Source organism: Aquirufa ecclesiirivi, from assembly GCF_011250515.1.
In the GTDB taxonomy this organism is placed as follows: Bacteria; Bacteroidota; Bacteroidia; order Cytophagales; family Spirosomataceae; genus Aquirufa; species Aquirufa ecclesiirivi.
In genome coordinates this window covers 173,015-230,685 of the sequence record NZ_JAANOP010000001.1, presented here as the reverse complement: position 1 = coordinate 230,685, position 57,671 = coordinate 173,015, and the positions used below count along the sequence as shown (strand labels likewise).

General features: G+C 40.2%; 42 protein-coding genes (2 of these 42 running past the window's edge). 31 read left to right on the top strand and 11 right to left on the bottom strand.

The window, feature by feature from the left end:
• The 4 genes in view from G9H65_RS00845 to G9H65_RS00830 are tightly spaced (at most 25 nt apart) and all read left to right on the top strand, a layout consistent with a single transcriptional unit that may run on beyond the window.
• Positions 1-469, top strand: the 3' portion of a protein-coding gene (locus tag G9H65_RS00845) for a c-type cytochrome domain-containing protein (protein WP_166373474.1). 938 nt of this gene lie to the left of the window's left edge; 469 of the gene's 1,407 nt are visible here — the last part of the coding sequence; the start codon falls outside the window, past its left edge; the stop codon is at positions 467-469.
• 3 nt (positions 470-472) lie between these two features.
• The gene (locus G9H65_RS00840) at positions 473-3,685 is read left to right on the top strand and encodes a DUF1553 domain-containing protein (protein WP_166373473.1); all 3,213 of its coding nucleotides are present in this window, start codon (positions 473-475) and stop codon (positions 3,683-3,685) included.
• Positions 3,686-3,689: 4 nt separating this feature from the next.
• Positions 3,690-5,174, top strand: a complete 1,485-nt coding sequence (locus G9H65_RS00835; protein ID WP_166373472.1) for a DUF1501 domain-containing protein — start codon at positions 3,690-3,692, stop codon at positions 5,172-5,174.
• A gap of 25 nt (positions 5,175-5,199) precedes the next feature.
• Complete coding sequence (locus tag G9H65_RS00830; RefSeq protein WP_166373471.1) at positions 5,200-6,846, top strand: FAD-dependent oxidoreductase; 1,647 nt, start codon at positions 5,200-5,202, stop codon at positions 6,844-6,846.
• Between the two features lie 616 nt (positions 6,847-7,462).
• Here the strand turns inward: G9H65_RS00830 and G9H65_RS00825 are convergent.
• Both G9H65_RS00825 and G9H65_RS00820 read right to left on the bottom strand, forming a co-directional pair.
• Entirely contained in the window at positions 7,463-8,905 is a 1,443-nt protein-coding gene (locus G9H65_RS00825; protein ID WP_166373470.1) for an AAA family ATPase, read from the bottom strand.
• Positions 8,906-8,911: 6 nt separating this feature from the next.
• Positions 8,912-10,030 (bottom strand): vWA domain-containing protein, encoded by a 1,119-nt coding sequence (locus G9H65_RS00820; protein ID WP_109321812.1) that lies wholly within the window; start codon positions 10,028-10,030, stop codon positions 8,912-8,914.
• A gap of 148 nt (positions 10,031-10,178) precedes the next feature.
• On the opposite strand from G9H65_RS00820, the gene G9H65_RS00815 reads away from it, so the two are divergent.
• Complete coding sequence (locus G9H65_RS00815) at positions 10,179-10,934, top strand: sterol desaturase family protein (RefSeq protein ID WP_166373469.1); 756 nt, start codon at positions 10,179-10,181, stop codon at positions 10,932-10,934.
• A 9-nt stretch (positions 10,935-10,943) separates the two neighbouring features.
• Positions 10,944-11,864 carry a metallophosphoesterase gene (locus tag G9H65_RS00810; RefSeq protein ID WP_205753210.1) on the top strand — a complete coding sequence of 307 codons (921 nt, stop codon included), beginning with the start codon at positions 10,944-10,946 and terminating at the stop codon, positions 11,862-11,864.
• On the opposite strand, the gene G9H65_RS00805 is transcribed toward G9H65_RS00810, so the two are convergent.
• From G9H65_RS00805 to G9H65_RS00795, 3 genes are all read right to left on the bottom strand, one after another.
• Positions 11,861-12,790, bottom strand: coding sequence for an SGNH/GDSL hydrolase family protein (locus tag G9H65_RS00805; protein WP_166373468.1), 930 nt, complete (start codon positions 12,788-12,790; stop codon positions 11,861-11,863). The genes G9H65_RS00810 and G9H65_RS00805 overlap by 4 nt on opposite strands.
• Positions 12,787-13,587, bottom strand: a complete 801-nt coding sequence (locus tag G9H65_RS00800; RefSeq protein ID WP_166373906.1) for a 3-keto-disaccharide hydrolase — start codon at positions 13,585-13,587, stop codon at positions 12,787-12,789. Before G9H65_RS00800 ends, G9H65_RS00805 begins: the two co-directional genes overlap by 4 nt.
• A 132-nt stretch (positions 13,588-13,719) precedes the next feature.
• On the bottom strand, positions 13,720-16,716 hold the full coding sequence (locus G9H65_RS00795) for a PVC-type heme-binding CxxCH protein (protein ID WP_166373467.1): 2,997 nt from the start codon (positions 16,714-16,716) through the stop codon (positions 13,720-13,722).
• A 260-nt stretch (positions 16,717-16,976) separates the two neighbouring features.
• On the opposite strand from G9H65_RS00795, the gene G9H65_RS00790 reads away from it, so the two are divergent.
• The 4 genes from G9H65_RS00790 to G9H65_RS00775 all read left to right on the top strand — a co-directional run bounded on the left by G9H65_RS00790 (position 16,977) and on the right by G9H65_RS00775 (position 21,345).
• A complete protein-coding gene (locus G9H65_RS00790; RefSeq protein WP_166373466.1) occupies positions 16,977-17,729 on the top strand; it encodes a LiaF transmembrane domain-containing protein in 753 nt (250 codons plus the stop codon).
• A gap of 142 nt (positions 17,730-17,871) precedes the next feature.
• Positions 17,872-18,891, top strand: coding sequence for a sialidase family protein (locus tag G9H65_RS00785; RefSeq protein WP_166373465.1), 1,020 nt, complete (start codon positions 17,872-17,874; stop codon positions 18,889-18,891).
• A gap of 1 nt (position 18,892) precedes the next feature.
• The gene (locus G9H65_RS00780) at positions 18,893-20,398 is read left to right on the top strand and encodes a sodium:solute symporter (RefSeq protein WP_166373464.1); all 1,506 of its coding nucleotides are present in this window, start codon (positions 18,893-18,895) and stop codon (positions 20,396-20,398) included.
• 2 nt (positions 20,399-20,400) lie between these two features.
• Complete coding sequence (locus tag G9H65_RS00775; RefSeq protein WP_235927427.1) at positions 20,401-21,345, top strand: dihydrodipicolinate synthase family protein; 945 nt, start codon at positions 20,401-20,403, stop codon at positions 21,343-21,345.
• Here the strand turns inward: G9H65_RS00775 and G9H65_RS00770 are convergent.
• Genes G9H65_RS00770 through G9H65_RS00760 form a run of 3 tightly spaced genes read right to left on the bottom strand, consistent with a single transcriptional unit; the run spans position 21,342 to position 24,331 of the window.
• Complete coding sequence (locus G9H65_RS00770; RefSeq protein WP_235927426.1) at positions 21,342-22,118, bottom strand: polysaccharide deacetylase family protein; 777 nt, start codon at positions 22,116-22,118, stop codon at positions 21,342-21,344. The genes G9H65_RS00775 and G9H65_RS00770 overlap by 4 nt on opposite strands.
• A 10-nt stretch (positions 22,119-22,128) precedes the next feature.
• Positions 22,129-23,424: a hypothetical protein gene (locus G9H65_RS00765; protein ID WP_166373462.1), complete on the bottom strand. Its 1,296-nt coding sequence runs from the start codon at positions 23,422-23,424 to the stop codon at positions 22,129-22,131.
• A gap of 43 nt (positions 23,425-23,467) precedes the next feature.
• Positions 23,468-24,331 carry an AraC family transcriptional regulator gene (locus G9H65_RS00760; protein ID WP_166373461.1) on the bottom strand — a complete coding sequence of 288 codons (864 nt, stop codon included), beginning with the start codon at positions 24,329-24,331 and terminating at the stop codon, positions 23,468-23,470.
• A gap of 165 nt (positions 24,332-24,496) precedes the next feature.
• Between G9H65_RS00760 and G9H65_RS00755 the strand changes: the two genes are divergently transcribed.
• The 6 genes from G9H65_RS00755 (at position 24,497) to G9H65_RS00730 (ending at position 35,535) form a co-directional block, all read left to right on the top strand.
• Positions 24,497-27,892: a SusC/RagA family TonB-linked outer membrane protein gene (locus tag G9H65_RS00755; protein WP_235927425.1), complete on the top strand. Its 3,396-nt coding sequence runs from the start codon at positions 24,497-24,499 to the stop codon at positions 27,890-27,892.
• 26 nt (positions 27,893-27,918) lie between these two features.
• Positions 27,919-29,559: a SusD/RagB family nutrient-binding outer membrane lipoprotein gene (locus G9H65_RS00750; RefSeq protein ID WP_166373460.1), complete on the top strand. Its 1,641-nt coding sequence runs from the start codon at positions 27,919-27,921 to the stop codon at positions 29,557-29,559.
• Positions 29,560-29,624: 65 nt separating this feature from the next.
• Positions 29,625-30,923, top strand: coding sequence for a hypothetical protein (locus G9H65_RS00745; protein WP_166373459.1), 1,299 nt, complete (start codon positions 29,625-29,627; stop codon positions 30,921-30,923).
• Between the two features lie 81 nt (positions 30,924-31,004).
• Positions 31,005-32,087, top strand: a complete 1,083-nt coding sequence (locus tag G9H65_RS00740) for a polysaccharide deacetylase family protein (protein WP_166373458.1) — start codon at positions 31,005-31,007, stop codon at positions 32,085-32,087.
• A 4-nt stretch (positions 32,088-32,091) separates the two neighbouring features.
• Positions 32,092-33,273: a sialidase family protein gene (locus G9H65_RS00735; RefSeq protein ID WP_166373457.1), complete on the top strand. Its 1,182-nt coding sequence runs from the start codon at positions 32,092-32,094 to the stop codon at positions 33,271-33,273.
• A 24-nt stretch (positions 33,274-33,297) separates the two neighbouring features.
• Positions 33,298-35,535: a ligand-binding sensor domain-containing protein gene (locus G9H65_RS00730; RefSeq protein WP_166373456.1), complete on the top strand. Its 2,238-nt coding sequence runs from the start codon at positions 33,298-33,300 to the stop codon at positions 35,533-35,535.
• 54 nt (positions 35,536-35,589) lie between these two features.
• Here the strand turns inward: G9H65_RS00730 and G9H65_RS00725 are convergent, their stop codons facing one another.
• Positions 35,590-36,426 carry a glycerophosphodiester phosphodiesterase gene (locus G9H65_RS00725; RefSeq protein ID WP_166373455.1) on the bottom strand — a complete coding sequence of 279 codons (837 nt, stop codon included), beginning with the start codon at positions 36,424-36,426 and terminating at the stop codon, positions 35,590-35,592.
• A gap of 302 nt (positions 36,427-36,728) precedes the next feature.
• On the opposite strand from G9H65_RS00725, the gene G9H65_RS00720 reads away from it, so the two are divergent.
• Entirely contained in the window at positions 36,729-37,919 is a 1,191-nt protein-coding gene (locus tag G9H65_RS00720) for a DUF6786 family protein (protein ID WP_166373454.1), read from the top strand.
• Positions 37,920-38,497: 578 nt separating this feature from the next.
• Here the strand turns inward: G9H65_RS00720 and G9H65_RS00715 are convergent.
• On the bottom strand, positions 38,498-40,927 hold the full coding sequence (locus G9H65_RS00715; protein ID WP_166373453.1) for an outer membrane beta-barrel family protein: 2,430 nt from the start codon (positions 40,925-40,927) through the stop codon (positions 38,498-38,500).
• Positions 40,928-41,171: 244 nt separating this feature from the next.
• Here G9H65_RS00715 and G9H65_RS00710 point away from each other — a divergent pair, with 244 nt between their 5' ends.
• The 3 genes from G9H65_RS00710 (at position 41,172) to G9H65_RS00700 (ending at position 44,267) form a co-directional block, all read left to right on the top strand.
• Positions 41,172-42,671 carry a DUF2271 domain-containing protein gene (locus G9H65_RS00710; protein WP_166373452.1) on the top strand — a complete coding sequence of 500 codons (1,500 nt, stop codon included), beginning with the start codon at positions 41,172-41,174 and terminating at the stop codon, positions 42,669-42,671.
• A gap of 59 nt (positions 42,672-42,730) precedes the next feature.
• On the top strand, positions 42,731-43,357 hold the full coding sequence (locus G9H65_RS00705; protein ID WP_166373451.1) for a PepSY-associated TM helix domain-containing protein: 627 nt from the start codon (positions 42,731-42,733) through the stop codon (positions 43,355-43,357).
• 88 nt (positions 43,358-43,445) lie between these two features.
• Positions 43,446-44,267 carry a sterol desaturase family protein gene (locus tag G9H65_RS00700; protein WP_166373450.1) on the top strand — a complete coding sequence of 274 codons (822 nt, stop codon included), beginning with the start codon at positions 43,446-43,448 and terminating at the stop codon, positions 44,265-44,267.
• Here the strand turns inward: G9H65_RS00700 and G9H65_RS00695 are convergent.
• The gene (locus tag G9H65_RS00695) at positions 44,264-45,823 is read right to left on the bottom strand and encodes an Atu1372/SO_1960 family protein (protein ID WP_166373449.1); all 1,560 of its coding nucleotides are present in this window, start codon (positions 45,821-45,823) and stop codon (positions 44,264-44,266) included. The genes G9H65_RS00700 and G9H65_RS00695 overlap by 4 nt on opposite strands.
• Before the next feature lie 92 nt (positions 45,824-45,915).
• Here G9H65_RS00695 and G9H65_RS00690 point away from each other — a divergent pair, with 92 nt between their 5' ends.
• From G9H65_RS00690 to G9H65_RS00640, 11 genes are all read left to right on the top strand, one after another.
• On the top strand, positions 45,916-46,764 hold the full coding sequence (locus G9H65_RS00690; protein ID WP_166373448.1) for a polysaccharide deacetylase family protein: 849 nt from the start codon (positions 45,916-45,918) through the stop codon (positions 46,762-46,764).
• A gap of 127 nt (positions 46,765-46,891) precedes the next feature.
• The gene (locus G9H65_RS00685; RefSeq protein ID WP_166373447.1) at positions 46,892-47,674 is read left to right on the top strand and encodes a TauD/TfdA family dioxygenase; all 783 of its coding nucleotides are present in this window, start codon (positions 46,892-46,894) and stop codon (positions 47,672-47,674) included.
• A 3-nt stretch (positions 47,675-47,677) separates the two neighbouring features.
• Entirely contained in the window at positions 47,678-48,667 is a 990-nt protein-coding gene (locus G9H65_RS00680; RefSeq protein WP_166373446.1) for an aldo/keto reductase, read from the top strand.
• 314 nt (positions 48,668-48,981) lie between these two features.
• On the top strand, positions 48,982-50,640 hold the full coding sequence (locus G9H65_RS00675) for an amidase (RefSeq protein WP_166373445.1): 1,659 nt from the start codon (positions 48,982-48,984) through the stop codon (positions 50,638-50,640).
• Positions 50,641-50,761: 121 nt separating this feature from the next.
• Positions 50,762-51,577 (top strand): phytanoyl-CoA dioxygenase family protein, encoded by an 816-nt coding sequence (locus G9H65_RS00670; protein ID WP_166373444.1) that lies wholly within the window; start codon positions 50,762-50,764, stop codon positions 51,575-51,577.
• Between the two features lies 1 nt (position 51,578).
• Entirely contained in the window at positions 51,579-52,775 is a 1,197-nt protein-coding gene (locus G9H65_RS00665; protein ID WP_166373443.1) for a Gfo/Idh/MocA family protein, read from the top strand.
• A 2-nt stretch (positions 52,776-52,777) separates the two neighbouring features.
• On the top strand, positions 52,778-53,674 hold the full coding sequence (gene rbsK / locus G9H65_RS00660; RefSeq protein ID WP_166373442.1) for a ribokinase: 897 nt from the start codon (positions 52,778-52,780) through the stop codon (positions 53,672-53,674).
• On the top strand, positions 53,671-54,618 hold the full coding sequence (locus G9H65_RS00655; protein ID WP_166373441.1) for a nucleoside hydrolase: 948 nt from the start codon (positions 53,671-53,673) through the stop codon (positions 54,616-54,618). The genes rbsK and G9H65_RS00655 overlap by 4 nt, the downstream gene beginning before the upstream one ends.
• 4 nt (positions 54,619-54,622) lie before the next feature.
• Positions 54,623-56,167 (top strand): ADP-ribosylglycohydrolase family protein, encoded by a 1,545-nt coding sequence (locus G9H65_RS00650; protein ID WP_166373440.1) that lies wholly within the window; start codon positions 54,623-54,625, stop codon positions 56,165-56,167.
• Positions 56,168-56,185: 18 nt separating this feature from the next.
• A complete protein-coding gene (locus G9H65_RS00645; protein WP_166373439.1) occupies positions 56,186-57,184 on the top strand; it encodes a GRP family sugar transporter in 999 nt (332 codons plus the stop codon).
• Between the two features lie 88 nt (positions 57,185-57,272).
• Positions 57,273-57,671: the 5' portion of a hypothetical protein gene (locus G9H65_RS00640; protein WP_166373438.1), read on the top strand. It continues 51 nt past the right edge of the window; only the first 399 of its 450 coding nucleotides appear in the window; the start codon lies at positions 57,273-57,275; the stop codon falls past the right edge of the window.

Sequence of the window (57,671 nt, the reverse complement as noted above, 5' to 3'; positions counted from 1 at the left end):
AGGTCTTAGTATTAGTCCATTTGCCAATCATCCTGCAGGTTTGAGTTTGAATTTTGTTAATGTAAAGCATCTTGATTCAAAGGCTTGGCAAGCGACTAAAAAGATCCAAAACAATGTTTTACAAATCAAATTAACCAAACGACAAGATATCCAAGTGGAGGAACTCCTGAATTTTAAGAACCTTCAGCAAATAAATCTTGAACAAAGTAATATTCAAGATGGTGATTTAGAGCGCTTAGGGCAATTGCCCCACCTAGCGCAGTTAAATCTATATGGGACACGGATTTCTGACCAAGGGATAAAAGCCATTGTTGCCATGAAGGCATTAAAAGTTCTTTATATTTGGCAAAGTAGGCTCAGTCAGGAAGGCTTGCAAGCTTTGAAGAAAGCTCGACCTGATTTAAGCATCGTGGAAGGAAAATTCCAATTTAGTCCGCCAGATACAAATCGTTTGAAAGCAATAAAATAGCGTATGAAAAGGTATGGGTTTTTGATATTTCCGCTTTGTTTTTTGATGGCCGCCAAGCCACCTAAAAGCTTGCCTTTACCCGCAGATGTGACATTGGAATATCGTCAATTACCGGCAGCACTGGACTTTAATATTCATATAAAACCGATATTGTCCGACAAATGCTTTGCCTGTCACGGACCAGATAAAGCCAAACAGAAGGCTGGCTTGCGACTAGATTTGCCTGAGAATGCCTATGCCAAATTGCCAGAAAGCCCAGGTAAAGTGGCGATCACACCGGGTAATCTACAAAAGAGCGAGTTGGCCCATCGCATTCTTTCCAAAGACCCTAGCTATGTCATGCCTGAGCCGAAATCTCACTTAAGTTTATCTGCCAAAGAAAAAGCCATACTCCTTAAATGGATACAGGACGGAGCTGTATATAAACCGCATTGGGCTTTTGTTAAACCCGTAAAGCAGGCCATCCCTGAATCTCAAAAGGGGATGAATGTGATCGATTATTGGGTGCAAACAAAATTGGAAAAGGAGTCCTTAAAAATGAGTGCCAAAGCTTCCAAGGCCTTACTGCTTCGTCGGCTCTCTTTTGATTTAACAGGACTGGCGCCTAGCATTCCTGAATTAGAAAATTATCTTGCTGACAATACCCCGAATGCTTATGAAAAGCAGGTAGACCGACTGCTCGCTTCGCCTCATTTTGGCGAAAAAATGGCCGTAGATTGGTTGGATTTAGCTCGTTATGCGGATTCACATGGCTATACCGTTGACCGTATCCGGGATATGTCGCCCTACCGCGATTGGGTTATTAAGGCTTTCAATAACAACATGCCTTATGATACATTCATTCATCAGCAATTGGCCGGTGATTTAATGCCCAAACCAAGTAAAGAGATGTTGATTGCCACGGGATTTAACCGAAATCACCCCCAAAATACGGAAGGGGGAATTGTGGAAGAGGAGTTTCAAGCAGAATATGTGATTGACCGAACCAATACTTTCGGGGAAGCATTTATGGCGATATCCACAGGTTGTGCCCGTTGCCATGATCATAAATACGACCCTATTTCTCAAAAAAATTATTACGAACTTTTCAGCTTTTTCAATAATGTCCGAGAAGCAGGTCAAATCTCCTATTCGGATGATTTGCCTACTCCTACTTTGATGCTTCCAACCAAAGAAAAAGAAGAAGTTTTGAAATTCATTCAAACTAAGATTCGGACGGTAGAAGAAAAAATGAATCAAAGCCCGACATCCAATGCTCCTTTTCAAAACTGGATAAAGAGCAAGGGTCATGAAAAATTGGCGGATGAAATGATTCCTCAACAGGGCTTAGTGGCTTATTTTGATTTGGATGCGACATTGAAAAATAAGTTGAATGATAAGCAGGTCGCCGTGATCAAGAGAGAATCAGGAAAGACAGGAGATCAGCCCGTTTTTGTGAAAGGAAAGCAAGGTCAAGGATTAGCTTTTGATGGAGATGTTTATGCGGATTTAAGTCCTGCCGGAGTGTTTAGAAAGTCGGAACCATTCACTATTGGCATGTGGGTGAATATTCCCAAAGACATGAAAGAAGGGGTTATTTTTCATAAGAGTAATGCGGAGCGACTGTATAATTTTAAGGGATTTCATGTCTATTTGAAAAACAATCGACTGGAAATAAACATGGCGCATACGGCTCCATCCAATGCCATCAATAAGGTGATGAAAACAGATGTTCCGCGAGATCAATGGATACATCTAGCTTTGACTTATGACGGATCTTCCCAGGCCGCAGGATTTAATTTGTTCGTAGATGGTCAAAAGTCGGATATGGAAACAGTCATTGACCAACTGTATAAAGACATCATTTATTTCTCCAAAAATGAATTAGGCTTACAAATTGGTGGATGGTGGCGTGGCCTTGGTTTTAAAGGAGGGAAAGCCGATGAAGTGGCGGTTTACAATCGGGAACTTATTCCTTATGAAATTCAAGTTTTGGCTCAAAGGGCCTCCTGGAAAGATGTGGTATACAAGTCGCAAGACCAATGGACTAACCATCAAGGAGAAGCTTTTCGGGCCTATTTCAAACAAAATTTGGATAGCACCCAATTGGCCTTTGCCAAAGAAATCAAACATTGGCGAACAGCTTTGGCGGATTCATCGGAGAAAATAGAGGAGGTGATGATCATGCAAGAAATGCCCCAGCCTAAAAAGGCATTTTTGCTGCAACGTGGTCAATACGACGCCAAAGGACAAGAAGTTTTTCCGAATACTCCCCAAAAGATTTTGCCATTTCCAACCAACTTACCCAAGAATAGACTCGGCTTGGCACAATGGTTAACCCAAGAAAATAATCCTTTAACTGCTCGAGTGGCCGTGAATCGCTTTTGGCAAAACTTTTTTGGGACTGGTATCGTCAAAACGTCCGAAGACTTTGGAAACCAAGGTGAAATGCCTTCCCACCCCGAATTATTAGATGCTCTGGCTATCCAATTTCGAGAGTCTGGTTGGAATATCAAGCAAATGATGAAGCAAATGGTGATGTCGGAAACCTACCAACAAGATTCAAAGGCCACGGTGGAACAAAGGGAAAATGACCCAGAAAACCGATTATTAGCTCGGGGGCCTTCTGTTCGTTTAAGTGCGGAAATGATTCGAGACAATGCTCTACAAGCTAGTGGTTTATTAGTGCAAAAGGTTGGCGGAAAAAGTGTCTATCCTTATCAACCTGATGGTTTATGGGAAATCAATAGCTCACATTACAAACAAGATACCACTTCAGCAGTATATCGCCGAAGCTTGTATGTGGTCGTGAAGCGTTCGGTACCCAATCCCACGCTAGCCACATTTGATGCTCCTTCCAGAAGTTCTTGTTTGGTACGTCGACAAAAAACCAATACACCTTTACAGGCGCTTGTGGGCCTGAATGACCCCACCTTTTTGGAAGCAGCTAAGATGTTGGGAGAACAAATGGCCGTAGAAATAGATGTTAACAAAGCCATACAAATGACCTTTAAAAAACTGACAAGTCGGGAAGCCTCGGATAAAGAATTGGCTTTGTTGGTCGATCTACAAAGAAAAAGTTTAGCTCGTTTTCAGCAAGATGCAAGCAAAGCAAAAGGCTGGCTACAAGCTGGAATGAAGCGATTGCAAGGAAATATGGATGGAAATCTGGTGGCAGCCAATGCTGTGGTAGCCAGTGCCATCATGAATTCAGACGCTAGTATTACCAAACGATAAAATTATGGGACATAGACACAGCGATCCATTTCGTTTATCGCATCCAGATTTAGAAAAGCTTAATCGGGGACTAGACCGAAGAGATTTTTTGAAGAAGACAGCCATGGGTTTTGGGGCGATAGCCTTGAACGGATTGCTGGCTTCTCATCAAGCGCAAGGCCAATCTTTGGAACAACAAATATTGGATGCCTTACCTAGAATAGCGCCCAAGGCGAAACGAGTGGTGTATTTATTCATGAGCGGAGGCCCGTCCCAGTTTGAAACCTGGGATTATAAACCTGAATTGACTAAACGGATGGGTCAGGATTTGCCCGATTCTATTCGGAAAGGTCAGCGCTTAACGGGTATGAGTGCTAATCAGGCTATTTTGCCTGTGGCAGCTTCTGCCTATGGGTTCAGACAATATGGGCAAAGTCAAACTTGGGTAAGTGACTTATTGCCTTATACGGCGCAAGTAGTGGATGAATTGTGCGTAATCAAATCCATGTTTACCGAGCAAATCAACCATGATCCAGCGATTACTTTTTTTCAGACAGGACATCAATTACCCGGTCGACCGTCCATTGGTTCTTGGTTAAGCTATGGTTTGGGTTCAGAGAATCAAAACTTGCCCGCTTTCATTGTCATGGTGTCTAAGGATGCTTCCAAAGATCAGCCGCTGTATGCCCGACTTTGGGGAAATGGCTTTTTGCCCTCAGAACATCAAGGAGTTCAATTTAGGTCCAGTAAAGACCCTGTTTTGTTTTTGTCAAATCCCGAAGGATACGATGGCAAGGACCGCCAAGAAATGCTGGATTATTTGAAGCAGTTGAACCAATTGCAAAATGAATCTTGGGGCGATCCCGAAGTAGATGCCCGAATAGCCCAGTATGAAATGGCTTTCAAGATGCAAACCTCTGTGCCCGAAGTGATGGATGTCTCAGATGAACCACAGGAAGTATTTGATTTGTATGGACCCAATAGTCGAGATAAAGGAAGTTTTGCCGCCAATTGCTTATTAGCTAGAAAGTTATTGGAAAAAGATGTGCGCTTTGTTCAGCTGTACCATCAAGGCTGGGACCATCACGATAGTTTACCCAAAAACATCGTTAATCAGTGTAAACAAACCGATCAGGCAACGGCCGCTTTGATCATGGATTTAAAGCGGAGAGGTATGCTAGAAGATACCTTGGTGATTTGGGGAGGGGAGTTTGGTAGGACGGTTTATTCGCAAGGTAAATTATCACCAACAGGTTATGGACGAGATCACCATCCCAAATGCTTTAGCATGTGGATGGCAGGAGCTGGTGTGAAGGCGGGGACGACTTTTGGTCAGACGGATGATTTCAGTTATAATATTATCAAAGATCCCGTGCATGTGCATGATTTTCAGGCTACTATGTTGCACCTGATGGGCATTGACCATGAGCAATTAGTGTATAAATACCAGGGTCGTAGGTTCCGATTAACCGATGTACATGGTAAATTGGTCAAAGGTATTTTGGCCTAGTTTTTTCATCTTATGTTGATAAATTATGAAAGTTTGTAAGGTTCTGATTGTCGTATTTCTTTGCAGTATTTTTCTGCCTACTTGGGCACAAAAAAATACCTATTCTGCTGATGTGATTGTGTATGGGGGAAATGCTTCGGCCATCATAGCGGCCGTGCAAGTGAAAAAAATGGGCCATAGTGTCATCGTCGTTTCTCCCGACAAACATTTGGGTGGGCTAACTTCGGGCGGTTTGGGATTTTCAGATACGGGAAACAAAGAGGTGATTGGAGGTTTATCCAGAGAGTTTTATCAACGCATATATCAGCATTATCAAAAGGAAGAAAGTTGGCTTTGGGAAAAGAAATCACAGTTTGGCAATAAGGGTCAAGGAACCGTGGCCATGGATGGGGCCAATAAAACCATGTGGATTTTTGAGCCACATGCCGCGGAGCAGGTGATGGAAGATTTGGTTATAGAATACCAAATTCAAGTTTGGCGTGAGGAATATTTGGATCGCAGTCGACAAGGCATCCGATTAAAAGATGCCAAAATTCAGGAGATTAGTACCTTGTCCAAAAAGCATTTTGTCGGTAAAATGTTCATTGATGCAACCTATGAAGGGGATTTGATGGCCTTAGCTGGGGTTAAGTACCACGTAGGTAGAGAAGCGAATTCGGTATATGGAGAAAAGTGGAATGGGGTGCAGGTGGGAGTATTTCAGCATGGACATTATTTTAAATCGAAGATTAGTCCATTTAAGGTAGCGAATGATCCTAGCAGTGGTTTATTGCCTGAAGTTTCAACAGAAAAACTGGGACCCAATGGTTCGGGAGACCATAAAATTCAGGCTTATTGTTTTCGGATGTGTTTGAGTAATCATCCAGATAATCGGATGGCTTTTCCTAAACCTGAGGGCTATAATCCAGATCGATACACCTTGTATGCTCGGGTTTTTGAAAGCGGTTGGCGAGAGACCTTTGATAAGTTTGATGCCATACCTAACCGAAAGACAGACACCAATAATCATGGACCGTTTAGTACCGATTTTATAGGTAAAAACTACGATTATCCTGAGGCTACTTATGCACGCAGAAAAACCATCATCAAGGAGCATGAATTATACCAAAAGGGATTGATGTATTTCTTACAAAACGACCCAAGAGTGCCTTCGGAAGTTCAGGACCGCATGAAGACCTGGGGTTTAGCCAAAGATGAATTTAAAGATAATGGAGGCTGGCCGCATCAATTGTATGTGAGAGAGGCGAGAAGAATGCAGGGCAAATACGTCATGAAAGAGGCGGATGCATTGGGAAAAACGAAGATCGAAGAACCGATAGGGATGGGATCCTATTCCTTGGACTCGCATAATGCTCAGCGATTTGTCACGGCAGAAGGCTACGTTCAAAATGAAGGAGATATCGGGGTACATCCAGATAAACCATATTCCATCAGTTATGGCTCCATAATTCCCAAAGAGCAGGAATGTCAGAATTTATTGGTGCCCGTTTGTCTTTCCAGTTCGCACATCGCCTATGGATCGATCCGCATGGAGCCAGTCTTCATGATTTTAGGTCAATCCGCTGCCACTGCCGCGGTATTAGCGATCCAACAAAAAACCAGTACCCAGCAAGTGCCTTATTCGCTGTTGAAAGAACGTCTGGTGAAAGATGGGCAGGTGGTTTCTTATTAGGAAATGTAGAATGTAGAATTAGGAATGTAGAATGGGTAGTGTCTTGTTATGAAATAGTTAGACAATATTCTGATAATTAAGTCCAATTCAAATTCAGGTATTTCTTTAAAAATTACCTAAGTAAATTACTCTCGTTTTTTATACGAGGGTAAAAAAATCAAAAATTTACCCTCGTTCGCCAGATAAGAGTAAAATTTACCCTCGTTCGTTCCCACAGATTTTAGGGGATCTATTTGATTCGGTATTATTATGTAAACAGAATAATTTACCAGTTAGCAAAATGATTATTTGTATTTTTACCCGCCAATTAAGAGCTAGAAACCAATAATTCTACATTCTACATTTTTCATTCCAACACTAATCCCTATTGCCAAATCACTAATATTGCAGCTGCGTTCATCATCTTTCGCTCGTGCTGACCGACGGTATTTTCAATCAAAAAATCTCAAAATTCATTCTAAAAACTAAAATCTAATAAAGACAACTGATGAGGTTAATCCCAACGAAAGATGGGAACGTAGCATGAGCGAAGCAAAAGCAAATGGTAAATGATGAATTATAAAGTATAAATGGTAGTGGCTCATTCTACATTCTACATTCTACATTTTCCATTCAATTAAAGCAGATCCTTAAACTGATACCCTTCCGTGATTCTTTCTTTGCTTAATTTACGGTATTCAGCTAAGCCCCATAGGACTAATTCTTTCATGAAATAACGGTCTTCTTTCTTGATTTTTGGAATGTATTTCTTTAGTAAATCATCCAAAGGTTTAATGGAGTCTAAGCTGCTTTGGTATTCTGCATCCGAGCAATCATCCGTAATCACCACGCCGCCTTCGGTAAAGATGTATTCCAAAAGCGGGTCGTAAGGACTGACCAAATCTTTCTTGTGAAGCTTCTCTATCTTAGGGAAATAGTTCGGGAAAAAATGGTGTACCGCCTGACTAATCAATTGTTGAGCTACTTCTGCCGCTCCCTCTTGTTCGCCTTCATAAACCAACTCCACTTTTCCTGTGATGGAAGGAACGATTCCCATAAAATCCGATAAGCGCAAGGAGGTATGGTCATCCCCAGCGCGCAATGAACGTCTTTCAGCAGCACTCATGAGGTTTTCTAAGGCCGTAATGCTCATACGCGCACTAACGCCACTTTTGGCATCTACAAACTCACTATCTCTAGCCACAAAACTGATTTGCTCCAAAATATCCATGGCCAATTCAGGAACATAGACGCGGTCTTTTTGCTCTTTTTCTAACTTAGCTTCCTGGGCCGTAATCGTTTTGGCGATTTCAATACTTTCTGGATAATGCGTTAAGATTTGAGATCCAATACGGTCTTTTAATGGGGTCACGATACTTCCCCGATTGGTATAATCTTCTGGATTAGCCGTGAAAATGAATTGCAAATCCAAAGGCATGCGCAATTTGAAGCCTCGGATTTGAATATCCCCTTCTTGTAAAATATTGAACAAGGCCACTTGAATACGAGCCTGTAAATCGGGCAATTCATTGATGACGAAAATACAGCGATTGGCACGAGGAATCATTCCAAAATGTATCACTCGGTCATCGGCATAAGACAACTTCAAATTAGCTGCTTTGATGGGGTCCACATCCCCGATCAAGTCGGCCACGGTCACATCAGGCGTAGCTAGTTTTTCGAAGAAACGTTCATCGCGGTGCAACCAAGAAATAGGCGTAGCATCGCCATTTTCGGCGATCAAATCTTTGGCAAAGCGTGAGATGGGCTGAAAAGGGTCATCATTGATTTCTGAACCACTGACAAAGGGAATATACTCATCCAAAAGACTGACCATCAAACGGGCTAAGCGTGTTTTTGCCTGTCCGCGTAGTCCTAGCAGGTTGATGTTGTGTCGCGATAAAATAGCTCTTTCTAGTTCAGGAATAACGGTATGTTCAAAACCATGCACCCCTTCAAATGGCGTTTGTCCCGCTTTGATTTTAGCGATCAAATTTTGTCTTAATTCGTCCTTGATGCCTCTGCTGGTATATCCTGATTTTTTTAGTTCTCCTAAAGTGGCAATTGTGTTCATTGACATGTGGCTTTATTTAATGCGTTTTTTTCGATTCGTTTCGTAGTCTTCAAAGATCATTTCTCCCAAACCTTTCAATCCGGTATAAAATGCTTTTCCTTGATTGGCTTGAGTAAATTCATTCACAAAGCGTTGCAGGTATTGATCTCGCGCAATCATGAAGGTGGTGATGGGAATATGTAATTTTCGGGCTTGTTGAGCCTGGGTATAGCATTTATCCACAATGTATTCATCGAGGCCATTGCTATTCATGTAATATTCACCGTTGGGCAATTTGACACAGCTAGGCTTACCGTCCGTAATCATAAAGATCTGTTTGTTGGTATTTCTTTTTCTTCTCAAAATATCCATGGCCAACTGTAGACCCGCCACCGTATTGGTATGGTAAGGCCCCACTTTGAGATAAGGTAAATCTTTGATGGAAATACTCCAGGCATCATTGCCAAAAACCAAAATATCCAAGGTGTCTTTGGGATAGCGTGTGGTGATAAGCTCGGCCAACGCCATGGCTACTTTTTTGGCAGGGGTAATGCGGTCTTCTCCATACAAAATCATGCTATGGCTAATGTCGATCATGAGTACCGTACTCATTTGAGATTTATGCAGCGATTCCTCGACCACTAAGTCCTCTTCACTTAGTTGGAATTGGTCCATGCCGTGGTTGATTTGGGCATTTCTCAAACTTTCTGTCAACGATATTTTTTCTAAACTATCCCCAAATCGATACTCCCGAAACTCGCCCGTATGTTCGTCGCCACTTCCCGGATGTTTGCTTTTATGATTCCCAGAACCACTGCGTTTCAGGTCGCCAAAAATGGTATCCAAGGCTTGTTGGCGGATGGCTCTTTCTGTTTTTGCCGTAATGCCTAAACCCGGACTTCCGTCTTCTTTGGTTTCATCGCGGATATAACCTCTTTTTTTCAGGTCTTCAATAAAATCGTCGATGGTATAAGCCTCATCCGTCAGTTGATATTCCTTGTCTAATTCCCGTAGCCAGTCGAGAGCCTCATCCAAATCCCCAGAAGTATGAACAATCAATTCTTTAAAAATGGCAAAAAGCTTATCGAAAGGGCTCTGATTTTCAGGCTCATAGAGTTTAAAATAGAAGGCTCTTTTATTTTCTTGACTCATGTGATGGGGTAAGGAAGCTCAATAGTAACGCTAATCTAGGCTTTTCTGTTTCATAAATTTTAAAATTAGATGAATGAGTTTGAATTCACTCCATCAAAGTTTTTAAAGCCACATGAATTCTATATTTTTACCCGTCAAATTTTAACAGATGACCATAGAAAAATTCCTTCAAATAGCTTTTAGTATTGGTAGTCGATATTATTTAGTAGCAGGAGCATATTTCTTGATTTTCTATGTCCTTTTCAAAAAGGGATTTGCCAGTAAAAAAATACAAACAGCTTATCCCAAATTGAATGATTACCTCCGTGAAATTGGTTATTCTTTAGGGACTATCATCCTTTTTGCTGCAGTACCTATTTTCATTGTACAAAACCCCGCTGTTCGGCCATATACTACCTTATATGACCAGATGGATGGTATGGGCTGGGCTTATTATTGGTTTGCTTATTTACTGATGTTTTTGATGCACGATACCTATTTCTATTGGGCTCATCGAATCATGCATCACCCTAGTATTTTTAAATGGGTGCATAAAGTTCATCATTTGTCGACCAATCCCTCTCCATGGGCCGCCTATGCTTTTCATCCCTTGGAGTCCATCGTAGAAACGGGCGTTTTTGTTCTATTTGTCTTTACGATTCCCGTGCACCAAAGCCATATTTATTTGTTTTTCTTTTTTTCCATCATTTACAATGCCTACGGACATTTGGGTTGGGAATTGTATCCATCCGGATTTTCGAAATCTTGGATTGGTAAATGGATTAATACTTCAGTAAGTCATAATCAGCACCATAAATATTTCAAAGGAAATTATGGCTTGTATCTTCTATTTTGGGACCGTGTGATGGGAACATTGAGGGAAGATTATGATACGGCTTTTGAAAAAGTAAAACAGAAACAATAAACCTTTCTTATGAAATATGTATTAACCTTGCTTTTTAGCCTTTTACTGGGTTTCAGCAGTATTGCTCAAAACAAAAAATTTGATTTTATCGCCTTTGGGGATATGCCTTATAAATTGCCAGAAGATTATGGTCGATTTGAAGGTGTGATTAAAAAAATTAATCAAGAAAAGCCGGTTTTTAGTGTCCATGTTGGGGATATAAAGTCAGGTTCGACCCCTTGTTCGACCGAGTACTTTTATAAAATCCATCAATATTTTGAGACATTTGATCAGCCTTTGGTTTATACGCCGGGTGATAATGAATGGACGGATTGTAACCGTAAGGCAGCAGGGGAATATGATCCAAATGAGCGTTTGAAGGAGCTGAGAAAAGTATTTTTTGCTAAGAAAGAGAGCTTTGGGAAGAAGAAAATAAAATTAGTTTCTCAATCGGAAAATCCAGCATTTACTAATTATGTGGAAAACAATACTTGGGAATACGGAGGGATACAGTTTGCTACGATACATTTAGTAGGGTCCAACAATAATTTGAAAGGAGCCAATGCCGATAACACGGAATTTAATGAGCGTGAAAAAGCCAATGAAGCGTGGTTGGAAGAGGTTTTTGCGAAGGCGAATTCAAAAATGGGCTTGGTTTTTTTCACTCAAGCAGATATGTTTTACCACGGTATGGTTCCCTCAGGTTTTACCCAAATCGTGGAAAAGTTGACGACTTTAACCAGGGCTTATGGAAAACCTGTTTTATGGATTAATGGAGATTCCCATCGTTTGCTGATTGAAAAGCCATTATTGATGCCCGATAAGAAATCAACAATTTTGAATTTTACGCGTTTGCAGGTTTTTGGTGAGGCAGATATGGAAGCTGTAAGAGTAAAAGTGGACCCTAAATCCTCCCAATTGTTTTTGTTTGAGCAATTGATGGTCGACTAAGGAGCAAGCAAAGTTTCTATTTGTTTGTCTATTTCTAAAGATAAAGCTAGGGCTTCCATCAAAGGAAGTCCTTTTTTCATTTCTGGACGAAGATGTCCTGTGGAGCTGAGCCATGCATCTTTCATCAGATTATGCCGTTTGACGACCAATTGATAAAAGGCATTGGGGTCTTTGATGGGTGATAAAGCATCCGTAATGGATGAAAACTGGAGTATGTTTTTTTGACCTAAATAGCGTAAAATTTGTTGAGCCATAATCCAATGCCCCCAATCCCCAGGATGTACCCCATCTTTGGCTAAGGCAAAATTAGTATCTGTTTTTTGCTGAGTAGTTTGAAAATCCTGCATAGGGAAATGCACATCAATCACCTCCCAAGATTTTTGTTGGAGTATCCATTCCGAATAGCGATCCAAGACTTGGGCGTAGCCTGGCTTTTTACCTTTAATCTCATCAAAAGGGGCAGGTGTTAGGTGAATGATTTTGGAACCTCGAGCCTCAATTTGTTCGTGCAACCAAAGGATGCCATCTTTGAATTTTTGAAATCTAAGCGAGTCAAGAGGAAGGTAAATGCCATCATTCATACCATAGGAAGCAAACACAATATCGGGTTGGGTTTGAAGAAGCACACGGTCTAGTCGTTCATGGAGGTCGGGTCTTGGAAAACGTCCATCGGCATGGCCTTCTTCCGATAAACCTGAGACCGTTTCACTGGGTAAACCCGCATTGATGAATTCAATTTTTTGTTGAGGAAAATGGGCTTTATGGTAAGCTTCAATAGCTTGTACGTATCCAGCAGCATAGGTAATGCTGTTTCCTAGAAAAAGAACTCGTTTGACGGAGGTATCAAATAAAGGTGTTTGAGCCTGTGTTAGGCAACAGATGAAAATGAAACAAACGAGTAGCCCATGCGTCTTTTTCAGCTTCATTTTTTCCTAGATTTTGGAACGGGTAAAACCTGAATTTCGATATTTCTAAAATCGATTTCTTGACCTTCACTTTGAAGCGCGATAAATCCTTCTTTTAATAATTTTCCATCAATTTTTATGGCAGGATTATAGCCATTGGCCACGCCTCCGCCAATCTGCGGTTGAGCATATTCCAATACCTTTTCGCCATTGATGTAGTGACTAACTAAAGAATCCCCTAAAACAACTAATTCCGCTTTTACCCATTGATCTCCTTCGTAGGTTTTGGAGCTAGAGTTGATGCAATGCCGTGGGTCAATTCGTCCGTTATAGAACACATCGGTTCCAGGTGAGCACATATTTCCAGTTGGTCGGGGTTTACCATCACCTAGCCCTGCCAGAAACTGCATTTCTACGGAAATAGGCCAGTCCTGTTCTTTAGGCATGGTTTTGGGATCTTGGGAATGGAACATGACACCTGAGTTTTTCAAGGTATAATCTGGGGCATCTTTTCTCCAAATACCCGTGAATCGATATTCTAGTCGGAGTTTATAATAAGAAAATGGTTTTTTATAATACAAGTGTCCATAGCGATTATTGAAATGGTCGTATTGGTCATACCTAACTTTAATTATCCCATCTTCTACCCGAAAGGTTTGGCCATAATTATCTCCCACTTCATGATGGAAAATTTTCACAGTCCAATCTTTGATGTCCTTACCATTGAAAAGAGAGACCCATTTTTCTTTTTTGGGCTTAAAAGAAAAGGCCGAGAAAGCCAGTATTATGGCAAAGAAAGCAAGGGTTATTTTGGACATCATTATCAGTAAATAGGTAATTTGAGAGAATGTCCAAATATATCAGATTCTTGAATAAAAAATTCGATTATTTTGTTTTTGTAACAGGGTTGACAGCGTTTCAAACGCTGGCAACCCTAGCCAATTTAAGCATTAAATCCCTTTGATAAATGCCACCAAATCCGCCATATCTTGCAATTTAATATTGGCATCTAAGCCATTTGGCATGGCAGAAACTTTGGATGAAACTCTCGATTTAATTTGGTATTTCTCAATGACCTGAACCGCACCGCCCATTTGTTTTAGGCTAAGCGAATTGTCGTTTTCCGAAGTAATAATTCCTGATATTCTAGAACCATCCGACATTTGTAAATCCCAATTGCCATATTTGTCTGCAATGGAATTATTTGGATTGATAATTTCCGTAATGATAGAAAGGGCATTTCTACTTTTTAAGGTAGATAAATCAGGCCCAAATGAAACACCTGCTACGCCTTTGATTTGATGACATACGCTACAGTTTGCCTTGAAAACTTCTTTACCTTTCGCGGCATTTCCCGCCATGTCAGCGGCAGGCAAATAATTCTGTAATACCGCTTTTCTATCCTCACTGATGGCCAGAACTTCACGAGCTAATTTCCGGATATTGGCATCATAGGAATTCATTAATTCCACAAACTGCGGCCATTCTAAATCGGATTTTGGGATATTTTTATTGGCAATTTCCTTCAACAAAGGAATCATGTTTTTCTCATTCACAATTTGATAGCGAATCCACGCCTTTCGAGAAGGCATTTTCATTTGTTGGTATACCTGATTAATCTGAGCCATTTCCTGCGCTGAAATCTGATTCGGTAAAGCTTTGAGACTGGCCAATCGAATGGATTCACTGCTAGAAGTACGAATGAACGAAATTAATTTGCTAGTGAATGCTGGATCCTTTTGTAAGGTTAACAAGGCCAAGGCATCCTCTTGAAATTGGGCATCTTGACTTGCCGAAAATTTGGCAAAGACTTCTTTGGCAAAAGTTTTATCTGCTGGTAAACCCACCGCCTTGAATACTCCAATGATGGCATGACGCATGTTTTTGTTTGGAGAAATTAAAAATGAGTTGGCCAAGGCATTTTTTTGACTTTCATTCAAGCTAATTTTCTTTTCCGCATATTCGGCATAATTGGCCAAACCTTTTAATAGCGCCGCTTGCCACCAATCATTGCTCACTTGCGCATCACTTGTCAATGCCAAGAAACTGATGTCCTGCTTTTTCATTAAGGCTGCCGCAACATAGGCGAAGAAATTTTCCTTTCCTTCAGAGGGCTTATTTCCAAAATTTGCAATGGCCCCTTTTAATAAATTTAACTCAGAATTTTTTGAGGCAGCAATAGCAGCTACACCCACCCAATGATCATCAATATCTTGATTCAAAATACTACTTCGCAAGGCTACTGCTTCAGGAAATGTGAAAAAAGCCGAAGAGCATAGCCATTGAAAACGTACTCGGGCATCCTCATCTTTAGCTACCTGAATAAGTGCTTGTTTTAATTCATTATTTGATGCAAAAGAGGGCGATGTCACCTGGTGATCCGCAATTTTCAGGGCATTTTCACGCACTCCTGCTGTTTTATTTTCTAAAGCTGAGACTAAGTCTTCTGGGGTCAATTTGCCCCAATCCGACAATAACCATAAGGCTGGAATACTGGCTTCTGCCTCTTTCTTAGCAATCGTTTCTTGCAAAGCTGGTACGACTGACACATCTTTGCGATGGAACAATAAACGTTGGGCGGTTTTTCTGAACCAGCCATTGTCTGATTGTAATAGCTCAACGAGCTTTTCTGAAGACTCTTTCGACAAATGAGTGTTATTCATCCAATTCATTCCTGCACTTCCCTTTTTTGTGATACGATAGATTCGACCTTTGGTCTTACCATTGTATAATGCCCCGCTTTTATTAACCTCCTCCGACATCCATTCAGGATGTTCAATCAATTGTCGGTAATAGTCAATCACATATAAAGCCCCGTCTGGACCAACGTAAAAATTGACTGGTCTAAACCAGGGGTCTTTGGAGGCTAAAAATTCTTTTTTCTCGAGTAATCTTTTACCAGAAAAGGTAGATCCTTTGGATTCAATGATATCGGCATGAACCAAATTATGTACAGGTTCTCCCACAAAAGTCACTTGACTAAAATCTTTGCCAAAAGCCCCTCCATCATACCAAGTGATCCCACAGCTGGATGTTACCACGCCCACGTCTGTTAACAATTGATGGTTTGGGTTTTCTGAAATAGGATAGACTTCACAAGCATCTCCATGATCTGGAATTTTTTCCATGGCCTCAGGAATGACCAGGTTAGGGTTGGTACTAGTATAGCGGGCATCCAATACCTCGTGGTAAAGGTGATCTGCGTTATCGGTGTAAAATCGGTGACCCCAAGGGTCAAAAGTGTGCCCGTACTGGGTTTCACCAGACATGGATTCTAGACCAAAAATATCGGGTTTAAATCGAATATTACGACCATTTCCGTTTTTGGGTAGGATGTTTGCTTTTGAGTTAGCAGGGTAGCGAATATCACTTCCTTTATCTCCAAAAAGGTATTCATAAGCAAAGGAATTGATGGATCCAGAATGGCCTAAATAAATCCAGTTATCCAAACCGAATTTTGGGGAATTCATATTATGTTGCGGATTCGACAATGAAAATCCTGTTAATATTACCTCCCGCTTATCCGCTTTATTATCGCCATTGGTATCTTCAAAATAAAGGATGTTGGGAGCATCGGCTACAATGATTCCTTTTTTCCATTTCATGATTCCCATAGGTAGGGTTAAACTATCCACAAAAATTTCGGATTTATCAGGATATCCGTCACCATTGGTATCCATCAGTTTACGGACTTGTCCCGTTTTGCTTAAATCCAATGGATAGCCAGGCATTTCTAAGACAAACCAGTTGCCATCTTCATCGATTTCCATGGCCACGGGATCGGCGACCAGGGGCTCGGCAGCTACCAATTCTATGTCAAAGCCGTCCATGAGTTGAAAATCATCGAGGGCCTTTTGATGCTCCTTGGAAAGTTTAGGATGATTCTTTTTCTCGGTGGAGCAAGCGAAAATACTGAGGCAAAGGAAAATAAATATAAAATTACGCATGTTGTTTGATAGGTTTAGTTCACGCAAGTTAACGCATTTATTAAGTTTTGATGAATCTGCAATTCCCTCATAAATGAGATTTTAATCAATATGCTAGATTTTATTATTAACATGTATAAATAGTTGTCTTTTAGTAGACTTTGAAATTATCTTGGACAGGGTTTTCGGCAATTCACCTCGTTGATTCCCCGTTTATCCCAAAGTTGATATAGTCGTTTGAGCTTTTGCTTTACTTGGAGAACAATTTATACCCTAAACTCATGAGCAAAAAATCTACTTCAAAATCTGGTGGTACCGTTGGAATCGTTTTCCTATTGGTTGGTATCGTATTCTTAATCCGTCAAACCGATTGGTTTCTATTACCTGATTGGCTATTTACATGGCCTGTTTTATTGATTGTGGTAGGATTGGTTTCCGGTGTTAGTAGTTCATTTCAGCGAACAGGTTGGATTTGGCCCGTGTTAATAGGTGGGGCGTTTTTGATTGACCGCGAATTTATGGATATTGATATTTTCGAATATACCTTACCTGTGGTATTTATTATCGTCGGTATTTCTATGATTCAGAAGTCAAACCGAAAAAGGGGCCAAGCTTCTTGGGGGCCACCCATGGGAAATTGGGGAGGATCATCAAAAGAGGATAATCCAACTTTTTCTGACAATTCAGAACCTTTTATTGCCATATCCAATGTACTCAATTCAAGTACTATTCGTGCTACGAGTAAAGACTTTAAAGGGGCCAATTTAACTAATATTGTGGCAGGCTTGGAAATGGATTTTAGTCAAGTCCAATTTGAAGGAGAATCCATCCGTATCGATATTACTCAAATCATGGGTGGGGCAACCCTTTATGTTCCCGAACATTGGGAAATCAGACAACATTACACAACTTTATTGGCAGGTTTTGAAGACAAAAGAAAGAGTTTAGGTAATAATGCTGAAGGAGAAAAGAAGATTTTACACTTGAATGGTTTCCAAGTTTTGTCGGGTATTGAAATCAAAGATTCCCTTTAAATAGGCGTTTATAGGGATATTTGAGGCAATGGCCATTGATGGAATGGTATTTTTGAAGACTCTTTTTTTTCAAAACTTTGAGCAAAAAGGATGATTTTCTCATAAATAGTGTAATTTCGCTTTCCATTGAACCTATTTAACTATGAAAATTTTGTATGTACTAGCACTATTGGTGTTAGGTCAAGGAGCTTTCGCGCAGATTACAAGCTCAGAATTTATTTACGAGAAGGCTCCATTCCCCGAATGCCATGCTTCTACCATTGAGGAGACTCCAACGGGTTTAGTGACTGCTTGGTTCGGAGGAACCGAAGAGCGTCATCCTGATGTTGGAATTTGGGTGAGTAGAATGGTCAAAGGCAAATGGACTGCGCCAATCGAAGTAGCCAACGGTGTACAAAACAGTAGCATTCGTTATCCCCTTTGGAATCCCGTTTTATTTCAAATGCCAGCTTCTAAAGGTGGCGAGTTATTGTTGTTTTACAAAGAAGGACCTACACCAAAAGACTGGTGGGGCATGATCAAACGTTCCAAAGATGGCGGTAAAACCTGGTCTAATACCGAGAGGTTACCCTTAGGTATTTTAGGGCCTATCAAAAATAAGCCTGTGATGTTGAAAGATGGCACCCTCTTATGTCCAACGAGCTCCGAAGATAATGGCTGGCGAGTGCACTTTGAAATGACCAAAGATGGTGGCCGTACATGGACGCGTACAGAAGCGATCAACGATGGCAAAGAGTTTTCAGCTATTCAGCCAAGTGTTTTATTTTTAAAAGATGGTCGACTTCAAATTCTTTGTAGAAGTAAGAATGGATATATCTTAGAGTCATATTCTTCCGACCAAGGAAAAACGTGGTCGGCATTGAAGGCTATATCACTTCCAAATCCTAATTCAGGCACGGATGCGGTAACCCTAAAAGATGGCCGTCAGGTATTAGTTTACAATCATGTAACTAAGGAATCTCAAGAATGGGGAGGCAAGCGTTCACCACTTAATGTGGCGATTTCCTCAGATAGTAAAAACTGGAAGGAATTGGCCATGTTAGAAAATGAGCCTAAGGCCGAGTTTTCTTATCCTGCGGTGATTCAAACGAAAGACGGTAAAATTCATATTACCTATACGTGGAAAAGAGAGAAGATTAAGCACGTTGTGATATCCTTATAATATGACGCTACCCATTCTTGATCTTAGCATCATCGTTGTTTATTTACTCTGCATGGTGGCTATAGGGATTTATTTTTCTAGGAAAAATAATAGTTCCGAACAATTTACCACGGCCTCTGGCCAAATTCCCGGTTGGGCATTAGGACTGAGTTTTTATGCCACTTTTTTAAGCGCTATTACATTTTTAGGAGACCCTGGGAAATCATTTGGTTCCAATTGGAATCCTTTTGTTTTTAGCTTATCCATACCCTTTGCGGCTTGGGTTTCCACCAAATACTTTGTTCCGTTTTATCGAAACAGCGGCGAGGTAAGTGCATATACACATTTAGAAAAGCGTTTTGGGGCTTGGGCGAGAACCTATGCCATGGTATGTTTTATCATGACGCAATTGGCAAGGATGGGCACTATTTTTTATGGAATAGCACTGACAATCAATGCCTTAACTGGAGTGGATATGCGTCTGATTATCATCGTTTCTGGTTTATGTATCATTTTTTATACCGTTCTAGGTGGTATGGAAGCGGTCATCTGGACCGAGGTGATACAGGCTATTTTGAAAACAATGGGAGCACTCATGATTGTGGGAATCATCATTTATCAAACAGGCTTTTCTAAGGTGATTGAAGTGGGGATTCGGGATGATAAATTTAGCTTAGGAAGCTTTGACCCTGATTTTAGCACGAGCTCTGTATGGGTGGTTTTGATGTATGGCTTTTTTATCAATTTGACCAATTTTGGAATTGATCAAAATTACATTCAACGCTATCATACGGCTAAAGATGCCAAAGAAGCAGCTAAAAGTATTTGGTTATGCGTGATTTATTTCGTTCCAGTTTCATGTTTATTCTTTTTTATTGGGACGGCATTGTATACGTTTTATATGGAAAATCCAGCTTTGATTTTAGAATTGAAGCAACAGGTTTCTGCTGAAAAAAGTATTGCAATAGAAGCATTAAAGCCCTCTGATTATGGAGATCGGGTATTACCATTTTTCATGAAGACTCAGATTCCTAAAGGTTTATTAGGATTGTTAATGGCAGCTCTTTTGTCCGCAGCGATGAGTACCATGAGTAGCGGTATGAATAGTTCGGCTACGGTGTTTCTCAAGGATATTTATTTACGTTATGTTCAAAAAGATTTACCCGCTGCCAAGCAATTAAAAGTTTTGCACATTGCTACCGTCATCATGGGCTTATTAGGTATCACCTTCGGAATCAGCATGATTGGGGTTAAAAGTCTCTTGGATGTTTGGTGGAAACTATCAGGAATTTTCGCTGGAGGTATGCTGGGCATATTTTTGTTGGGATTCTTATCCAAGAATGTGGAAAACTTAGCGGCTAAAATTGGTGCTTTAGCTGGTGTGGCCATCATTGCTTGGATATCCTTTAAAGATAGTTTTCCTGAGGCTTATCAGAGCCCATTTGATTCCAAAATGACCGTCGTTTTAGGCACCATTTCCATCGTATTGATTGGTCGCCTTGTTCAAAAATTGATTAGTAAAAAGTAAAAATGATGCAACAGAAATTACCTAAGGGTTTCGTACCCGTGATGATAAGTACCTTCAAAGAAGATCATTCTTTGGATTTGGATGGAATAGCCCGTTTAACGGAAATGTACATTCAAACAGGTTCAGTAGGCTTATTTGCCAATTGTTTGTCGAGTGAAATGTATGAACTAACTCGGGCAGAACGATTGAGTTTAGTAGAGACTGTCGTGAAAACGGCTGCTGGTCGAGTGCCTGTAGTAGCTACTGGTACACTAGGAGATAGTATAGAGGAAATGGCGGATTTCTCTAAGGCTATTTATGTTTTAGGAGTGGATGCCGTGATTGTTTTGAATAACTTGATTGCCAAGGAAGACGAATCTGATGCAGCTTTTTTAGAGCAAATGCACCATTTCATGGACTTGACTCCGGGTATTCCTTTTGGTATATATGAATGTCCTGTTCCTTATAAGCGTTTAATTAGTCAGGAGGTATTGGAAGATTTGCTTCCTTCGGGTCGTTTAGTTTATCACAAAGATACTTCCTTGGATTTAGCGAAAGTGGCATTGAGAATCCGCTCCGCTCAAGGGTATAATTTTGGTTTATACGATGCTTATATGGGTCATGCCGTTTCTGTCTTGAAGGCAGGTGCCATGGGTTTGTCTTGTATTCAAGGGAATTACTTTCCAGAATTAATCGCTTGGTTGTGTGCTAACTTTAATGCACCAGGAAAAGAGGATCAAGTGGCTGAGGTACAGAAATTCTACATCGACAATATGGAGGTGATGCATACGGTTTATCCCACCAGTGCTAAATATGTCCTACAAAAAAGAGGCTTCCCTATTCGTCTAACTACCCGCCGTGAAGTGGGTCATTTAACGCCGAAAGAAACCTCTGCTTTGGATCAATTAATTCAAGATTATTTGAAATTACCTATGGTAAAAAGCCTGGAATTTGCACCCTTAGTTTAACGCGATTGAATGTATTTGGCCACTGTTCCCATCGGAGCTATCCAAATCCCATTTGCAGGATCATTGGCATATTCCATGAGCTTTTTCAACATACTGAGTCGGGTGGTTTGATTGCCCGACTCATTCATTTCATGCCCAGCCAGTACGAGCCATTTGCCTGAATTTCGTGCTTCTTCTATTAAAGGTAAGATTTGTTCAAAGTCTTGTCCATCCATTTCTATACCTGTCAATTGGGCAAAATTATGATAGCTAGGATCGTTGGGAGCTTCACTTTTCCATAGACGGCCCAACAAAAAATGTTTGGCAATCAGCGGCACATAGCTTTGCGTTTGAGTCGCATTTCCTATAAAAGTTTGTCCACATGGATAAGCAAAAACCTCGGCTTTTACTCCTAAGTTCTTTTCAATCGACTTATTACAATCCAGAATATCCTTTTCCATTTTTTCTAGGCTATAATTTTCCAAGGCATTGGCTCTAGACCAAGTGAAAATACCTGTACAAGGATGTGAAGTACTATGGTTGCCAATTTCATGGCCGTCGGACACCGCTTTTTTCCAGCCCGCTAGGTTTTTCTCCATGGCGCCTGGGTTAAGGAAGAACGTGGCTTTTACTCCATGCTGGTTGAGCAATGGGGTACCCTGAGTCACTTGGCTTCCTCGAGCATCATCAAAACTAAGACTGAGGGCCATTTTTTTACCTTGTGGCCATGTGAAATTTTGCGAAAATGAAGGAATAGCTCCCAAAAGAGCTATTCCAAAAAGAAGGCGATGCATGTGTTTCATGTTATGGTTTGGGTGTTTCTAGAGGAATTTCTACTCCAAATCGTTTATGTGAACTTTTAATATCATCATGGGAATTTGCCGCGATGTAGGCTAATACCGCGATGAAGGCCAAGACAATCCCTAGGTTTTTGGCATATTTACTCCAAGAAATGGAATGATTTTCAAAGTCAACGTCCACTTGGGAGAGTAGGTAAAGGATAATCACAAAATTGGCAATGTATAAATATTGTTCAATCCGATAAGTACTTAAGAAAGCTCCTGTAATGAGGATACTTAATAACATATATAATCCAAAATGTCCGATGAAAAACTTCTTGATATCTCCGTAGTCTAAAGATTTAGATTTGGAATGAACATTGAGCCAATAGATTCCTGCAAAAAGAATTAACAATAAAGAATCCCAGCGAACCGAAAGTTCGATGGCTTGGTCAGAAGAGTTTAGTAAAGGGGTGATGGTTTTCTCTAAACGATCCATGCGGAAATTTTGCTGCCACATGGTAAAAGGGATAATCAAAACCAACATGAGCACGGGAAACCATTGTTTGGAGTATTTTTCTTCTGTCGTATTTTCCCAATGCGATGTAAACGTTCCATAGGCCATTCCGATGCCCCCAAAAAAGCCTAAAGAATATTCCATGACATTCCAAAAATTGAACTTGATTTCGGAAACATGTCCTAACACTTGTAAGAAATTACCAAAAGCAAATCCAAATCCTCCACCAAGTCCAGCAAACAATGCTACACGCAGAGCCGAGTATTGTTGGGTACGAAACATGAACCAAGTTAATGCGGCCGCCATACCTAATACTCCAGCCCAGGATTCATCCCTAGGAGGGGTCATGAGCCATTCGTATTGTTGGATGATGAAAAAGTAAAATAAGATGGCTCCAACGACCATTTCTACCAGCAGCCGTGACCAGGCTACAGGGCTTTTGCTGGAGTTGGATAAACTTAGTCCAAACAAGCCGCCACCAATGAAACCATACAGTCCACCGATGACAAAGAGGGAAATCAAGCCATAGTAGACATTGACAAATTCGGTATCTCGGCCATAGCCGACCACCAAACCATAGCTCATCACTCCGCCGATTCCCCAGCCCATGGCTCCAGATACGATAATTTGAAATGCTTTGGCAAACCAATCTTTTCGGTTGGCAATCAGGATAATAGCGATGGATCCGATGGACCCAGCCCATGCAGCCCCATGCTCGTGGCCGAATTGGCCACGTATAGCCCATGCCGTTCCTAATGACATCCCCACAGTTAGTAAGGATAAAAGTAATTTTTTGTTGTTCATTGTTTGATAGGTTTAGAAAATGGTACTTAATAAGTATTTAGAATTAATTGAACTCCTTGGCAAATTGAAAAGGAGTCTTACCAGTGGTCTTTTTAAATGCTTTATTGAAATTAGTAAAATTATTAAAGCCAGATTCATAACATATTTGAGTGACTAGAAATTGATTTTCCTTAATCAATTTACATGCATATTCGACCCGAATTTCATTGAGGAAGCTGGCGTAGTTTTTTCTGGTTTTGGTTTTAAAATACCGACAAAAAGAAAGTGGACTTAAATGCGCTATTCCCGCTATTTCATCAATACTGATTTTTCTTTTGAAATGCTTGACAGAATAATTGTAAATTAAGTTTAAGCGTTCCGTTTCTTTCTCGGAAGTTGAATTTTCTAGGATTCCCATGGAAAGAATTTCTCTTTCCTTGCTGGTGGAAAGTAAATCCAAGATTTGGTATAAATGTAAAACCAAATTATCATTTTCATTTTCCAAGATGGTATTCATCCGACAAATGATTTGTTTTTTGGTTTCCCCTTGAATTCGGATCCCTTTTCTTGCTTCTTCTAATAATTGTAAGACAAATCGATTTTCGTGGAGCTTTAAAAATGAACTACCAAATAAATCAGGGTTAAAGTGGATCACTAAAGCACTAGCTTTTAAGTCTTCATCCCCCTGAAAATACACGTTATCACTACGTAAATAGTGTGGACAGTTGGACCCAATTAACAGTAAATCTCCGTCCTGAAATCGTTGAATACTATCACCCACAAATTGGGTTCCAGTCCCTTTTTCGATTAGTAACAATTCGATTTCTGGATGGTAATGATACTTGTTAAAAAAGTAATTAACTATGTCACGACGAACACTAAATGAACGCAGTGGTTGGTTCGAAACTTTAAGTAAATGAGCCTTCATTGAATTATTAAAGTTGTCAATATAGATGAAATGCAGCTATTATGCTAGAATAGTTGTGCTATTTGACAAATTTATTTAATTATTCAACCATTATAATGCATTTTTTTGTTAAAATTTTAAACCCGCATACCGAGTAAAGTCTTTTTCAACCAAATCTATTTAATTATGAGAGTAAATTTTACAGGAAAAATGTTTCGGCATTTTCTATTTGTAGCAGTCATGATAGCCGGGTGCTATTCCGCTGCTTTCGCTCAGTCCCGACTGATCACTGGAAAGGTAACTTCCAGTCAGGATGGTACCGAAGTTCCGGGAGTGAATATTTCCCTGAAAGGAACAACAAAAGGGACAACCTCCAATTCATCTGGAGCATACTCCATTGAAGTCAATGGTGCTAATCCCGTGTTAGTATTTTCGTTTGTTGGTTTTGATACGCAAGAAATTCGTATCGGAAGTCGTAGTGTATTAGATGTTTCTTTATCTTCTAGTACTGCCTTATTAAATGAAGTAGTCGTTACTGCCTTAGGTATCAAGCGTGAAGAGAAATCACTTGGATACTCCGTTGGTAAAGTAGCAGGTAAAGATATTAGCCGTGTCGTAAATGAAAACGTCTTGAACTCTTTATCAGGTAAAGTAGCCGGTGTGAGCATCAATTCTACAGGTGGTACAGGTTCATCTGTAAGTATGATCATTCGTGGAGCTAAGTCGTTGAGTAATGACAACCAGCCTTTGTTTGTGATTGACGGTGTACCGGTAATTAACTCATTGAATAACGTAGGTCAAATCGGTAATGATAACCGAGTGGATTATGGTAATGCTATTTCTGACTTAAATCCAGAGAACGTAGAAAGCGTATCGGTTTTGAAAGGACCTAGTGCTGCGGCTCTTTATGGTTCTCGTGCGGGTAACGGTGTGGTTTTAATTACCACAAAAAATGGCTCGAAGGCAAAGAAAATGACCGTGAATATTACGTCAAACACGGTATTTGATAATCCTTACAAGTTTTTAAGAATGCACTCGAAGTTTGCGACAGGTGTACTTCCATTTACTCCAGACAATAATCCATACCCAGGAGGAATTTTAAGTATTGAAGAAGGATCAGCGGGTGGTATTGGACCAGAATTGGATAAAGGCTATAAAGCGATCCAATGGAACAGCCCTAAAGGTGCAGATGGAAAAGCTATCCCAACCGAATTGAAGTCTTATTCAGATAATATCAAGAATTTTGTTCAAACAGGAATTACAACAACCAATGGTGTTTCGGTTACTAACGGAAATGATGTGGCGAATTATCGCTTAACATATTCCAATATGACTAGCCGCGGAATTATTCCTGGTTCTGATTTGTTCAAGAACTCATTATCGGCAGCTTCTTCTTTCAAATTGTCTAACAAATTGAAATTGAGTGCTAACATTGATTTGAGTAGAAATAATTCAAACAATCGTCCGGCGAGTGAAAGAGGATCTAACCCATTGCAATGGGCTTATGCCGTTTCTCCACACATCAACATCATGGACTTGAAAGATTACTGGGTTCCTGGTCAAGAAGGTTTGCAGCAGAAGTCTCAAGCAATTGGTAACTACAATAATCCATGGTTCTTGGCTTATGAAGTGAAAAATGGATTTGAGCGTAATCGTGCATTTGGTAACATGAAATTAGATTATCAAATCACTCCTGAGTTAAGTTTAATGGCTCGTTATGCCTTGGATACTTATGGAGAAACTCGTGAGACTAAAATTGCTAAGTCTTATACAGGAGAGAAAAATGGTGCTTATGGTATCTCAAATTTAGATCGCTATGAGCGTAACGTTGATTTTTTAGCTACTTGGACTAAGCCTGTAGAAGATTTCAACTTATCCTTCTCAGTGGGTGGTAATGCGAGAAGTTCTAAAACGATGGACGTAAGTACTTCTTCAAAAGGAGGAACGGGTTTAATTATCCCAGGCTTGTATACTTTGCAAAACATTGCTAATACTAATATTAACTACACAAGTTTCCAAACTAAGAAAGTGGTTTATAGTGCGTATGGAATGGCAAACGTATCTTACAAGGATATGGTGTATTTAGATTTGACAGCTCGTAACGACTGGTCAAGTACTTTGCCTATTGAAAATAGATCATACTTCTATCCATCTGCTTCGTTAAGTGTCTTGTTGAATGAAGCATTTGCGATTCCAAATGATAAGATAGACTTATTGAAAGTTCGTGCTGGTGTGGCACAAGTAGGTAATGATACCAATCCTTATGCTTTGATCAATACCTTACAAAATGCAGAAGCTTGGGGTTCATTAACTCGTTTAGGAAAATCAGGCTCTATTTTATTACCTGATTTGAAGCCAGAAATTTCTACTTCGTATGATTTAGGAGCTGATTTGACGATGTACAAAAATCGTTTAAGATTCTCTGGTACGTATTATACCGTAGAAAACCGTAACCAAATTATCCCAACGACTTTACCTTCTTCTTCAGGATTTACTTCGAAGAATATCAACGCAGGTTTGTTAGTATCGAAGGGTATTGAATTAACAGCGGGTGGTACACCGATCGACAAGAATGGTTGGAGATTGGATTTGACCGCTAACTTCTACAAGAACGAAACGACCATCAAAGAGCTTTCTGAAGGGTTGAATTTCTACACACTTTGGACTGATGCAAAAGGTGGAGCTTGGACTTATGTAGGTGATAAGATTGGTGATATCTACGATGCTGAAATTGTTACCGTAAAAGATCAATCATCTAAGTACTATGGATATCCAATATTGGATTCTGATGGTTCATGGCAATCCGTTAATGCGAGTAATACCCGTTCTAAAATTGGTAACTTCAATCCAGACTTCATTTTAGGTTTACAAACTTCTTTGTCTTATAAGAACTTTAGCTTGAATATGACTTTTGATTGGAGAAGTGGTGGAGACTTTGTTTCACAAACTTACCGTTACGGAGAGTCTGATTTGAAATCTCAACGATTCTTAGACAATTTGATTAATCCAAATGGATTGACAGGTGATGCATTGCGTAATTACTTAGTAGCTAATCAAGATAAATACATCCGTATTAATCAAAACGGTTATTTCCCAATCGTGGGTGGCCCTACAGCTGAGTACGGTGGATATCCATTTGAATATGGTGGAAAAACATATCCTAATGGAGTATTTAACCCAGGTGTGATTGCTAAATACGATGGACAAGGAAACATCACGGGTTATGAAGAAAACTTAGGAGGTCCTAATACAAAAATCTTACCATATGGAGACAACTATCCTTGGAGCTTTACTCGTGCAGCTACGTTTGACGCTTCATTCGTGAAGTTGAGAGAGATCTCTTTAGGATATGAGCTACCAAGTAATTTTGTTAAGAGCTTAGGTTTGCAAAGTGCTAACTTCTCTGTTTACAGTCGTAACATCATTTTATGGACGGCTTCTAAAATTGGAATCGACCCTGAAACAGCTTTCCAACCACAGTCTGGAGCACAAGCAGGAACCCAATTTAAGCAAGGAATTGAGCGCTATAATGTTACTCCTTGGGTTATCCCAGTTGGATTTAAACTTGGTTTGACATTTTAATCAAAGCACCTTAAAACATTAAAATCATGAAAATAAGATTAATAAAAGCTGTCGCCTTCACCCTTTTAACGGGAGTATTTTTCTCTTGTGAAGACTTGACAAAAGTGAATATAAATCCAAATGGAGTTCAACCAGAGGTTGTGAATCCAAATTTGGTCATGCCTACTGTATTAACGGAAATGTCTAAGGCTTATGTAAACCTTGGCTACCAAGATATCGCTGGAGTGGTTCAACATACTCAAAAAGATGCTTGGTCGTCTGGACATAATGATTACGACTGGGGTGGAAACCAAAGTTGGTCAGGTTATTATGATATTTTACGTAACAACGACTTGCTTTACAGTCGTTCGGTAGCATTGAACTGGGAATTCCAACAAGGAGTGGCTTTAGTAAACAAAGCCTTCATGTTTGGTCTGATTACAGACCTTTGGGGTGATGCACCTTATACCAATGCTTTGAAAGGGGAGACTGGTGGTACAGATAATATCTTGCCTGCTTACGATTCTCAAGAGGTTATTTATACAGGTATTTTAGCCGATTTAGAGAAGGCTAATACCTTGTTATCTAAGCAAAAAAGTGAATATTCGAACATCGTGGATAACGTGGACGTGATTTATTCAGGAGATCCTACTAAATGGCGTAAATTGGCTAACTCCTTAGCATTACGTTATTACATGCGTATTTCAGCTAAGAAACCGGATGTAGCTAAAGCAGGAATTGAGAAAATTGCTAAAAATCCAGCGAACTATCCAGTGATTTTAGCTAATTCAGATGATGCTACTATGGGCTTCCCTGGTACTTCAGATGGTACTTCTTGGCCAGCAAATGCGGTTTATGATGTGAGTGGTAGTAACTACCGTCGTATCAAAATGGCGAATACATTGGTAGATTACTTACAAGGAGTAAAAGACCCTCGTTTAGGTATCTGGGCTGCTAAAGTAGAAATTCCATTGGTTGTGGATGCCACTTTACCTGCTAAGACAGATAAGATCATCGACGGTAAGCGTTATTTATCACCAGATGTAGTTGGTAACACGAAAGTGGATACTGATCAAGAATACGTAGGTTTACCTACTGCATTCTCTCAGTTACCATCGGCATATAACATGAACCCAACTCCGGGTCAGACATCGTTTAACCCTCACGTTTCTTTCCTAGCGCCTATGTACAAAAATGCATCAGGAGCCTTGTTGAGAGCTCGTTTGGTATCTGCAGCTGAAGTGAACTTCATCTTAGCGGAGGCTGCATTAAAAGGTTATGCTGTCGGAGATGCTAAAACGTTCTATGAGAATGGTGTGAAAGCGTCATTGACAACGTGGGGAGTAGGTTCTACTTCAACTACGTATTTAGCTAATCCAGGTGTTGCTTTTGCTGGTACAGTAAAACAAGTTATGGAGCAAAAATGGATTGCTAGTTGGACTGCTGCTACTGAAGCTTGGTTCGACTTCCGTCGTACGGGTTTCCCAGAGTTAAAAGCGGGTCCTGTAGCTAAGCGCCAAGCTATTCCTGTTCGTTTCTATTACATGCAGGATGAATTGCGTATTAATTCTAAGAATACAGCTGCTGCTTTAGATAAATTAGAAGTAACTAATTTCTCACAAGCTGATGGCAAAAATAGTGCTTGGTCTAAGCCTTGGGTTATCCAAGGTACAGGTAAGCCATATTAAGATTTTTAAGGGGTCTCCTTCGGGAGGCCCTTCAAAAAGCTAGATTCTCTAATCCTGTTTAACCAATGAAATTTAATACACCTCTAAACCTTTTCATACTTTTATTCTTGTGTTTGTTTACTCAAGCGACTGCTCAAACCCTTCGGGTTGGGGCAGCCGTACGAGTAATTACGCCAGACCCACTATTGCCTGTTTCGGGAGGAATTGGCACGCCTAAACCAAGTGTGGAAAAGAAAGGGGATTTATTTGCTCGAGCTATGGTCTTTGAGCAAGGAAATACTCGTTTTGCGATTGTTAATGTTGATAATTTAGGTTGGACTTCGGTGTTAGGAAACAAATCTAGAGCACTCATTAAAGGGATAGCCCCAGAAAATATTTTAATTGGAGCGACACATACACACTCCGCCCCAGACGCCTATGGATTTCCAGATGCCACCGGTAAAAACTTTGCAGATTTAAAATACCTAGATCGTTGTGTTCAGCAAATTGCTGATGCAGTCAACGAAGCCATTACGAAATTAGAACCAGCAGCTTTGAAAGTAAATGTAGAAGAAGCTAAAGGTAAAATTGCTTATAATTATTATGCCCCCGCTTTATATGATCCACGTTGTGGAGTTATTCAAGCTATTGCTACCACTGGTGCTCGTCAAGGAAAAGCGATTGCTACCTTGGTGAATTATGCCATTCACCCTGAAGTTATCGGAAGTGGTAGAGGAATCCTTAGTCCTGATTTATGCGGACCATTGTACAGTAGAATCGAAGCCCAAGCAGGTGGAGTGGCTTTATTCATGAATGGAGCTCAAGGGGGAATGGTCACTGCTGACACCCGTTTGGAATACGGTAAAGAAGGACAAAGTAGCCAAAAGGAAGCGAATACCTGGGAAGAATGCATACGAATTGGAGAGCTTTTAGCAGATGAGGCTCTAAGGATTATCAATAAAGCCCCTGTTTTAGATTCTCCTTCTATTTATTGTACCTCAAAGATGATTGACCTTCCAGTGGATTCAGAAATGATGCGTTATATTTTGACGAAGTCTCCATTGAAATATGAATATAAAAAACCTAATACCGTCAGTACTCAATTAAATTTATTGAACATTGGGCCAGCTCAAATATTAACGGTTCCAGGAGAAGCATTACCTAATGTGGGTTATTATGTGAAGCGCCATATGGCCACCAAAATGCCCTTTTTGTTTGGACTAACCAACGATGCTTTTGGATATATGTTAGCCAAAGTCGATTACAATAGCTTCAAGCGTTACGATTATGTCACGCGAACTAGCCTGGGGGAAATGACCGCAGAGATTTATATGGATCAAGCATTGCAATTGATTCAAGTAAGTCCTAAACCAGTGCTTAAATAATTTTTATATCCAACATTGAATTATCTTAGTCAAAACAAAAAGATCTTTCAATCATCAATAAAACGAAATGTGTTTTGTAATATGAAAAAACTAGGACTACTTTTATGGGCATGCATTGCGTCCAGTATTTTGACTACAAAGGCCATGGCTCAGCAATTAGAACCCACTTATGCAGAAAAATTAGGCTACCCGAAGGGGAAGAAAGTGGTTATTTTTCATGTGGATGATTGTGGTATGTCCTATTCCTCCAATCAAGGGGCTTATAAATCCATTGAACAGGGAGTGGCCACTTCTTGTAGCATCATGATGCCATGTCCATGGGCAGCTAGTTTTATTCATTACATCCAAAAAAATCACCCCAATTTAGATGCGGGTCTTCACTTAACGCTTACTTCTGAATGGAAAGATTATCGTTGGCCAGCTTTATCAGGTTTTCAGCAAGTACCTACCTTAAGTGACGGAGATGGTTGTCTTTGGCATAGTGTAGAACAGGTAATTAAAAATGCCAGTCCTGATGAAGTGGAAAAGGAAATCCGTGCTCAAATAGAACGAGCTACGCGTTTAGGTTGGAAACCCACTCACCTAGATTCTCACATGGGAACCTTGTTTGCTTATCCTCCATTCTTAGAGCGTTATCTAAAAGTGGGAATGGAATTAGGCATCCCCGTGATGTTCCCAGGTGGAAACAATAAAATGCTCATTGAATCTGTCAATAAGCCCTATATCAAAAAAATGAAAGCGGAAGGGAAGTGGAAAGAAGGAATGCCACTGCCTATGGCCAAATTTGGCTTAACGGATTTAGTAACCGAATCTAAGAAGATCGGAGAAATGCTTTGGAAAGCAGGATTGCCCGTTTTGGACGATTTACACTCGGATAGTGGGGATTGGAAACCAGAAGGCAGCGCTACTCCTGCCGAGTGGGGAAAATACAAAGCAGATCAATGGATTTACCAATTGGAACACATGAAACCAGGGGTTGCTATGTTGATCGTACATAGCAGTGATATCACCGAAGAATTTAAGTTTATCAGTGGCTCAGGTGGTTCTCGTTTAGCCGATATGAATTCCATGATGCATCCTGATTTGAAAGCTTACATCGAGAAAGAAGGGATCATCCTAAGTACGTTCAGAGAGTTGATGGAGCGACGTAAAAAAGTAAAATAATCACATGAAGTTATTTCAAATTTTGATTACCCTGTTAGTGATGTCTTTTCATTCGCTAGCACAGAGTCCTGCTATTGTTAAATCAATGCTCATTTTTCCGGGACAAGAAAAACACGTACATGGTAGCAGTTTGGTACGTTTACCTAATGGCGATTACTTGTCTGTTTGGTTTTATGGTAGTGGGGAAAGAACGGCCGATGATGTTAAATTAATGGGCGCTCGGCTAAAAAAGGGAGATTCTCAATGGAGTGAACCCTTTTTGATGGCAGACACCCCGAATATCCCAGATTGCAATCCCGTTCTTTTTTTGAACAAGGAAAATAAATTATTCTTAGTCTGGATTGCGGTTCAAGCCAACCAATGGGAGCAGTCAGTTTTACGCGTACGTACATCCATGAATTATGCCAAAGAAGGGGCACCCGTTTGGGAATGGCAGGATAATATTTTGTTAAAGCCAGGAAATGATTTTGCTACTGAAGTGGTAAAAAAATTAAAGCAATTGCCCGAGCATCATATTGGTTGGGCGGGTTATGCTCCCAAGTACGATGAAATGATAGCCAAAGCAAGTGCCGATCCTGTGAAGCGTAGTTTCGGATGGATGACACGCATTAAACCGCTTATATTGGAAAGTGGCCGCATCGTTTTGCCTTTGTATTCGGATGGTTTCAATTTCTCCTTGATGGCTATTTCAGATGATCAAGGAGCTAGTTGGCGACCAAGTTTGCCATTGGTAGGTCGTGGACCCATTCAACCAGCGGTAGTAAAAAAGAAGAATGGAAATCTATTAGCTTATTTGCGTGACAGTGGCGATAATCCTCCTAGAGTTCATGTGAGTGAGTCGACTGATCAAGGAGAAACCTGGTCTCCTTCTGTCAAGACAGATATTCCGAATACGGCCAGCGTAGAACTCTTGGTTTTAAAAGATGGAAGAATGGCATTTTTAGGGAATGACATCATCGACGGGCGTTATCGCTTAGGTCTTTTTCTTTCAGATGACGAAGGAAAAACCTGGAAATGGAAGACTTATGTGGAAAACGTAGCTCCGGGGGAAGGTAGCTTTTCTTACCCATGTATGACACAAAGCCCAGATGGATTATTGCATATCACCTATTCCTCCCATATGGAGAAAGATCAAAAATCCATCAAATATGTGGTAGTAGATCCGCAGAAAATCAAATCTGAGTAGTGAATTTTAACCTAAACCTATACAATGAAAATCAGTAAATTAAACGTATTCGTATATGTGTGCCTATTGTTGGCCACGCATTTGACTTGGGCTCAAAATAAGGCCAAGCAACCTGTGTATCAGGATACCCCATTTTGGCAAGATTATAGTGTCAAATACTACCTTGCTAAAGATCAGGCTTCAGAATTGAGCTCGAGTTATGCCGACAGAAATGGTAATATCATCTTATTTGGTAGCGCGGGTACTTTACTTCCGCATGATGGTCAATTCTTGTACCCTGGGACTTTGGTTAAAGATACCAAATACCGTACCAGTGCACCTAAAAAAATGGCTGCTTTGACATCCTATCAAAAGCAATTTGTTTTGTTGGACGATAAGGCCGTGTTAAGTCATGCCTTTGCTGGAAGTATTTATGCAAAACATGAATTAGCCAATGCGAATCGAGTGGTAGGAGGCAAGGATTTTTCCTTTTTAATTTCAGATGGAAATAGTATTCATTTGGTTAAAGATTCCAAAACCTTGTTTAAAGGAAATTTATCTGGTGATCAAGTATTGGATATGAAATATCAAGCTTCTAGTCAAACCTATTATATTTTAGGTAAACAAGGGCTTTATCATTTTTCACCGGCTCAAGCTAGCATCATTAAATTAATGTCAGGTGGTCCGTTTACTGCCTTTGATGTAGCTGAAAATTCTACAAAAATCTATGTTGGTGGAAATGATGGCTACCAGATTTTTGATTTATCCACGAAACAAGTCGGAGAAAAACAACAAAAATTACCTTGGTCAGAAATTACTGCGATAGAGGTCATTGGAGATAAAGTTTGGTTTGGTTCTACCAAAGGAGCTTTTGCCTTGAAGAAAGATGGAAAATTTGATTATTACAATGGAGAAAGATGGTTACCGAGTAATGTCGTGAAACACATAGCTGAAGGTCCTAAAAACTCGGTATTAATTACGACAACGGCAGGATTGGGGCAAATCTGTTTTAAGAAAATGACCTTGCATGAAAAGGCCGTTTTTTATGATGATCAGGTGAGAAAGCGCCACATTCGTAATGGATTTAATGCGTCATTGGATGGAATTCAAAAAGGAAATTTAAGTACAGGGTATTTGGCTGATTCAGACAATGACGGACTATGGACGTCCATGTATTTGGGCGGAGAAATTTTCCGTTATGCTGTGACCAAGGACCCTGAGGCATTACAAAATTGTCGGGAGTCTTTAGACGCCATGGAGCGTTTATATAAATTAACTCCCGTACCGGGATTCCCGGCTCGTTCATTTGAGCGCCGTGGATTCATTCCTAGTTTATCTGATCCAGAGCGTTGGCAGCCATCTCCAGATCCTGAATGGGACTTTAAATCTACGACCAGTAGTGATGAGGTAATAGGGCATATTTTTGCTTTTGGGGCCATGGCTGAATTGGTGGATGATGCTGATTTAAAGAAGCGTTCTATCGTATTAATTGACACGTTGATGTCACATATCTTGAAAAACGATATGTACTTGATCGACTTTGACGGAAAGCCTACTATGTGGGGAAAATGGAATCCAAAATATGTCAATTCCTTTCCTACCAATGTGGGAGATCGTAAATTGAATTCTTCCAATATTACATCGATGCTTCAAACGGCATATCATTTTACCAAGAAAGAGAAGTATAAGCAAAAGGCCTTTGAGTTATTGACTAAATACGGCTATTACGAAAACTTAATGCGTCCATTTAGTGTGTTAGGAAGGGCAGGAAAGGATGCAGATGCACATGCTCAAAACATGTCTGATGGTTGGAATCACTCGGATGATGAAATGTATTATGTAGGTTATTGGGGATTGTATCGCTATGCGTTTAATGATACCTTAAAAGCGAATTTCAAGAAATCCATTTTAGACCATTGGCAAATGGAGCGACCAGAGAAAGAGGGAGCTTGGAATATTTTTACTGCTTTGACAGGGACCAAACAATTTGATTTAAATGAAGCGGCTTGGTATTTACGTGAGCATCCTATGGATATGATTGACTGGGCCATACAAAATAGTCACCGTAAAGATATTGTGAAAGTGGCTGACAACTTCCGTCGTCAAACGACACAAGAAGTATTACCCCCAGATGAAAAACCTATCATGCGCCATAATGCCAACCAGTTTAATATGGACCGCAATGGGGGCAATGGTTTATCGGAGCATAGTGCTGGAGATATCTGGCTTTTGCCTTATTGGATGGGCCGTTATTTAGGGGTTATATCCGAGCCTAAAAAGTAAATTTTTCTTAACGTTGTCAAGGTTTAAAACCTTGACAACGTTGAATTTTTCAAATTAGTTTCCGAGAAAATATCGATAAACTGATTTTACGTGATCCGTTTGGATTAGATCTACTCCCAGTTCTTTTGCCTTTTTATAATTCGATGCTTGGTCTAAAGGACCTAAAACATCGGTATAAACTCGAATGTTTTTTTCATGAATGTCTTTCACTAACTGTGCATTCATCCTAAGCCAATTGACATCAAATGCATAAGGAGCCAAGCGTTTTATTTTAGTCTCCATTTCATCTGCTTTGTTTAAGCTTGGCATTCTTTTGCTTAAGGGATCTTCGGTCTTTAATTTGTCTAAAAAATCATCATTTCCATAGTAAATGGATTCCTTATCAAGATGATATTGTTTCATTAATTTCAACAAGGGTTTTGGCTCCACTTGTTTGCAGTCCACATAAATATAGGACTTGGTATTTTTCTGTTTGTTCCAATGAGCCACCAATTGTAGTGTTTCTTCCAAGGTAGGAATTCGTTCGTCGGGGTATTGTGCTTCCCAGCCTTTATTGGCTTTCAGTTGCTTAATTTCTGCCAAAGTCAAGTTCGAAATGGGGCCAGAACCATTCGTAGTTCGGTTCAGTGTTCCGTCGTGTAAAATAACTAATTGATTGTCTTTGGAAGTTCGAACGTCTATCTCAATAAAATCGACTCCCATATCCAATGTTTTTCGAAAGGTGGCAAGGGTGTTTTCAGGAGCTAAGCCTGAATTTCCACGGTGTGCAGAAATTTTAAGTTTATGTTGGGATTTATAGTTCCAAGCCTCTATTTGATTGGGGCTTTTGGACCGTTGGCAAGACATGATACTAGCTAAAGCTAATACCATTAGCCAATTGTTTTTTTTCATAGTAAATAGGTTGTTATTGTGTTAAAAAGGAACTCCTTTTTCCTCGCCAAAATTACAGATCTATTAGCATTAATAAATGGATATATTGCCTATTTAATTAAATCTATTCAATTTTTTAATGCATTATTTGTTTCGATTTTTCTATATTTTTTTTGACAGAAATGGATGGTCGGTGATTATCAATTTATTGGACAATATGAGTGAAAAATTATTCGTTACAACAACGCTGTCAAGGTTTTGAACCTTGCCAGCGTTAGGAATTTTAAGTATCTTCATTTCCTATTTACAAGCCCTCAAATCCTATGAAAGCGTCTTATTTGCTGATCCTTGCTGGGATGATGGCTTGTCAACCTTCTAAGCCTTCAAAAACAACCATGAACCCAGAAAATAGCTTTGGATACGATTATGATTTATTGAAAAATGATCCCACGACGGTCCTATTAAAACAAGGAGACCAACAGGTTTTGGTCGTAGGTAAATACCAAGCTCGGGTGATGACCAGTAGCTCCCAAGGAGATGAAGGTTTTAGCTATGGTTGGATTAATCATGAGCTTATTAAGTCGGGGAAATTAGGTCCTCATATGAATGCCTTTGGAGGGGAAGAGCGCTTTTGGTTGGGTCCTGAAGGAGGGCAATTTTCGGTGTATTTTAAACAAGGAGATCCCTTTACTTTTGAACATTGGCAAACTCCTGAAATCATCGATACAGAGACCTATCCTTTAGTAAAATCGGATAAACAAAAAGCCTTATTCCATAAGGATTTTGAAATTACGAATTATTCTGGAACAAAATTTAAGGTCTCTTTGGACCGAGAAGTGGCCTTACTTAATCAAGCGGAAGCTGAAAACCTCCTACAAGTTTCTCTGGATGGAATTTCTTGGGTGGGCTATCAAACCGATAATGTATTGAAAAATACAGGGCAAGATTGGTCTAAATCAACGGGTGTTTTGTCCATCTGGTTATTAGGGATGATGAAGGCCTCTGACCAAAACACGGTATTAATTCCCTATCAAAAAGGACAAGAAGCCGCCATTAATTCTGCCTATTTTGGTCAAATTCCTGCCGATCGTTTGATCAAAAAGGAGGGAATGCTTTATTTTAAAGCGGATGCCAACTCGCGGGGAAAATTAGGTATTCCCCCTAAAGCACTGGTTCCTTTAGCGGCAAGTTATGATGCAGCCAATCGCATATTGACTATCCTTCAATTTGATTATCAGGGGGAACAAGAATATGTCAATTCCATGTGGGAAATACAGGAAAATCCTTACCAAGGAGATGCCCTAAATGCCTACAATGACGGCAAAAATGATACTGGAACTCAGATGGGAAAGTTTTATGAATTAGAAAGTTCTTCACCTGCCGTGGCTTTGGGCCATGGGCAGTCATTGCGCCATGTACAAAGAACATTTCACTTAGAGGGTTCGGAAGAACAATTGGATCAGGTTTGTCAAAAACTATTGGGAATCAAATTGGCGGATTTACCTTGGAAATAATGCGAAATGATGAGCATTTTATTTCTCGAATAGTCCTAAAATCTTGATAAAACGCAAGAAATTTTCGGGTTTTTGAAAATGAATAATTCATTGGTTTAATTTGCCTTAATCCTTTTGAAAATTATGACGCAATTCGCGTCATAATGAAGGTTTTTTAGAAGGGCAATTATTAAATCAATATGAATTCAATCATCTTTAGTTGGCGTTCATGTGCTTCTTTGTTGTATATGCACATTTTGTATGTTGCACATTTGATATTAGATGAATATTCATTTTACCATGACCTTGTAAATTACAATCAGATTCTTTTTACTACCATTTTTGTGATTTTACCCATCTTGATTTACATCAAATGGGTTTTTGGAAAGGAGAATTTTGTTTCAAATCAATGGTCCCTGATTTATAGTATACTGCTTTTAATGATATTATTTTCCTTTAAAATATTTATCCCTGAATACATATTATTTCAGCTAGGATTTAGTTTTGTCAATCTGTTGATTTTTGGGATTTTCAAAAAGTCATTAAATCAATCTAAAATTGAGAATTAAAGAAGCATGTTATGGTGGATGAACGAGATTTTATTCCTCATCCATCATACTTCTACGCTGCTTAGCTGCTTGCTTGGTGGTTTTGATTCGGTAGTTGAAAGTTAAGTTGAATTGCGTCAAACGACCTTGAAATTCGGATTTGGTATAGAATCCTGTACCTCTCGTCTCAGAGCGCATGATTCTAGAACTGAAAACATCTAGGATATTTAAGGTCAAAGTACCATTACCTTTCATGATGTCTTTACTAGCTGATAAGTCCATCCAAGCAATATAACCTCTTGAACCTTGAGGGGTATTTTGCGGAGCCTCATAATTGGCTCTTAATTGAGCATCCACGCCTCCTCCTAGCTTAAAACGGGACGTATGGCGTGCAAACCAAGAATAGGTATCACTCACATAATTGGGATCTATATTGCTGGCATCTGCTTTAGCTCGGAAAATATTGATACTCAAATCCGCTTTCCAAACTTTACTTAAATTCGAAGATCCAGTAAATTCGGCACCCATGGAAACCTCATTTTTGAAGTTTTGTGGCAAAGTAATCGAAAAGCCATTGGCATCTACCTGACGGATTCGATCAATTTTTCCATCAGTATTTCGGTAGTAAATGGATGAACTGATACTTCCATTTTCATAGTATTTCACATGTCCCAAATCAAATGCATCGGTAAATTGAGGGTTTAGATTAGGGTTTCCCGAGAAAAAATTTCGGTTGTCAGAATACGTAACAAATGGACTTAATTCATTGTAAGTAGGTCTACGTACCCTTCTCGAATAGCCTAGTTGGAACGAATTGTCTGCCGTTAAGGAATAAGTAAAATGGGCACTTGGGAACAAGTTAGCATAGTTCCTTGGATTTTTTTCTTGTGTTTGTAATAGCTCTGTACGAATGTCCGTCATCTCACCACGAATACCCACTTGATAGGAGAATTTCTTGATTTTGGTACCCCAAATAGCATAAGCGGCCGTGATATTTTCATGGTAAACAAAATTGTTTTGTAAACCTGGCACCACGGTGAATTCGCCCGTTTCTTGCTTTTGAGTTACGACATAATCGTTGGTCATATCGCGAAAGCTCGTACGTAAACCTGTTTCGATTTTGCCATCTTTACCCACAGGATTTACATAATCTGCCTGTAAAATCCATTGATGTTCTGCTTCATCATTCAGGGATTTTTGGATTCTAGAATTTTCAGGAAATACACTCCCATCGGGCCTTTTTCCTACTTGCGTAAACAATTGATCCGAGCTTTCCCAATAATCTAAATAGCGCAAATCGGCCGTAAACTCTTTACCTTTTCTCGCAAACGACTTTTTGAAAGTCAAGGCATATTCAGAATTGGGCTCTGCTTCTTTTTCATCTTGTTGACGGTCCGTGATACTATACAAATTGCTCAAGCTTTTTTGGTAGTCTAAATAATGAAAATCAGAAATACGGCGAACATCTGTTCTCCGGAAAATGTAAGAACCCGTTAGCACCGTTTTTTCATTGAAAAAATAATCAGCTCCCCCACGGATATTATTCACCATACCTCGCACATTATTTTGAGAAGTTTGTTGCAAATAATTGGTTTGCCCAGGCGCATAAACTTCTTGGTAAATATTTCCTCTACCAGGGGTTCTACGGTAAAATAAACCGTAGTTCAAAAAGAAGTTTAGCTTGTCTTTACGGTAGTTCACAATGGCCGTAGCGCCAAAATTCTCAGGATACCCAGTCGTGGTTTCTATGGCGCCATTGAAGCCTTGATTCTGATTTTTCTTTAAGACAATATTGATGATTCCTGCCATACCTTCTGCCTCATAACGCGCCGAAGGATTCGTAATAACTTCAACCTTTTCAATTAGATTTCCCTGCAAAGACTGTAGTCCACCCGCACCACTGATACCCACCAAGGTAGACGGTTTTCCATCGATTAAAATACGGACATTGTCGCTACCTCGTAGCTTTACTCCACCTTCGCCATCTACTTGAATGGACGGAAGATTACCTAAAATTTCAGAGGCTGTTGCGCCACGATTGGCTAAATCTGTGCCCACATTAAAAATACGTTTATCCAAAGCCAATTCCATAGAAGCTTTTTGGCCTTTAACAGTAACCTCCTCTAAGGTTTTAGAAGAAGATTTGGCTTCTAAAACCCCTAGATTGATGGTTTGATTCTCTTTATTGATGCTGATTCCTTTTTGTTGGATCGTTTCAAATCCTACACTTTCAATCACCACATCGTAAATTCCATACACCACATCGGTTGAAAATTGTCCTTTATCATCCCCAATTCCTCCTGTAATTAATTTTTGAGCTCCTGCTTGAAATATGCGAATACTAGAAAATGGAACGGGTGCTTTGGATTCTTTTTCAATGATTTGACCTTTGATCTTACCTTTTAGACCCGCTTGGGCCATACTTTGAAAACTTAGGACAGAAAGTAAAATGGGTAAGCTAAGGAGGTGTTTAAATTTCATAGTAATATTATTGACAAGCCAAATATGGGCCTTAGAGGTATTTATTTTGGTAAAAATCGACAAAATGGAGATTAATTACAACGTAAATCCTGTTAGCCACTTAATAATCAGGGCAGAGCCGCGTTTTAGAAAAGGAATTATTTTTGCTTTGGGTAGACAAAAAAGAGTAGTTTATCTATATTTTGAATGGCTATCAAAGGAATAAATTTAAATTTCGACCAATAAAACCCTAATGAAATAGCATATGTTAAAATCCCTAGGCCTTGCGGCCCTTTCTGTTACCTCTCCCCAACTCCTTGCCACACAATCTTCTGGTATTTATGTTTCCCAAATGGATCATTTGTTGGGAACATCCTTGGACCTTAAAATAGCTGCATCCCATTATGGAGCTGCCAAAAAGGCTGAGGCAAGCTTACTAGCTGAAGTAAAGCGTTTAAGTCAAATTTTGGGGACCTATCACCCAAGTACAGAGTTTAATCAATGGATGGCGAGTCAAGGAGAATTTAAGTCTGTATCTCATGATTTATTTCAGGTTCTTCAACAATTTGATACTTGGAAAGAAAAAACGGGAGGTTTGATTAATGCCTCCGCCGAGGAAATTGCTCAAGTTTGGAAATCAGCGAGTGCCCAAAATCAATTCCCTAGTGATGAAAATATTCAAGCGGCAGTACATGTTGCCCAACAAAAGCATTGGGAAATCAATGAGACAGAACAAAGCATCGCTAGAACCAGTCAGGCTGCCTTACGATTACACTCTTTTGCCAAATCCTATGTCATGCAAAAAGCCGCCGATGTCGCTTTAGCTACCGAAGGGGTTCATGGAATTGTTTTAAATGTAGGTGGAGATATCATTGTTCAAGGCAATGGAATGGATCAAATATCCATTAAAGATCCTAGAAACTTCGCTGAAAATGCCGCTCCATATGCTCAGATATTGGTAGAAAATAAAGCCGTAGCTACCTCCGGTGATTATCAAAGAGGTTTTGAAATCAATAAACAATGGTTTTCTCATGTGATGAATCCATTGACAGGTCAGCCGGCCTCTGAAATCATCAGTGCGACCGTTGTACATCCAGATGCGGTAACAGCTGGGGCCCTTTCTACGGCATTTCAGGTGATGAGTCCAAAACAAAGTCAACAATTAGCGTCTTCTATTTCTGATACCGATTATTTGATTTTAACGAAGTCTGGAGAAGAATATACGAGTCCCAATTGGAGTAATTTATTAGCCTCCAATGCGCCAAACGTTCGTCCTTCAAGTTTAAGTACCAACATCTTGATGGTCAATCAAAAGGATAAAATGTGGACAGATAAACAAGAGTTGCAAATCAAATTTGAGTTAGCCAATTTTGAAGGGCGCTTCCGTCGTCCCTTTGTGGCCGTTTGGGTAGAGGATGAAAATCATAAGCCCATTAGACGTATTGCTTTATGGTTTAATAAGCCAAGATGGTTACCTGATTTACGTTCTTGGTATGCCGCACAAAGAGAAAGTGCCATTGATATTGCTTCTTTAGCCAGTGCTACACGTTCACCTGGAGAATATACTTTGGTCTGGGATGGGAAAGATGATGCAGGCCAGTTTGTGAAGCAAGGAAAATATACGGTGTATATTGAAGCTGCTCGAGAGCATGGGACCTACCAGTTGATGAAACAAGAAATGAATTTCAATGGTAAAGACCAAAAGCAAACGCTTTCAGGCAATGAAGAAGTAACAGGTGCTTCTTTAAACTATGTAGCAAAATAATACACTCTTTTATTCTTTAGAGCCCATGAGCAGTTCATGGGCTTCTTTTAATCAAGCCTATGAGTAACCCTAATTCTAAATTAAAACCTAAGCAAAGTAAAATTCGTCGTTCCACTGCTGAAATCTCTCGTTGGCTGCACATCTATTTGTCGATGTTCAGTTTTGCGATTGTCCTATTCTTTTCTGTGACGGGTTTAACCTTGAATCACCAAGAATGGCTTCCAGAGAAATCGGATGTTCAAGAGCAAAAAGCGAAGCTAAATGTGGCTTGGGTGAATCCAACAGATACTATTAAAATAGCCAAATTGGAAGTTGTCGAACATTTACGAAACGCTCATGGTATAAAAGGGCAATTGAATGATTTCAGAATCGATGACACGGAAATTTCGGTTTCTTTTCAAGGCCCTGGCTATACGGCCGATGTGTTTATTGACCGTGAGACGGGAGCCTATGATGTAACTGAAACTCGCATGGGTTGGATGGCCGTCATCAATGATTTGCATAAAGGCAGGGATACGGGCAAATCTTGGGCCTGGGTGATTGACATTTCTGCTATATTCATGATATTCATTTCGGCCACAGGTTTAATCCTGCTGTTGTTTTTGAAGAAAAGAAAATCCACAGGTTTGCTTTGGGCCTTGATTGGTCTATTACTTTCTTACGGAATCTACCATTTTCTAACCTAGAAAATTACCTAATTGCTGTTGTTGAGGTATTGGAAATGAGGTGCTTTTTACCATTATTTGTCATTGATTTGAGCAAAACCCCATCCCTATGTTAGAGCAACTTATTTCCTATTTTGATCATATTCCGAGTAGTCACCGTGCACTTATTTTAGCCGGAGGTATCAGTTTTTTTTGGTTGTTGGAATATGCAATCCCTTTGGTATCCTTTCGCTATAATAAATGGAAACATGCTGGCATCAATCTCTTATTTACCTTCACCACCATTGTAGTTAATTTTGGTTTTGCGCTTTGGATTGTTCAACTGAGTGATTGGGCCATAGCGAATCAAATAGGTGTTTTGCAATGGTTCCCTATGGGAAATTGGGAACAATTAATCGTGGGATTATTGATATTGGATTTAGTGGGGGCCTATTTTGTGCATTGGGTAGAACATAAAGTAAAGGTCATGTGGAAGTTTCACATGGTACATCATGCTGACACGATGGTGGATACCACAACCGCCAATCGACATCATCCGGGCGAGAGTGTTTTTAGAGCTTTATTCACCATGTTGGGCTTGCTGGTTTGCGGTGCTCCTATGTGGTTGGTTATGATTTATCAAAGTATCTCGGTGGTGCTTTCACAGTTCAACCATGCCAATATCCGTTTACCTTTATGGTTAGATACCGCTATCAGTTACCTGATTGTTTCACCCAACATGCATAAGGTGCACCATCACTTGAGTCGTCCACAAACGGATTCCAATTATGGAAATATTTTCTCCATTTGGGACCGCATATTTGGAACCTTCAATAGCACCTCCATGAGCCAATTACAATATGGATTGGACGTTTTGGATAATCAACGAGACGGGGATTTGGGCTACCAAATTAAAGCTCCCTTTGACACCAAGATCAAAACAGATTATTAGTAAAGCTCTACGATCATTTCTACCTCAACAGCCGCATTATTTGGCAAGACATTGACGCCTATGGCAGAGCGGGTATGTTTTCCTTTATCGCCAAATACCGCCACCATTAGATCAGAAAAGCCATTCATGACCTGTGGCTGTTGAGTAAAGCTAGGATCCGAATTAACAAAACCTGTTACTTTTAAAATTCTTTTGATTCTTCTTAGATCCCCCAATTGGCTTTTTAAAGTAGAAATTAAAGCAATTCCTGCCAATTTGGCTGCTGCTTGACCCTCTTCCATACTCAGTTTGTTGCCTACTTTTCCTAGTACAAAGCCACCTTCTGGCTTTTCTGGTAAATGCCCCGACAAGTAGGCAATATTTCCTGCTCGAGTAAACTTGACATAATTGGCTAAAGGAGTGCTAGGTTTGAGTAAAGTGATTCCTAAAGCCTGTAGGCGATCTTCTGGGCTATTGGGGTTTTTGATAAACAAAAGGCAAACAGGAGCCGCTACAGAGATATCTTGTTTACTGTCGGTCAATAAACCTGTTTGTTGATTGACCGAGAAAATTTGAATTCTATTTTCAGTCTGGCTCGCTACAAATAACCATTTGCCGCTGGGATCATAGCTGAAATTTCGGGGCATTTTGGCTACAGCTTGATACCCAATTGACTTTAATGTACCATCAGCTTGAATAGCAAAAATTGCTAGGTTGTCACTGGTAATTCGATTGGAACTAATCAACCATTTCCCATTGGGCGAAATATGAATATCAGCACTGGCTTTAACCGCAACTTTGGTACTGGTGTCAGAAACGATGTTTTGAATTTTGTCTAATCCTTGAGAACTAATCTTAAAGACATCCACAGTTCCATTCAATTCATTGATGACATAAGCCAAATTTCCATTGGGATGAAAAATCATATGGCGTGGACCGTTTCCGGGATTCACGGATATGGATTGATAATTTTCAGCTAAGGTTCCATCCGCTAATATGGGATGCCAATGGATTTTATCAGAGCCTAAATCGGGCACATATAAGCTTTTTTGATCGGGAGCTATGGCCACCATGTGAGCATGTGGGGCGTCTTGTCGGCCGGTCACCACACTAGAGCCTTTATAAAAAAATGATTGGGAAGCAGGAAGCAGTCGACCATTCTCTTCTGTTTTAAATACATTGAGCGAGCCGCTTCCATAATTGGCCACATACACGGTTTTACTGGCTTCATGATATTTGACAAAACAGGGTCCATCACCTACGGTAGGGCTGGAATTTAATTTGGTATAAGTGCCATTAGCATTTCGGGCATAGGCACTTATGGCAGATTTTCCACCACCTTCTTCCGATACAGAATAAAGTAAATTACCGTCTGCTGAAAGTGCTTGATAGGATGCATTCGGGTTTTCTCTATGGTAATTGGGCTTACTTTTGGCGGTAGCTAAATCTAGGTCAAACACTTCAATACCCGGGTTTTTGGCCTTGGTATAGGAACCTATGATTAATTGATATTGGGTAGAATCCGAGGAAGCTAATGTGAAAAAGGTACTAACTAATAAGAAGATGGAACTTAACATAGGAAATAGGTTTTTGTGCAACAAGATACGAATGTCCACCAATTTTGGGTATTTTTCCCAGAACAATTTTCCTCCATCTAATTCCAAACCCGATGAAAAAGGTTATACTGCTGCTCTTTTGGGCTTTTCAAACTTGGGCTCAAAATCCCCAAGCACCTCGGCTGATTGTACGTGGAGATGACATGGGGTATAGCCATTCGGGGAATTTGGCCTTGATGCAATCCTCTATGAATGGAATTCAGTCTTCCATCGAAGTCATCGTTCCTTCTCCTTGGTTTCCAGAAGCGGTTCAGATGCTGCAAGCTCATCCTAGTATCGATGTGGGCATTCATTTGGCATTAACCAGTGAATGGGATAAACTAAAATGGAGGCCATTAACGGAGGCTAAAAGTTTACGCGATCCAGATGGTTATTTTTTCCCTATGGTGTATGCCAATAAGAATTATCCAGGATTGGCGATTGTAGAAAATAAGTTTACGTTGGCCGATATTGAAGCAGAATTTAGAGCTCAGATAGAATTGGCTATCAAAAAAATACCGAGGATTAGTCATGTTTCTTCACATATGGGTTGTTCCAGAATTAATGAACAGGTGATCGAGCTGACCAAGAAATTGGCCAAAGAATATCATTTGATCTATGATAATACAACATATCCTTTTGAACGAGCCACTTATGCTGGTCCAAGTCAAACATCAGCCCAAAAGATTACTAGTTTTATCCAAATGCTGCGAAACCTTCAAGCAGGTAAAACCTACTGTTTTGTCGATCATCCAGGATTAGATGATGCAGAATTGAAAGCTGTTTCGCACATAGGTTATGAGGGTGTGGCAGCGGACCGACAAGGCGTTACGGATGTATTTACTAGTCAACAGGTAAAAGAGGCTATCCGAGAATTAGGGATACAAGTGATTGGCTATCGAGACTTAGGGCCTAAGCCTTAGGTGTTTCCTTCTTGACCGATTAATAATTTATTCATAGTTACAAGAAAAGTCACTTAACAAATTTTTGTACCTTTGAAATTGGAATCATTAAAATGTTCTGATTGTATCAAATTTGAAAAATGTACGTATGGAATTCTTTAAGAAAATTTATTTTACGACCGAACAAGAAACCATTGCTGAATTAACAGAAGCGGTTAAACAATATAAAGTTATCCATTTGGCAGGCTATAATTTGCCTATTCCATTGGAGCAATTTTACATCAATTTTGCGGATTCTATCGGTACTCCTTTCAATGAGGATGAAGATTTGATTACAGGAGAAAGAAAGGAGAATCGTTGGATTGACATCAGTTATGATCCAGCTATTCCTGATCGTTATCGAAGTAGTAATACCCGTCAGCCATTGCATACAGATGATTCTTATGTGGAATTAGGGGACGAAAAATCCTTGCAGTTTTTTTATTGTACTTCTCGTGCTGCTCGTGGAGGTGCTACTACATTTTTTGATTTACCAGATTTGGTAGACTGCTTAAAAATAGATGGTCAAGATGCTTTATTGGAGCGTTTGATGACTATAACGGTCAATTTTGACAAGGCAGGTCATAAGAAAGTTCGAAAGATTTTAGACCAGGATGAATTGGGTTGGTTGGCCAACTGGAATTATTTCTGTGTTGATAAAGACAATACACCGGAAGCACTTCAATTAGTAGAAGATTTCCATCAATTTTTAGAGACTCGTGTAATCAATGCGGGTTTGGTTTTACCGGTACAATTAGAACGTGGCGAGGCTGCATTTTTCCATGATGATCGTATTCTACATGGTAGAAACGCCTATTTTGCGACAAAGAAAGGCGAACGTTGCTTGATCAAAGGTAAGATTATTTTAGAGCCAGATTTCCAATTGTCCTAGGGCATGACGAAAGCTAGTATTCCTCGTTTTTCAGACCGATTACAACAGAAATTAGGTCTCGGTACTTGGCAATTGGGAGGTCCCAATATCGTTCAAGGCAAGGCCATGGGATGGGGTGAAATTAGTGAGGAAGAATCTTTAGCCATTTTGACTGAAGCTTTAAAATCGGGGATTCAATTTATTGATACCGCGGATTCTTATGGCAAAGGTTTGTCCGAAAAAATAGTTGGCAAAGCCCTTCAGGCAGCTTCATATTCTCAAGATATTATTGTTTGTACCAAATTTGGGAATGTTTATCTAGCAGATGGTTCCACGGGGCAGGATTTTTCACCAACTCATATTTATGCCAGCGTGAAAGCCAGTTTGCAGCGCTTGCAGCGTGAGCACATCGATGTCTTGTTGATGCATTCTCCTCCTGATAATTTTGATTGGGAGAACTATGATTGTGCTCCATTTGAAGATTTGATAAGACAAGGGCTTATTCGTCAGTATGGGGTAAGTTCTAAATCTGTGTATGGGGCAAAGCGGGTGATGGATGCAGGATTTGGATCCGTGATTGAGGTGATTTATAATGCGCTTGATAGAAGAGTAGATGAAATTTTAGTCCAACATCCTAATCTAGTACAGTACGATATCATTGGTCGGGTACCCTTGGGTTCTGGATTTCTGAGTGATCGATTATTGACTGAAGACCCGCATTTTGGTGAGGGAGATTACCGTTCTCACATGGCAGATCGAGATAAAAATTGGATGCTGGAACATGCCAGGAAGCTGGCCTTTTTAGCAGACTTGAAGGGTGGATTATCTGCTAATGCCTTGCGTTTTACACTTCAAAATCCCTATATGTCTGTCGTGATTCCTGGCGCTAGATCAGTGGCTCAGGTTCAATCGAATATTAAGGCTGCCAACTTGCCACCACTTAATGATGAGCAAATCCAACGTATAGAACAATCCGTTCCTTCCGTTCCTGATTGGTGGAAGCCTAGTAAGTAGAGTTGTCCATTGGACTTATCGCCTAATTGTCTACTTGGATTTGTCACCTTAGATTTGTCAACTTTTTGAAAGTTGACAAATCTTAACTGCCAACTAACTGCCAACTAACCACCAACTACCAACTAATTGTCAATTTCCTACCCATCCACCAACTAATACCTTTTACCACCCCTAATTCCCAAGCTGCTCCCAAAGCTACCAGGGAAACGACAACCATTCCAAGCACAGTTCAATCAGCTTTCTGATAATTTTTATTTCAATAAAGGAGCTTATTCGCTTATTTTGATTTATTTCATGGTATCTAATAATGACCTATGGCGAAATTTGTACTTTGGCTCAACTTGTTTTTACTTGTTTCTAACAGCTTTGCCCAATCTTCTAAAATACAAAAGAAGGATGTTGAAGGTGCCGCTAAGATTTTTGATCTCAATTTTACCAGTACAGAAATAGACACACTTTTGTCAGATGTTCAAGATAACCTTTCGGTGTATCAAAAACAGCATCAAGTTCATTTGCCTAATTCCGTTCCATTAAGTCTATGGCAAACTGTACTTATTCCAGGAGTAAGCGTCAATAAAAATCAACATCCCATCGCCTGGACCAAAGTTCCAGGTACGGAATTGCCCAGTAAAAAATCATCATTGGCTTTTTATTCCATTCCTCAATTAGCCGAATTAATCAAAACCAAAAAGATCAGTTCCGTCCAGTTGACCCAATTTTATATCGACCGTATTAAGAAATATGGAGATACCTTACAATGTCTCATTTCTTTGACTGAATCCATTGCATTAGAACAAGCCAAACAGGCCGATGAAGAGATTTCTCACGGAAAATACAGAGGTATGTTGCACGGAATCCCCTACGGACTTAAAGATCTTTTTGCCGTCAAAGGAACTAAAACCACCTGGGGTGCTGCTCCCTATAAAGAACAGGTGATCGAGGAAGATGCCTTTGTCTATCAACAATTGCGTCAAGCAGGTGCCGTATTAGTGGCAAAATTTACCTTGGGGGCCTTGGCTATGGGCGACTATTGGTATGGTGGAAGGACAAAAAATCCGTGGAACCTAGCCTTAGGTTCTTCCGGGTCTTCAGCTGGTTCAGCTTCCGCTACGGTAGCAGGATTAGTGCCTTTTGCTATAGGGACTGAAACCTGGGGAAGCATTGTTTCGCCATCTACCGCATGCGGTGCTCTGGGTCTTCGCCCCACTTTTGGAAGGGTTAGCCGAACAGGTGCTATGGCGCTAAGTTATAGTCTGGATAAAATCGGACCGATTTGTCGGAATGCCGAAGATGCCGCTATCGTTTTTAATGCTATTCGAGGAACGGATGGGCTCGACTTATCGGCCAATGAAGCCGCATTCAACTATAGCAATCAGGTGGATGTTAAAAAGTTGAGAATTGGATATGCCAAAAATTATTTTGATAAATTGAAAGATACCACAGCCAACGAATGGCAGGTGCTGAAGGTACTCCAACAAGCGGGAGCTAAAATTGTTCCTTTAGAATTTTCTGAAAATCAGTTTTATCCTTTTCAAATGATGGATGTAATCATTAGTGCAGAATGTGCCGCCCAATTTGATGAATTAACTCGATTCAATGTGGATGATGAATTGACCATGCAAAGAAAGGGCGACTGGCCTAATCAGTTTAGAACAGCTAGATTCATCCCTGCCGTGGAATACATCAATGCCCAGCGTCATCGTTATTTATTGATGCAACAAGTTAATTACCTTTTCAAAGATTTTGATGTTATCATTTGCCCAAGCCTATATTCTGGGAACCAGCTGGCTATTACCAATTTAACTGGCCATCCCGTAGTTTGCATTCCGAATGGATTTGATAAAAAAACGAAAAAACCAACGAGTATTAGTTTTTTGGGAAATCTGTTTGACGAAGCTACTATTTTAGCTCTAGCCAAAATTTACCAAGATGCCACACCCTGGGATGAAATGCACCCAGAGTTATTTAAATAAGTAAATTCATATAAACCTGTTTTTGACCTTCAAATAAAATTCATCTGTTTTCTAGTAATCAGGGTAGATAAAATAAGATTTTTTTAAGAAATACTTATATTAGCTTTATCTATTCTAAACTATGATAAATACAACACAAAAAGAGGCATACCATCGAGACGGTTACTTGATTATGCCCCAACTTTTTTCCCAAGAAGAGATTGATTTACTTTATTCGGTGGCGACGGACCAGTCCGTGGTTAATCAAGCATTTGATTTAAATGACCAGTCAGGTAAAAAAACGAAGTTAACCTTATGGTTTACCGCAGGAGATGATTCCTTTGGATTGATGTCGCGGAGTAAGCGACTCGTAGAAGGCGTACAAACCTTATTAGGCGAAGGGGAAGTTTGTCATTTTCATTCCAAAGTCATGCAAAAAGAACCTCGAGTAGGCGGTTCTTGGGAATGGCATCAAGATTACGGTTATTGGTATAAAAATGGCTTTCTATTTCCAGAAGCCATGATTTCTGTCATGGTGGCTTTGACGGATGCCACCATCGAAAATGGCTGTTTGCAAGTTCTGAAAGGAACGCACAAAATGCAGCGATTCGAACATCTATTCGCAGGAGAGCAGCAAGGTGCCGATATGGATTTTGTGACCGAAGCAGAAAAGGTTTCAGAGCTGGTTTATTGCGAACTAAAGGCGGGGGATGTGCTATTTTTTCATAGCAATATTTTACATCGCTCCGAGGCCAATTTATCCGAATATGCACGTTGGTCAGTGATTTCGGCCTATAACCTGTCCTATAATAAACCTTTTAGAGAAAAACATACTTCCTGCATTGAGCCGGTTCAAGTGGTAGATGATCAAGCACTATTGGCCAGTGGTCAGCGGGTGGTGAATCAAGCGGATTTTTTAAGTAAAGACAAAGAAATAACCTTACAAGATTTAAAATAAGATGGCACAAGTTTGTATACTGGGTGGTGGATTCATTGGACGATTTTATGCGGATTCATTAACAGGCCGTAGGGGCAAAGATCAGGTCAGTGTGGTATATGCACGCAAGGAAGAAACCGCAATTCGGTTTGCCAAAGATTATCAAGTAGCTCATTATACCACGGATATGGAGGAGGCCATTGCCCATTCAGCTACCGAGTTCGTGGTGATTGCTTTACCCAATTTCCTGCACAAAGAAGCGGTGATGATTTGTGTCAAACATAAAAAAGCGGTTTTATGTACTAAACCCTTGGGTAGAACAGCCGAAGAAGCATGGCGCATGACTCAGGCCTGCGAAAATGCCGGCATATTTGCTGGATACCTAGAAGACCTTTGTTATACACCAAAATTTTTGAAGTCTTTAAAATCGATTCAATCGGGTGCTTTAGGACGTATTTTATGGGCCAAATCCCGAGAAACACATCCTGGGCCTCATGCCGACTGGTTTTGGGATATTCAAAAAGCGGGAGGTGGAGCGGTGCTCGACTTAGGTTGTCATTGCATCGAAATAGCTCGAAATTTCATTGGAAAAGATGTTAGACCCGTGGAAGTAATGTGCTGGGCGGATACGCAGGTGAAACCCATTGATGCCGAAGATCATGCCATTGGATTAGTGAAATATCAAAACGGAGCTATAGGACAGTTTGAGGTTTCTTGGACCTTTCGAGGTGGCATGGATTTACGTGATGAAGTGATGGGCACCGAGGGAACCATTTGGATCAATTCATTTTTGAGAACGGGTTTTGAAATGTTTACCTCAGGTGCAGGAAAATCCTATGTGGCAGAAAAGGCTGAGAGCGATTCTGGCTGGCAGTTTCCAGTAGGAGATGAAGCCCATGAATTAGGCTATACCAATATGTTTACTGATATGTTTGATGCTTATGAAAAAGGCGAAAAACCCATGGAAACTTTCTATGATGGCTATGTGGTAAACGCCATCATTGATGCAGCTTATCGTTCTGCCAAAACGAAATTATGGGAACCTGTTCAGCTTCCCGAATGGCGAGGCCAAGAGGGCCTTAGCAAACCTTCTGTGTACCAAGAGTTTGATGCCGATCATTGGTTTATCAAAGAAGAAATATTGCCTAATGGTGATAAAAAAGTCATCTTAAAAGTGAAAGCCACTGGGGAGATCATTGAAAAAGAAACCTGGGTGTAATCATGGCAAAAATCATCGTCATAGGTAGTTCCAATACCGACATGGTCATCCAGTCGGATAGACTCCCAGCACCTGGAGAGACCGTTTTAGGAGGAACGTTTTTTATGAATCCCGGAGGCAAAGGGGCTAATCAAGCAGTGGCCGCAGCGCGTTTGGGAGGAGAGACCTATTTTATTGCCAAAGTGGGAAAAGATGTGTTTGGAGAAAGTGCTCTTCAGCAATTTGCTTTGGAAGGAATACAGGGTCAATACATTTGTCAAGACGAAAATCAGCCCTCTGGTATTGCATTAATCAATGTGGATGCTCAAGGGGAAAATTGCATTACGGTGGCCTCTGGAGCAAACGCCCACTTAATGCCTCCAGATATTGAAGCCGCCAATTCGCTTTTTCAACCAGGTAATTGGCTTTTATTGCAACTCGAAATTCCATTAGAAACGGTTATTTTTTCACTTGAAAAAGCACATCATGCTGGCTTATCCGTGGTGTTGAATCCCGCACCAGCCTGTGCTTTACCCGAATCTATATATGCCCATATCGATATCATCAGTCCAAATGAAACGGAAACGGAATTTTTGACGGGTATCCGACCCGTGGATGAAGCTAGTTTATCGTTGGCTTGCGACTATTTTCTTTCCCGTGGTGTAAAAAGTGTAGTGATTACTCGAGGAGCGAAAGGGGCTTATTGGAAAACCCATGAGGCTTCTGGACATGTTCCTGCTCAGCAGGTGGTAGCGGTGGATAGTACGGCTGCTGGAGATTGTTTTAATGGGGCCTTGGTCGTGGCTCTGTCTGAAGGAATGGCTTTCCAGCAAGCTATCGCTTTTGCTTGTAAGGCTGCTGCCTTATCTGTCACACAATTAGGGGCTCAATCCTCTATGCCAAGACGTAAACAACTATGAAAAAACTACTCGTTCTATTTTTGCTTATCCCTCTTTTTCTTACTGCGCAAAGCAAGAAACAAAAGGTCATTTTCGATTGTGATTTAGGGGATGATATTGATGATGCCTACGCTTTGGCCTATTTACTAACTCAACAAGATAAGTTGGACATATTGGGAATCACGACCTGTTATGGAAGGACAGACGATCGAGCCCGATTGGCTTTAAAGATGTTGCATGAAACAGGTCAAGGTCACATACCTGTTTTTATGGGGAGAAATACCTCCCATGTAGACAAAAGGGCCAATTGGTATGCCGACCAATTTTCTTGGGCCAAAGGTTTTGATGTATTGAAGCCTCAGTCAAAACCAGCCGCTGATTTTATCATGGAGCAAATCAAAAAATACCCCAATGAAGTGGTCATATTTTCTGTGGGACCTGTCACCAATTTCTCGGACATTATCCAAAAAGACCCGCAGATTTTAAAAAAAGCGAAACATATTTATGCCATGTTCGGCTCTTTTGAAGTAGGCTATAATCAAAAGAAACCCATCAATGCAGAATGGAATGTGAAAGTAGATGTTCCTGCTTCTCAGAAATTTGTACAATCAGGGGCAAAGATTACCTATGCTGGTACCGATGTGACCTCCCAAGTGAAACTTTCCGCTGAAAATCGTCGGATTTTGAAGGAGAAAAATACGCCTTTAACCAATGCCCTAACCGATTTGTATCAACTTTGGGGACAAGAAACGCCAACCCTGTTTGATCCTGTGGCCATTGCCATGTTATTACATCCTGATTTATTTCAAACAGAAAAGCGGCATATATCGGTAGATCAACAAGGATTTACGAGAACTTCAGAAGGAAAACCTAATGCCATCATTGGGCTTAAAATCCATGAGACTCAGGTGCTGGAGATTTTGATGAGCCACTATTTGAATCAAAAATTTGCTTTAAAACCCTAACATGATGAAAAATTATTGGATTGCCTTACTCTTTTTGCCCTTAGTGGGATGGTCACAAACCAAGACCATCACTCTTTCTAAACAGACCCTTCAAGATAAAATCAAAGGCGGATGGGCTGGACAGACCATCGGTGTGACCTTTGGCGGCCCTATGGAATTTCGTTACAATGGCACCATGATTGATGCCTACCAACCTGTTCCTTGGTTCGATGGCTATTTGAAAAAAACCATGTTAGAAAATGCTGGTCTCTACGATGATTTGTACATGGATTTAACTTTTGTGGAGGTTTTTGAAAGAGAAGGATTAGACGCTCCTATTGCTTCTCATGCCATAGCCTACGCGGAGGCAGGCTATGCACTTTGGCATGCCAACCAAGCGGGTAGGTATAATATTTTGCATGGAATAGGTGCTCCAGCTTCAGGGCATTGGAAAAATAATCCTCATGCGGATTGCATCGACTACCAAATTGAATGCGATTTTGCAGGACTGATGTCGCCCGGAATGCCCAATGCAGCGTCTAAAATTTCGGATAAAATAGGCCATATCATGAATTATGGCGACGGCTATTATGGCGGAGTATTTTTGGGGGCTTGCTATACTTTGGCTTTTGTATCCAAGGATATTCCTCACATTATTCAAGAGGCATTAAAGACCATTCCTAAGCAAAGTGCCTATTACCAATGTATTTCAGATGTGGTCCGTTGGCATAAACAATATCCCAATGATTGGACCAAAACTTGGTTGGAAGTACAGAAGAAATGGGCTCAGGATATTGGTTGTCCAGACGGGGTTTTTGCACCATTTAATATTGATGCCACCGTGAATTCCGCTTATGTGGTTATAGGTTTATTGTATGGACAAGGAGATTTTACTAAAACCATGGAAATCACGACCCGCTGTGGGCAAGATGCCGACTGCAATCCTTCTTCTGCGGGTGGAATTTTGGGCACCATGTTGGGCTATGATAAAATTCCTACTTACTGGAAACAGGGCTTAAAAGAAGCAGAAGGTATCGATTTCAAATATACGAGCACTTCATTGTCTGATGTCTATAGCATTGGACTCAAGCATGCTTTGCAAAACATTGAAAGAAACGGGGGTAAAATTGTTGGAGACAAGGTATATATCCCAGTGGAGGCTCCTAAAGCGGTAGCTTTTGAAAAGAGCTTTGATGGGGTGTATCCGACTCAGAAGATTGGAGTGGGAAAAGTATTGAAAGACGAATACCAATTTGAGTTTACGGGAAAAGGATTTGTATTGAGAGGCGAGACCGCCAAATGGGCATCTACATCCAATCATAATTTTGACATGGAAGTGTATGTCGATGGGAAATTGATGGAAAAAGCACAATTACCCACCGCCTTTACGACACGTCGACATGAATTAACTTGGAACTACGATTTGGCACCAGGTAAGCACCAAGTTCGCTTGAAGCTATTGAACCCCGTAGAAGGCCAAGAAGTGCGTATGATGGACGTGATTGTCTATGATGCTCCAGGGAAAAAATCCACCGATACCCAATTTTACCGATTGGGAAATTTGCATTAAACCTCTAAATAGGATGCTATGTTCATCATCGAAAATTATTTGACAGCCGTTTTATTGTGCATCGTCACCATGCTGTGTTGGGGCTCTTGGGCTAATACGCAAAAGCTGACGAGTAGTCATTGGCGATTTGAATTGTTTTATTGGGATTATGCCTTGGGCATATTGATTTCAGCGGTTTTGTTTGCCTTGACTTTAGGAAGTGTGGGTGAGGAAGGCCGAAGTTTTATCCCTGATTTGAACCAAGCCAGTCAAGAAAACCTCTTTTCTGCTTTTCTAGGGGGAGTGATATTTAATGGAGCTAATATTTTATTGGTGGCCGCTATTTCGATTGCCGGGATGTCGGTGGCCTTTCCTGTAGGCATTGGTATTGCCTTGGTTTTAGGCGTATTGGTGAATTATCTAGCGGACCCACAAGGTAACCCCATCTTGATTTTTGGTGGAGTGGCTTTAATTTCTTTGGCTATTATTTTAAATGCTCGAGCCTATCAACAATTGAATGAAGGGGGCGCCGAAAAACTATCCAGCAAAGGTTTATTCTTATCTGTCATCAGTGGTTGCTTGATGGGTTTGTTTTATAAGTACGTGGCAGCCTCTATGGTGACCAATTTTGTGGACCCTGAAGTCGGCAAACTAAGTCCTTATACAGCCTTGGTCTTGTTTTCCATCGGTGTTTTATTGAGTTCATTTTTGTTCAATACTTGGCAAATGAAAAAACCATTTTCAGGGAAAGCGGTAAGTTTTGGGGATTATTTCCAAGGGAATTTTCAAGACCACGTGATGGGGATTTTGGGAGGAGGCATTTGGTTCATCGGAATGGCGCTGAGTATTTTGGCTTCCGAAAAAGCGGGGCCTGCGGTTTCCTATGGTTTGGGTCAAGGAGCTACGGTGGTAGCGGCTATTTGGGGGATATTTATTTGGAAGGAGTTTGCCAAAGCCAAGAGCTCTACGAAAAGGATACTTAATTGGATGTTGCTGCTGTATATTGTTGGTTTGGCTTTATTGATTGGGGCTAAATAGAAAGAAAACGTTGTTTTGATTTAAAGGAAACGGATACAATTTAACAGGTTCAATTATCGTATTACAAGATAAACGTTATTTCAAACTTATGAAAAACTTCGTCTTACTCGTATGTTTATACCTTGGAATCTTTTCCTGTAAAAATTCCACGCCAGACCCTTTGAATGAATCAAATTTCAAGATCAAAGCAGGTTTTATATGCGGATGGGGCTCTGGAATTGATACCTTGGAAATTGCGAATCAGACGGTGCGCTATGTGTATTATGTACCACGCAATTCCCTGAAACCTCAATTAACGAAGTCGAGGAAACTATCTGATCTAGAATGGGCAGAAATCAAAAATGTGGTAAATTGGTCCCAGTTTAAACTATTGAAATATAAAACTTGTAATGTCTGTTTTGATGGCTGCGATGAGTGGATTGCCATACAAAATGGGGATTTATCGCACCAAATCACCTTTACGAAAGGACTAAAAATAGACACCATA

What these genes read in the sequence shown, in the direction of transcription:
- G9H65_RS00840 (WP_166373473.1), top strand. Translation starts at nt 473, where the DNA reads ATGAAAAGGTATGGGTTTTTGATATTTCCGCTTTGTTTTTTGATGGCC.
- G9H65_RS00835 (WP_166373472.1), top strand. Translation starts at nt 3,690, where the DNA reads ATGGGACATAGACACAGCGATCCATTTCGTTTATCGCATCCAGATTTA.
- G9H65_RS00830 (WP_166373471.1), top strand. Translation starts at nt 5,200, where the DNA reads ATGAAAGTTTGTAAGGTTCTGATTGTCGTATTTCTTTGCAGTATTTTT.
- G9H65_RS00825 (WP_166373470.1), bottom strand. Translation starts at nt 8,905, where the DNA reads ATGTCAATGAACACAATTGCCACTTTAGGAGAACTAAAAAAATCAGGA.
- G9H65_RS00820 (WP_109321812.1), bottom strand. Translation starts at nt 10,030, where the DNA reads ATGAGTCAAGAAAATAAAAGAGCCTTCTATTTTAAACTCTATGAGCCT.
- G9H65_RS00815 (WP_166373469.1), top strand. Translation starts at nt 10,179, where the DNA reads ATGACCATAGAAAAATTCCTTCAAATAGCTTTTAGTATTGGTAGTCGA.
- G9H65_RS00810 (WP_205753210.1), top strand. Translation starts at nt 10,944, where the DNA reads ATGAAATATGTATTAACCTTGCTTTTTAGCCTTTTACTGGGTTTCAGC.
- G9H65_RS00805 (WP_166373468.1), bottom strand. Translation starts at nt 12,790, where the DNA reads ATGAAGCTGAAAAAGACGCATGGGCTACTCGTTTGTTTCATTTTCATC.
- G9H65_RS00800 (WP_166373906.1), bottom strand. Translation starts at nt 13,587, where the DNA reads ATGTCCAAAATAACCCTTGCTTTCTTTGCCATAATACTGGCTTTCTCG.
- G9H65_RS00795 (WP_166373467.1), bottom strand. Translation starts at nt 16,716, where the DNA reads ATGCGTAATTTTATATTTATTTTCCTTTGCCTCAGTATTTTCGCTTGC.
- G9H65_RS00790 (WP_166373466.1), top strand. Translation starts at nt 16,977, where the DNA reads ATGAGCAAAAAATCTACTTCAAAATCTGGTGGTACCGTTGGAATCGTT.
- G9H65_RS00785 (WP_166373465.1), top strand. Translation starts at nt 17,872, where the DNA reads ATGAAAATTTTGTATGTACTAGCACTATTGGTGTTAGGTCAAGGAGCT.
- G9H65_RS00780 (WP_166373464.1), top strand. Translation starts at nt 18,893, where the DNA reads ATGACGCTACCCATTCTTGATCTTAGCATCATCGTTGTTTATTTACTC.
- G9H65_RS00775 (WP_235927427.1), top strand. Translation starts at nt 20,401, where the DNA reads ATGATGCAACAGAAATTACCTAAGGGTTTCGTACCCGTGATGATAAGT.
- G9H65_RS00770 (WP_235927426.1), bottom strand. Translation starts at nt 22,118, where the DNA reads ATGCATCGCCTTCTTTTTGGAATAGCTCTTTTGGGAGCTATTCCTTCA.
- G9H65_RS00765 (WP_166373462.1), bottom strand. Translation starts at nt 23,424, where the DNA reads ATGAACAACAAAAAATTACTTTTATCCTTACTAACTGTGGGGATGTCA.
- G9H65_RS00760 (WP_166373461.1), bottom strand. Translation starts at nt 24,331, where the DNA reads ATGAAGGCTCATTTACTTAAAGTTTCGAACCAACCACTGCGTTCATTT.
- G9H65_RS00755 (WP_235927425.1), top strand. Translation starts at nt 24,497, where the DNA reads ATGAGAGTAAATTTTACAGGAAAAATGTTTCGGCATTTTCTATTTGTA.
- G9H65_RS00750 (WP_166373460.1), top strand. Translation starts at nt 27,919, where the DNA reads ATGAAAATAAGATTAATAAAAGCTGTCGCCTTCACCCTTTTAACGGGA.
- G9H65_RS00745 (WP_166373459.1), top strand. Translation starts at nt 29,625, where the DNA reads ATGAAATTTAATACACCTCTAAACCTTTTCATACTTTTATTCTTGTGT.
- G9H65_RS00740 (WP_166373458.1), top strand. Translation starts at nt 31,005, where the DNA reads ATGAAAAAACTAGGACTACTTTTATGGGCATGCATTGCGTCCAGTATT.
- G9H65_RS00735 (WP_166373457.1), top strand. Translation starts at nt 32,092, where the DNA reads ATGAAGTTATTTCAAATTTTGATTACCCTGTTAGTGATGTCTTTTCAT.
- G9H65_RS00730 (WP_166373456.1), top strand. Translation starts at nt 33,298, where the DNA reads ATGAAAATCAGTAAATTAAACGTATTCGTATATGTGTGCCTATTGTTG.
- G9H65_RS00725 (WP_166373455.1), bottom strand. Translation starts at nt 36,426, where the DNA reads ATGAAAAAAAACAATTGGCTAATGGTATTAGCTTTAGCTAGTATCATG.
- G9H65_RS00720 (WP_166373454.1), top strand. Translation starts at nt 36,729, where the DNA reads ATGAAAGCGTCTTATTTGCTGATCCTTGCTGGGATGATGGCTTGTCAA.
- G9H65_RS00715 (WP_166373453.1), bottom strand. Translation starts at nt 40,927, where the DNA reads ATGAAATTTAAACACCTCCTTAGCTTACCCATTTTACTTTCTGTCCTA.
- G9H65_RS00710 (WP_166373452.1), top strand. Translation starts at nt 41,172, where the DNA reads ATGTTAAAATCCCTAGGCCTTGCGGCCCTTTCTGTTACCTCTCCCCAA.
- G9H65_RS00705 (WP_166373451.1), top strand. Translation starts at nt 42,731, where the DNA reads ATGAGTAACCCTAATTCTAAATTAAAACCTAAGCAAAGTAAAATTCGT.
- G9H65_RS00700 (WP_166373450.1), top strand. Translation starts at nt 43,446, where the DNA reads ATGTTAGAGCAACTTATTTCCTATTTTGATCATATTCCGAGTAGTCAC.
- G9H65_RS00695 (WP_166373449.1), bottom strand. Translation starts at nt 45,823, where the DNA reads ATGTTAAGTTCCATCTTCTTATTAGTTAGTACCTTTTTCACATTAGCT.
- G9H65_RS00690 (WP_166373448.1), top strand. Translation starts at nt 45,916, where the DNA reads ATGAAAAAGGTTATACTGCTGCTCTTTTGGGCTTTTCAAACTTGGGCT.
- G9H65_RS00685 (WP_166373447.1), top strand. Translation starts at nt 46,892, where the DNA reads ATGGAATTCTTTAAGAAAATTTATTTTACGACCGAACAAGAAACCATT.
- G9H65_RS00680 (WP_166373446.1), top strand. Translation starts at nt 47,678, where the DNA reads ATGACGAAAGCTAGTATTCCTCGTTTTTCAGACCGATTACAACAGAAA.
- G9H65_RS00675 (WP_166373445.1), top strand. Translation starts at nt 48,982, where the DNA reads ATGGCGAAATTTGTACTTTGGCTCAACTTGTTTTTACTTGTTTCTAAC.
- G9H65_RS00670 (WP_166373444.1), top strand. Translation starts at nt 50,762, where the DNA reads ATGATAAATACAACACAAAAAGAGGCATACCATCGAGACGGTTACTTG.
- G9H65_RS00665 (WP_166373443.1), top strand. Translation starts at nt 51,579, where the DNA reads ATGGCACAAGTTTGTATACTGGGTGGTGGATTCATTGGACGATTTTAT.
- rbsK (WP_166373442.1), top strand. Translation starts at nt 52,778, where the DNA reads ATGGCAAAAATCATCGTCATAGGTAGTTCCAATACCGACATGGTCATC.
- G9H65_RS00655 (WP_166373441.1), top strand. Translation starts at nt 53,671, where the DNA reads ATGAAAAAACTACTCGTTCTATTTTTGCTTATCCCTCTTTTTCTTACT.
- G9H65_RS00650 (WP_166373440.1), top strand. Translation starts at nt 54,623, where the DNA reads ATGAAAAATTATTGGATTGCCTTACTCTTTTTGCCCTTAGTGGGATGG.
- G9H65_RS00645 (WP_166373439.1), top strand. Translation starts at nt 56,186, where the DNA reads ATGTTCATCATCGAAAATTATTTGACAGCCGTTTTATTGTGCATCGTC.